Source organism: Streptomyces racemochromogenes (genome assembly GCF_044129415.1).
Lineage (GTDB): Bacteria > Actinomycetota > Actinomycetes > Streptomycetales > Streptomycetaceae > Streptomyces > Streptomyces racemochromogenes_A.
On the sequence record NZ_JBBDHD010000001.1, the window covers coordinates 110153 to 165113 of the forward strand.

The following is a 54961-nucleotide window of genomic DNA, read 5'->3' on the forward strand; positions in this document are numbered from 1 at the left end:
AGGCGAAGGCACTACGACGTCCCGTACGCCGCCTGCGAGGAGGATCCATGCCCGATTCCCCCGTCCCCATCACCCCGGAGCAGGAGCAGCCGCCCCGTCCGGAGCCCCTGCGCCTCCCCCTGCTCGCCGCCTGCGGCTGCGGTTCCGGCTGCGGCTGCGGCTGCCAGTCCGGCGCCCCCTGCCAGTGCGGCGGCTGACGGGCCCCGCCGCCCGCACGAGCACGAGGGCCCCGTCCGAAGCACCGGACGGGGCCCTCTCGCGTACCGCCTCACACGGCGAGGCCGACGGCGGAGCGGCCCGGAGGACGGCCCGGAGTGGCCTGGAACGACTTGATGAGGTCGTTGATGAAGTGCCGGGTGTCCTCCGGGTTGAGCGCCTGTGCCTGGAGGTGGTCGTACATGATGTGGTACGGGTACCGGTCGGCGTACTTCTCCAGGTAGAGGTCGCTGGTGAAGCGTTCCAGGTAGACGACTCCCGCGTCGGAGTCGGGGAACCCGAGGATGGAGAACTGCCCCAGGAGCCCGGCGTGGGCTCCAGCGGTGTGGGGCAGGACCTGCACGGTGATGTGCGGCTGGGCGCCGAGGGTGTTCAGGTGCTCCAGTTGTTCGCGCATGGTCTCGCGGTCTCCGACCACGCGGTGCAGTGCGGATTCGTCCAGGACCGCCCATAAGCGGAACGGGCGGGCGGGGTGGTGCGCCCGGTGCTGGCGCCGGAGCCGGATCTCCAGGCTGACGGCGGCCTGTTCGTCCGTGATACGAGGGACCGTTTCGGCGATGAGCGCGGCCGCGTAGGCCCGGGTCTGCAGCAGTCCGGGGAGCACCAGCGGCTCGTAGGTGTGGATGGAGGAGGCACCCGTCTCCAGTCCGATGTAGACGCCGTAGGGGACGTCGCCGCAGGAGACCCACCAGCCCTGCTGGCCCGATTCCTTCGCCGCCCGCATCAGCGCGTCGACGACGTCCTGGTCGGTGACCCCGTAGAGCCGGCAGAGGTCGCGCACGTCCCGCGGGTTGATGGGGCGGCGGCCGGTCTCGATGAGGCTGATCTTGGACTGGGAGACCAGCAGGTGGCGTGCGGCCTGCGTCGAGGTCATGCCCGCGGCCTTCCGGAGCTGCCGGAGCTCGGCACCCAGACGGCGCCTCCTGACCGTCGGTTGTCCGTTCGCCGCCATGGGCGGTCTACCTCCAGCTCAAGAACACGCGCAGGCTACTCACCCCCACGGTCGACATCGACAGAACGCATTGTGCATACGCGGCCGAACGGGCCGTGCACCCGCGGGGCGAGCACCACCTGTTCGGCCCAACGCGGAGTTGCGCGGACGTACGCCTGCGGCCCGTCGTGGCTGGTCAGGCCATGGGCGGGCATATTTTCGTGCCGTACTGCCTGCGATGGACCGCACGGACGGGCGACGGGGACCCGGGGGCCGATCGGAGCCCGCTCAGGGGGTGCCGGTGATCCATCGCAGGAGGGCCGCGAAGGTGGTGTCGTCGACCAGCGAGAGCACCTCGATGGCGTGCAGGTCGCCGGCGCGCGGCGCGACGCCCGCGACGGTCAGGGACGCGTGCAGGTCGAGGCGCCGGCGCCGGCGCTCCGCGGTGTCGGGGGCGTCCGGGCGGCGGTCCGGGGCGGGGAGGGGGACGGACAGGGGGCTCGGGGGGAGCCCGGCGCCGGCTTCCTCCTCGTTCGGCAGGCCCCGTAAGCCGGGGAGACGGTAGGGGTCGGTCTGCCACGCGTTCATGCGGCCTCCTCCGGACCGGTCACCTGCCCGACGTCTCCGGTCCGGCCGCGGGGCTCATTCCTGCCCGCCTTCCAGGGCACGGGCGCCCGCGGCGATGACCTCGGCCAGCCGGTTGGCGAGGGCGACGCTGCACCCCCCGAGCCGGACGAAGCCCCGACAGCCCAGGGGCCCGTCGTTGCACAACGACGGAAGGACCAGCCCGGCGAGCGCGAGGGCGGCCTGGAGGTTCGCGACGGCTTCCTCACCGGCCTGGTAGGCGGCGTCCTGGCGCCGCTTGTACCGGATGCGTTCGGCATGGGTGAACTCGTGGACCATGGTGTCGCCCTCTCGGTCTGCTGCGTGGGGTGGATGGAGCGCGTCGCGCCGCGGACCCGGCGGGCCGGGGCCCGGTGGGGCAGGGGCCCCGGGGCCGGGTCAGCGGTGGTGGGTCAGCGCGGGAGACCCGTAGGGCTGAGACTGCGCGCAGCCCGTGACCTATGGGTTTCGATCTTCGTTCCTGAGATGCACGTGATCACGTTTGTTGAAGTCCGGGAAGGCCCGAGGTGTCCGAGAAGTTGGCGACGCTCGACCTCGTTGCGTCGAGTGCCGGCGCCGCCGTGCTCTGCCGAGCCGTCGTCGCGGACCCCTGTGGCACCGCCCCGCCCCCCCGGGCGCGCCGGCCGGCCGCAGGACCTCTCCCCCGCCCGGCGCTTATCCCTCCCGTTCGGCCCGCTCGGCCCGCGCGTTCCGCTGCGCTTATCGGTTCGCGGCGCCGGCCCGGCGCGCGCGACCCTCATGAGCCGTAGCGGAAGCGGTAGCCGGTGGAGGCACGGAGGGATTCCCTCCGGTCCCGTACCGAGTAGTCGGGGAGCACGGTGCCCGGGCTGCTCGCCGTGGCCGGCGGCCGCAGCTGCGCGGACCGGCCGGTGCGGTGCCGGGCGGCGGTCTGCCGGGGCGGGCGGGTCAGGGTGATCTGCCGGACGAGTTGCTGGAAGCAGGCCAGCGCGGCGATGGGCGGAAGGGTGGCCGCCGCCTCCGCGGCGAGGGTTCTCGGCGCCTGGGCGACGCACAGCAGTGTGGCCAGGGTGGAGAACAGCAGGACGATCGACCAGGAGTGCACGGCCCGGCGCTGGTGCAGGGCGGCCCGCAGGATGGACAGGGAGGCGACCATCCAGGGCCCGTAGATCAGCAGGGGCCACCAGCTGGCCACGTCGTGTGCCGTGCGGGGTCCGGCGCTGTGGCGCAGGGCCTCGCAGATGGCCAGGCCGCTGAAGATGCTGACCACGGCGGCGATGACGGCGACCAGGACGGCGGTGCAGAGGCTGCCGGTCCACAGGAGGGCCACCACCGGCGTCTTCGCCCGGCTCCCCCGGCGGTGCCCGCCCGGGGCCGGGGCACGCGGCGGTCGGCCGGTCCCCGGCGCGAACCCCCCGCCGGCCGGGCCGGGGGTGAGGCCCTGACTCAGCCCCGAGGTGAGGCCGGAGGCGAGGCCGGCTCCGCTGACGGTCTCACCGGTCTCGCCGTAGACGACCTGGTCGAGCGGCTCCGCCCGACCCGGCACCATGGCCTCCCGGCAGAGATGGGCCAGCTCCTCGGACGGGTCCCAGGACGCGGTCGTCTCGCCGAGGCCGAAGAACGGCCGGCCGTAGGCGGTGTGGTGCTCCTGGTCCGGCTCCTGCCAGAACGTGGTGGGCTCCTGCTGCGGGGCGTAATGGCCGTACTGCTCATTCACGGAACATCCGCCCGGAGCACTCGCCGCCGGCCGCTGTCCTGAACGGTGCGGCCTCCTGCGACCTGCGGTTGAACTCGGTCTGGATCCGGCCCACCACGTCCAGGAAATCCTCCAGGACCGAGGACGAGTACTGGAGGTCGACCTCCAGCCCCTCGCACCGGAGGGTCGCGCCCCGCTCCGGGGCCGAGCCCGCCGGGACGGGCGTGTACGTCCACTTCCCCACTTTCGCGGCCCCGCCGTGACCGTCGCGCACGTCGTTCTGTGCGCCCCCCGGAAACATTGCCGTGTGCTGTGCTCTTGTCATAGTCCACCCAACGCTCCGGATACCGGCGAGGGTGTGCTCCGTCCAGGTGATGGTGGCGAAGTAAAGCAGGGTTGACCAGTGCCTTTTATCGGTTCTACGGTCGTCGGCCACCCGTTCGGACGCCGCCGCGCACCCGGTTGGGGCAGCGATTTCGCCAGCTCGAAGCGGGGAAGGAGGAGCCCGATCGGTTCGATCGGGCTCGATCGGTTTACGCGCTCACCACCCCCGGTTCCGCCCACTGCGGTCACATGATCGGCCCACCGGGGCACGCCGCGCACTGAGCCGCACCACGGCGCCCGCTCCCGCACGCGCGCCCCCGGGTCCCGCCCCCGGACTACGCCGGGCCACAGGGTGCGGGCGGGGGCAAACGGCTGACGCCGCGCAACCGGGCATATGCCCGGGCGTTATGACGAGGTGTCGCCGGGGGCCGCAGCGCCCCCCCTGATCACCTCCACCGGAGAGGAACCGCAGTGACAGACACCCTCGTGTGGTTCGCACTGATCTGCTCGGTCCTGGGCACGGGCGTCACCGCCTGGACCTCGTCGGGCGTTGGCCGACTGCACCAACTGGACGCCCGCGAGCTGCGCCGTCAGCAACGCTTCGAGGACATCCTGTCCCTGCACGTCGAGGAGACGAGACCACCCCGGATGGCCTTGCCCGCCGTCGCACCCGACGCGGCCGGCACCCCCGCCTGCGACGCCTGCGGCTCCTCGTCCGTCCACCTCTGAACCGGCCCACGAAAACGCCCCCCACCGGCGCCGTATGCGCAGGTGGGAGGCGTGATCGCAGAACCTACTTCTTCTTGCCCTGGTTCTTGACGGCCTCGATCGCGGCCGCGGCGGCCTCGGGGTCGAGGTAGGTGCCGCCCGGGGTGAGGGGCTTGAAGTCGGCGTCGAGCTCGTAGGAGAGCGGGATGCCGGTCGGGATGTTCAGGCCCGCGATGTCGGCGTCGGAGATGCCGTCCAGGTGCTTGACCAGGGCGCGCAGGGAGTTGCCGTGCGCGGCGACCAGGACGGTGTGGCCGTCCAGGAGGTCCGGGACGATCGCGTCGTACCAGTACGGGAGCATGCGGACGACGACGTCCTTGAGGCACTCGGTGCGCGGGCGCAGCTCCGGCGGGATGGAGGCGTAGCGCGGGTCCGCGGACTGGGAGAACTCTGTGCCGTCCTCAAGGGCCGGCGGCGGGGTGTCGTACGAGCGGCGCCACAGCATGAACTGCTCCTCGCCGAACTCGGCGAGGGTCTGGGCCTTGTCCTTGCCCTGGAGGGCGCCGTAGTGGCGCTCGTTCAGGCGCCAGGAGCGGTGGACGGGGATCCAGTGGCGGTCGGCGGCCTCCAGGGCCAGCTGCGCGGTGCGGATGGCGCGCTTCTGGAGGGAGGTGTGCACGACGTCGGGGAGCAGGCCGGCGTCCTTGAGCAGCTCACCGCCGCGGACCGCCTCCTTCTCGCCCTTCTCGTTGAGGTTGACGTCCACCCAGCCGGTGAACAGGTTCTTCGCGTTCCATTCGCTCTCGCCGTGGCGGAGGAGGATCAGCTTGTACGGTGCGTCGGCCATGCGTACGAGCCTAGTGGACGGCCGGGGGCGCTCGCGCGCGGTCCCGGCGCGGTCCGATTGACGGTCGGCGTCAATTGAGTGGCGGGTCGGCGGGCCCCTCTCGTAACGTGCCGGGCGGATCAGTGACACTTACATCGCCCGGGGGATTCCTTATGTCCGTTGCCCGTCTGAGTCGTTCCGCCCGGGCGAGCGTCTCGGGTCTGCCACGCGCGTTCTGGTGGTTGTGGGCGAGCACGCTCGTCAACCGGCTCGGGGCCTTCGTCGCCACGTTCATGGCCCTCTACCTGACTCTGGAGCGGGGCTATTCGGCCTCCTTCGCGGGACTCGTGGCCGCCCTGCACGGGCTGGGCGGAGTGATGTCCTCGTTGGGCGCGGGGGTGATGGCCGACCGGCTGGGGCGGCGGCCGACGATGCTGGTGGCGCAGGTCGCGACGGCCGGGGCGGTGGCGCTGCTGGGGTTCATGGAGCACCCGGTGGCGATCGCGGCGGTGGCGCTGCTGGTCGGGATGGCCTCGAACGCCTCCCGTCCCGCGGTCCAGGCGATGATGGCCGACATCGTCCGGCCGGAGGACCGGGTACGGGCCTTCGCGCTGAACTACTGGGCCATCAACCTGGGCTTCGCGGTCAGCTCGGTGGTGGCGGGGGTGGTCGCCGAGTACAGCTACCTGGCCGGGTTCCTGGGCGAGGCGGCGCTGACGCTGCTGTGCGCGGTGCTGGTGTTCGCGAAGCTCCCGGAGTCGCGGCCGGAGCCGGGCGCGGGGGGCTCGTCGGCGCAGGCGGGGGCGGGGGCCGAGGTCGGGCTGGGGACCGTGCTGCGGGACGGGCGGTTCATGGGGGTCGTGGGGCTGTCGTTCCTGATCTCGCTGATCTTCACGCAGGGCTCGGTGGGTCTGCCGGTGGCGATGGGCGCGGCCGGGTTCTCGCCCGGGGAGTACGGGCTGGTGATCGCCGCGAACGGGGTGCTGATCGTGGTGCTCCAGCTGCCGGTGACGCGGTTCATCGAGCGGCGTGACCCGCGGCGGCTGCTGGTGGCCTCGGCGCTGCTGGCGGGGTACGGGTTCGCGATGACGGCGTTCGCGGGGTCGCTGTGGGCGTACGCGCTGACGGTGTGCGTGTGGACGCTGGCGGAGATCGTGAACTCGCCGACGCAGATGGGGCTGGTGGTGCAGCTGTCGCCGGTGCACGGGCGCGGGCGGTACCAGGGGATGTACACGATGTCCTGGTCGGTGGCCTCGCTGGTGGCTCCGCTGATGGCCGGGCTCGTCATCGACCGGTGGGGGGCCGGGTGGCTGTGGGCGGCGACCGGTGTCCTGGGGACGGTGGCGGCCGGGGGGTACGCGGTCCTGATGCGGGGGCTTCCGGGAGCGGGCGCCGCGGGGGGCGCCGCCGCCGGCTCCGCCGCGGCTCCGGCGGCGGCTCCGGCCGAGGCCTAGCCGGCCGGTGGGCGCGGGGCGGGGCGGGTGCGCGGGGGTGCCGCCGGGCGGTGCTCGCTGCGGTCCGCCCGGACCTCCCTGCCTCAGGTGCCCGCGGGGCCGGAATCCGGGCGGGTGAGGTGCTTGAAGGCGTCCAGGTTGTGGGTGGGCTCGCCGCGGGACGTGCGCCATTCGTACTCGCGTCGGATCGCGCTCGCGAAGCCCAGTTCCAGGAGGGTGTTGAACGCACCGTCCGCCGCCTCCAGGACCGTGCCGAGGAGGCGGTCCAGGTCGTCCGGGGTGACCGCGGACAGGGGGAGCCTCGCCGTGAGGTAGACGTCGCCGAGCGGGTCGACGGCGTACGCCATGCCGTACAGCTTGAGGTTGCGTTCCAGCAGCCAGCGGTGGACGCCCGCCTCGTTCTCGTCGGGGTGGCGGATCACGAAGGCGTTCAGCGACAGCGAGTGGCGGCCGATCCGCAGGGAGCAGGTGGTGCTCAGCTTGCGGGTGCCGGGGAGCTGGACGACGTACGTGCCGGGCCGGGGGCACTCCCATCCCAGCTCGGCGCCGGCCAGCGTGGACTCGATGATCGCGGCGGTGTCAGCCATGGTGGGAGCGTACGCGACGGCGGTGATCATGCATCGCCGCGGTGTACACGTCGGCGGTGGCGCTGGCGGCGGTGTCCCAGCCGAAGTGCTGCGCGTGCCGGGCGGCGGCGGCGCCCATGCGGGTCGTGAGGCCGGGTTCGTCGACGAAGCGACGCAGCGCGCGGGCGTAGTCGACGGGGTCGTGGCCGGGGACGAGGAGGCCCGTGACCCCGTCGTCGACGGCGACGGGGAGTCCGCCGACGGCCGCGGCGAGGACGGGGGTGCCCGTGGCCTGGGCCTCGATGGCGACCAGTCCGAAGGACTCGTTGTACGAGGGCATGACCAGCACGGACGCCGCCCGGAACCAGTCGGCGAGCTGGTCCTGGGCCACCGGCGGGTGGAAGTGGACGAGGTCGGTGATGCCGAGCTTCGCGGCGAGTTTCTGCAGCCCCTCCGGCTTGGCGAGGCCGCTGCCGCTGGGCCCGCCGACGACGGGGACGAAGAGGCGGCCGCGCAGGGCGGGGTCGCGGTCGACGAGCTCGGCGACGGCGCGCAGCAGGATGTCGGGGGCCTTGAGGGGCTGGATGCGGCCCGCGAAGAGCGGGATCACGGCGTCCTGGGGCAGGCCGAGCCGGGCGCGGGCGGCGGCGCGGCCGTCGCCGGTGGTGAAGCGGTCGAGGTTCACGCCCGGATGGACGACGGCGACCTTGCCGGGGTCGGCGTCGTAGTGGCGGACGAGCTCGTCGGCCTCTTCGGCGGTGTTGGCGATCAGCCGGTCGGCGGCGGCGACGATCTGGGTCTCGCCGATGACGCGGGCGGCCGGCTCGGGGGTGTCCCCCTCGGCGAGCGCGGCGTTCTTGACCTTGGCCATGGTGTGCATGGCGTGGACGAGGGGGACGCCCCAGCGTTCGGCGGCGAGCCAGCCCACGTGGCCGGAGAGCCAGTAGTGGGAGTGGACGAGGTCGTAGTAGCCGGGGCGGTGGCCGGCCCAGGCCTGCATGACGCCGTGGGTGAAGGCGCACAGCTGGGCGGGCAGCTCCTCCTTGGCGAGGCCCTCGTACGGTCCCGCGTCCACGTGCCGGACGAGGACCCCGGGGGCGAGCTCGACGGCCGGCGGCAGGCCGCCGGTGGTGGACCGGGTGAAGATCTCCACCTCGATGTTGATGGCGGCGAGGCGGCGGGCCAGCTCCACGATGTAGACGTTCATGCCGCCGGCGTCGCCGGTGCCGGGCTGGTGCAGCGGGGAGGTGTGCACGCTGAGCATGGCCACCCGGCGGGGCTTGCGGTGGTGGCCGACGGCCGGGAGGCGCAGGCGGGGCGCGTCCTGGCGGGCGCCGCGGGCGGCGGCGATGCGGCCGCTGATGCTGCCGCCGAGGCGGGACACGTACTGGCTCAAGGTGAGCAGTTCCTCTCGCTCGGATCGCGCGGACGGCGGGCTGGGCGGTGCCGGTGGGGCGGCACGCCGGACGGCATGGCTGCGGGAGCGCGCGCGGCGCCCTGCAAGGAGTGCAACCCGGATGGCCGTCCCCCGCATTCCGGGGCCGAGCAAGTTCCTCGCCGGTACGCCGGATTTTTTTGCGGGCCCCGGGCTCCGCTTACGCTCGGCGCATGGTCTCCCGCAGCACTCCGCCACCCCCGAAGCGCCCTGTGGGCACCGTGACGCGCGGGACGACGAACCCGAACCGGCTGCGGCGCATGGACCGCTGGATCGCCGCCTCGCACGGGGCGGCCCTGCGCCGGGCGGACGCTCCGGTGGCCGTCGACCTGGGGTACGGGGCCGCGCCGTGGACGGCGGTGGAGCTGCTGGCGCGGCTGCGGGAGGCGGCTCCCGCGGTGCGGGTGGTGGGCATCGAGATCGAGCCGGCCCGGGTGGCGGGGGCGAAGCCGTACGAGCGGGAGGGGCTGAGCTTCCGGCACGGGGGTTTCGAGGTACCGCTGGAGGGCGGGGAGCGTCCGGCGCTGATCCGGGCGGCGAACGTGCTGCGCCAGTACGACGAGGAGCAGGTCGAGGCGGTCTGGGAGCGGCTGTGCGGGCGGCTGGCGCCGGAGGGGCTGCTGGTGGAGGGGACCTGCGACGAGATCGGCAGGCGGCACGTGTGGGTGGCGCTGGGGCCGGAGGGGCCGCGGACGGTGACGTTCGCGACGCGGCTGGGTTCGCTGGAGCGGCCGTCGGACCTGGCGGAGCGGCTGCCGAAGGCACTGATCCACCGGAACGTGCCGGGGGAGCCGGTGTACGCGTTCCTGCGCGACTTCGACCGGGCGTGGGCGGCGGCCGCGCCGTACGCCTCGTACGGGGCGCGGCAGCGCTGGATCCGGACGGCACGGGCGCTGGCCGGGGAGTGGCCGCTGGCGGACGGGCCGGTGCGGTGGAGGCAGGGGGAACTGACGGTGCGCTGGGAGGCGTTGCGCCCGGCGGGGTGAACCTCGCCGGGCGGGGAACCGGGGGTGGTGGCGGCCCGTTGGGTCGTCTGGGGTGGACGGTGCGTGGCGGGTCATGATCGGAGCGGAATCCGGAGGGTGTTGGAATTCGCCGGTTCGTGGCACCATCCCGGAGGCAGTGAGAAGTTACTGACGAATAGTCAGATCTGATGTCGGGTGACGTCGGTTCTGGCTCGGGGCGCCTGGGGGAGCCATGGGGACCGTGAAGCGAGCGTCGTCGCGCCGGAGGGGGGCCTCCGCCCTGACCCTGCTGTGCGCGATGGCGATACTGGCGGCCCCCGGACTCGCGACGAGCCCGGCGTTCGCGGCCCCGTCCGCGCCGGCCGCCCCGGCGGCGCCCGCGCCGGAGCCGGGCGCCAAGTCCCTGGAGCAGGTCCGCAAGGAGATCGAGGACCTCTACCGCCAGGCGGGCAGCGCGACGGACGCGTACAACCTCGCGGAGAGCGAGACCAAGGCGCAGTCCGAGCGGATCGTCGAGATCGCCAAGCTGGTGGTGGCCGGCCAGGACCGGATCTCCACCCTCAAGGACCGCGCGGGCGCCGCCGCCCGCGCCCAGTACCGCTCGGGCGGCCTGCCGCCGGGCGCGCGGCTCGCACTCAGCAACAGCCCCTCCGACTTCCTCGACGGGGCGGGCCGGCTCCGGCAGGGCGAGAAGGCCACCACCGACCTGCTGGCCGAACTCAGCCGCACGCAGGCCGACTTGGAGCGCTACGCGAAGGACGCGGGCGCCGTCTGGCAGAAGATGGAGGACAACCGGGTCAAGAAGGAAGCCGCCAAGAAGGAGATCGAGGGCAAGATCAAGGCGGCGGAGGAGCTGGAGAACAGGCTGGCGGCCGAGGAGAAGGCACGGCTGATCCAGCTGGAGCAGGACGCCCAGTACCAGGCGCAGACGGCGTGGCTGTCGTCCGGCGCGATGAAGGACGTCAAGGGCCTGGCCTCGGACGCCGGGAAAAGGGCGGTGCAGTTCGCCACCGCGCAGATCGGGAAGCCGTACGTGTGGGGCGCGGTGGGTCCGGCCTCCTACGACTGCTCCGGGCTCACCTCGCAGGCATGGCTGGCGGCGGGGCGGCCGATCCCGCGCACCTCGCAGGAGCAGCTGCGGCTGCTGCCGAAGGTCGCGGTGAAGGACATGCGGCCGGGGGACCTGATCATCTACTTCGACGACGCGAGCCACGTCGGCATGTACGTCGGGGACGGCGCGATCGTGCACGCGCCGCGGCCGGGGCGGAACGTGACGATGGCCGGGGCGGGGTCGATGCCGATCAAGGCCGTGGTCCGCCCGGACGCGTAGGCCCTGGCCGGACGGTTCGGCAGGCCGGGGGCGCGACCGCCCCTGACCCCGCGCCCCAATCGCCGGCGGGGCCGAAGAGACCCGGGGGGGTCCGCCCCCCCTGTGACCGGGGTCTCGGGCGGGGCCGACCGAGCCGTGACGTTGGTCATCCCGGGTGGGCGGGTTTCCGCCGGGATGGGGGTATATGGCGCGAGCCCCGTCCGTTTCGGCATTCCCCCTCCCCACCCCCGCCCGTTAGGGTCCCGGCATGAGCGCACTTCCGGGGGGAGGCAAGGAACCGGAGACGATGCCCGTACCTGTACCGCGGCAGAGGGAAACCCCCGCCACGGAAATCGGCGGCCCCACCCCGCTGACCCTGCTGGTCGTGGAGGACGACCCCGCGGGCGGTCTCACCGTCCCCGAGATCCTCGACGCCGCCGGGCAGCGCATCCGGCTCCGCAGCGCCCGCAACCTCACCGAGGCGGAGCGGCTGCTCACCCCCGACGTGCACTGCGTCCTGCTCGACCTGGCGCTTCCCGGCCCCGGCGAGGACGGCTTCGGCGCCCTGCGCGAGGTGCTGCGCATCGCACCCCACCACGCCGTGCTCGTGCTCACCGCCGAGGCCGACACCGAGCGCGCCGCCGAGGCCGTCCGCGTCGGCGCCCAGGACTTCCTCCTCCGCGACGAGCTCGACGGGCGGCTCCTCAGCCGCGCGATCCGCTACGCCGTGGAGAGAAAGCGGGCCGACATCGCGCAGTACAAGCTCGCAGAATCGAAACTTCGGGCCCAGGAGAACGCCCGTCTGGAACGCGGACTGCTCCCCACCCCCCTCCTCGACGGCTCCGACCTCCGCTTCGCCGCCCGCTACCGCCCCGGCCGCAGCCGGGCCCTCCTCGGCGGCGACTTCTACGACGCCGTCCGCACGCCCGACGGAACCGTCCACGCGATGATCGGCGACGTCTGCGGCCACGGCCCCGACGAGGCCGCCCTGGGAGTGGAGCTGCGCATCGCCTGGCGGGCGCTGACCCTGGCCGGGCTGTGCGGGGACGACCTGCTGGCCACGCTCCAGGAGGTCCTGGAAGTGGAACGGCCCTGCGAGGAGATCTTCGCGACCCTCTGCACGGTCGACATCTCCCCCGACGGCCGCCGAGCCGGCCTGTGCCTGGCCGGGCACCCGGCGCCGCTGGTCTCCCGCCCCGGCCGCCCCGCACGGCTCCTGCCGTACGAGAACAGCGGCCCGGCGCTCGGCCTGCTCCCCCGGGCCCGCTGGCCCCGCCGCCAGGTGGACCTCGGCGCCTCGTGGAGCCTGATGCTCTACACGGACGGCCTCATCGAGGGCCGGATCGGCGAGGGCCGCGAGCGGCTCGGCCAGGACGGCATGGTCGACATGATCAACCGCCACCTGGAGGAGGGGCTCAGCGGCGAGAGCCTGCTGGAGGCCTCCGTCACCGAGGCCCGGCGCCTCAACGGCGGCGAGCTCACCGACGACGTGGCCCTGGTGCTGCTCTCCCGGGCCGGCGGCTGACCGCCGGCCGGACGGCCCGGGCCGCCTCCCGGGATACGGCCTAGCGGCCGCCGTTGTACGGCCCGTACGGGCCGTCGCTGCTGCTGCCACCACGGCGCCGGTTGCCGCCGCCCGAGACCTGCTTGAGGGCCGGGCGGACGTCGACGAAGAACACGATGGACGCCACCAGGCCCGCGATCTGCAGGAACAGCATCCCGAGGAAGAAGTCCACCAGGACCGTGACGCCCAGGATGACCAGCCAGAAGGTCTTGGTCTGCTTGTCCGCCGCGCGGTAGGCGTCCTCCCGCGCGAGGAGCGCGAGGACGAAGGCCGCGACGGCGAGCGCCAGCATGGCGTAGCCGAGCAACGGGAGGACCCCGTTATCGAACCCCTGCATCAGCATCGTCTCGACCGCCTTCTCGCGTTCAGCTCTTCCGACTCCACGCTACCGCCCGAGCCGCCTTCCGAAACGAGAACGAACCGGACACCCCGCGGGTGCCCGGTTCGTCCGCGGACATGTCAGCTCTGGCCGGCGGTCTCGGCGGCCGGCTCGGCGGGGGCCTTCTTGACCCCGTTGCGGCGCGCGGCGGGCTTCTTGGCGGCGGGCTTCTCGTCGCCGTTCCCGTCGGCGGCGGCCTCGGAAGGAGCGTCCTGCGCGGGCTCCGCGGCCCGGGCCGGCTCCGGCTCCACGACCTCGGCGATGTCGACGATCTCGTCGGCGACCTCACCGCGCCAGGCGCGCACGGCCTGCTCTCCGTGCTCGGCGACCTTGTCGTAGGTCTCCTTGGCCCGGACGGCGTACTCGGCGGCCACGCCGACCCCGCGCAGCGCCAGGTCCTGGGCGGTCTCGCCGAGCTTCTTCGGGTCGATCGCCCCGAAGACCTCGACGACCCGGGCCGTGACGGCCTCCTGGGCCACCTTGGCCTTCTCCTGGACGATCTTGGGGTCGGTGTCCAGCACGGCCTCGATACGGGCCGGGGCCTCGGCCCGCAGCTGCTCGATCAGGCCGGGGACCTTCTTGGCCTGCTGGAAGGCCAGGTCGGCGGTGCCGGCGGCGAAGTAGAGGGGGGTGGGGTCGGTGAGGGTCTTCTTCAGGTCATCGGCGATGGCCATGTGCGGGTCCTCCCGGATCCGGTCAGTTCGTCGGGGGCAGCGCGTCGTCGGCGGCCGGTTCGTCGGCCGTGTTCTCCTTGCGGAACGCGTCGTAGATCTGGAGCAGCACCTGCTTCTGCCGCTCGTTGATCGACGGGTCGGAGAGGATGACGGCCCGCGTCTCCACCTCGTCCCGGTCCCGCTCGTCGAGGATCCCGGCCTGCACGTACAGCGTCTCGGCGGAGATCCGCAGCGCCTTGGCCAGCTGCTGGAGGATGTCCGCGCTCGGCTTGCGCAGCCCGCGCTCGATCTGGCTCAGGTACGGGTTCGACACCCCGGCCGCGTCGGCCAGCTGCCGCAGCGACAGCTGGGCCTGCCGCCGCTGCTCGCGGAGGTATTCGCCGAGGTTCCCGACGTTGAGCGATGCCATGCTCCGATCCTGCCGCACCCTGCTAACTATTGCAAGCGCTTGCTTGCAGGAGTATCCGTCCGGCGCTGCCGAGAACGTTTCCCGCGCCGCTGTCACATCCGTGCGCGCCGCCGGGTCAGAGGGGTGTCGGACGCCGGAGGGCGACGACGAAGAGACGCAGAAGCAGACCGCCCCGAAGGAGCCCCCGATGTCCACCACCGCCACCGTCGTCACCCTGGTCGCCGCCCTCATGGCCGGGTTCTCCGGCGTCTCGGTCCTGCGCGGGGCGAAGTTCGTCACCGAGCCGCTCGTCGAGTACGGCGTCCCGAAGGGGATGTGGGCCTTCCTCGGCACCGTCAAGATCGCCGGCGCCCTCGGCCTGCTCGCCGGCTTCGCCGTCCCCGCCCTCGGCGTCGCCGCCGCGGTCGGGCTGGTCCTCTACTTCACCGGCGCCGTCATCACCGTCCTGCGGGCCCGCTCGTACGCCCACGTCGCCTTCCCGCTGATCTACGCCGCCCCCGCCGCCGCCGTCCTGGCCCTGGTCTGAGACCGGGGGCCCGGCCGGCGACGGCCCGGGCCCCGGAAACGGACGGCCCTCAGTCCTCCAGCGCCGTCAGGTCCAGCGCCCCCAGGCGCTCCGGGTCGGACAGCACGTCGATCGCGACGATCCGCCCCTCCACGACGGTGAACGCCATGACCGACACGGCCCGGTCCTTGCGGACCACCACCACGCCCGCCGCACCGTTGATCAGCGCCGGGCGTACGAACGGCACCAGCGCGCTGTACGTGACCGCCTGGCCCGCCACCGTCCGCGCCCCCGACAGCACCACGGTGAGCGCACCGCCGACCCCGCCGTCCGAACGCAGCACCACGTCCGGGTCGAGCACCGACAGCAGCGCCTCGAACTCCCCGTCCCGCGCGGCCGCGAAGAACGCGTCCACCGCCTCCCGCTGGCGCGCGAGGTCCTTGTCCGGCGCCGGGGCCTGGCCCCGCACCTTGCGCCGCGCCCGGCTGGCCAGCTGCCGGGTCGCCGCCGCGGACTTCTCGACCAGCGGGGCGATCTCCTCGAACGGCACCGCGAACATGTCGTGCAGGACGAACGCCAGCCGCTCCGCCGGCGCCAGCGACTCCATCACCACCATCAGCGCCAGCCCCACCGAGTCGGCCAGCATCACCTCGTGTTCCGGGTCGACCCGCCGCTCCGAGCCGATCAGCGGATCCGGGATCCGCGTCTCCAGCCGCTCCACCGGATCCTCACGCCGCTGCTCGCGCGAGCGCAGCATGTTGAGGCAGATCCGCGACACCACGGTGGTCAGCCACCCGCCGAGGTTCTCGACCCCGCTCACGTCGGTGCGCTCCAGACGCAGCCACGTCTCCTGGACCGCGTCCTCGGCCTCGCTCACCGAGCCCAGCATTCGGTAGGACACCGCCTTCAGATGGCTCCGGTGCTCCTCGAAGCGCGCCGTCAGTTCCGCCAAGTCCGCCGGATTCGTCAGCGACGAGTTCTCGTCCACCTGTCACATTCCTTCCTCACTGCGGGTCAGAGCAGTAGACCGCACACCCCGCGGAAATCGAACGGGTTCAAGCCCGGGACGTCAACTTCCGTCCCACCGATTGGAGATGACCCAGATGACGGACACGACCGGATCCCCCCGCCCCCTCCTCGTCACCGGCGGCACCGGCACCCTCGGCAGCCTCGTCGTACCGCTGCTGCGCGCGGCGGGCGCACCCGTACGGATCCTCAGCCGCAGCGCCCGTCCCGCCGCCGACGGCGTCACCTGCGTACGCGGCGACCTGGTCGGCGACGAGGGGCTCGACGCCGCCCTCGACGGCGTCGAAACGGTCCTCCACCTGGCCGGCGGCCCCACGGGCGACGACGTCGCCGCCCGCAACCTGGTGCGCGCCGCGAAGGCCGCCGGGGTCCGCCACCTCGTCCTGATCTCCGTCATCGGCGCCGACACCGTCCCCCTCGGCTGGTTCCGCACCAAGCTCGAAGCGGAACGGGCCTTCTCCGGATCAGGACTTCCCTGGACCACCCTGCGCGCCGCCCAGTTCCACGAACTGGCCCTGACCGTCGCCGAGAAGCTCGCCAGGCTGCCCGTGGTCCCGGTCCCCGGCGGGGTGCGCTGGCAGCCCGTCGACTCCCGCGAGGTGGCGGCCCGGCTCGTCGAACTGGCCCTCGGCAAGCCCGCCGGGCGGGTCGCCGACATCGCCGGGCCCGACGTCCACACCCTCGGCGACCTCAGCCGCGACTACCTGCGGGCCCGCGGCAAGCGGCGCCTGATGATGCCCGTCCGCATGCCCGGGAAGGCCGGCCGCGCCTACCGCGCCGGGGACAACCTCGCCCTCGACGGCGCGGTCCTGGGCCGGCGCACCTGGGAGGCCTTCCTCGCCGAGCGCCTCGCCTCCTAGAGGAGGCCCTCCCCCGCCGGAGCCCGGCCGGTCACCACGGTCGCGTGCAGCTCCTCCGAGGTGGCCGCCCGCACCGACAGGCCCCCCGCCGTCAGCGCGGACGCCGTCAGCGGCGCCTGCCGGGCACTGGTCTCGATCAGCAGGTGGCCGCCCGGGGCCAGCCAGCGCAATGCCTGTGCCGCGATCCGGCGGTGGACGTCCAGACCGTCCTCGCCCCCGTCGAGGGAGACCAGCGGCTCGTGCACCCGGGCCTCGGACGGCATCAGGGCGATCTCCCCGGTCGGCACGTAGGGGGCGTTGACCACGAGGACGTCCACCCGCCCGAGCAGCCGCTGCGGGAGCGCCGCGTACAGGTCGCCCTCCCAGACCGCTCCCCCGTACGGGGCCACGTTGCGCCGGGCGTACGCCAGCGCCGCCGGGTCGATGTCGGCGGCGTGCAGCTCGACCCCGCCGGGCACCTGTGAGGCCACCGCCGCGCCGAGCGCGCCCACCCCGCAGCACAGGTCCAGCACCACGGCCCCGGGCCGGGCCAGCCCCACCGCCTCCTCGGCGAGGAACTCGCTGCGCCGGCGCGGCACGAAGGCCCCCGCCCCCACCTCCACGCGCAGCCCGCAGAACCCGGCCCAGCCGACGACGTGCTCCAGCGGCTCGCCCGCCGCCCGGCGGGCGACCAGGGCCTCCAGCCGGCGGTCGTCGTCGCGGGCCGCCTCCGTCAGCAGCTCGGCCTCCTCCTCCGCGAAGACGCAGCCCGCGGCGCGCAGCCGCTCAACGATCGATGTCATGTACCCCATCCTCGGCGTGCGGACGACAACGGCGACGGCCCGGGTCAGAAAACGTCCGGGCACCACGGCCGCCGGGCGGTGCGGAACACCGCGTCGGCGAGCGCGACCGCCCCGGGCCGCTCCTGCGCCACCCGCCCCAGGGCCGCCAGCCGCGCCGCCGACTCGTCGCCCAGGTAGAGCGAGCCGAGGTCGGACACGTCCAGGCGCAGGTCGGCCGGGTCCTGCGTACGGCCACAGGTGCCCGCGCCCGCGTCGAGGCGGTAGCGCCCGTCCGCCAGGCCGGCGGCGTCCTCGACCTCCAGGACGAGGACCCCGGGCACGGCGTACGTCCGGGCGGCCAGCGCCCGTTCGACGTCCAGCAGCCGCAGCCACAGGAAGTCGGCCACGGTCACCGGCCGGGCGGCGCGCGGGTCGGGCAGCAGCAGCGGGACGACGTCGTCGGGCGCGCGGTAGCCGGTACGGACCTTCATCACCCAGTCGATGGAGCACAGGAACCGCCACAGGGCGCCCTCCGCCTGCGGCGTCAGCGCGATCAGGTCCCTGACCGTGAGGGTGTTCTGCGGCAGCTTCTCGTCCGACCATTGCTCGTCGGCCGAGTACATCGCGAGACCGGCCGGCTCGCCCGCCGCGTCCCGGTACAGGGCGTAGAACTTGTCCTTGTAGGCGCGGGCGGCGAACTGCTGCTCCACGCCGGTGACGATGTTCCACCAGCGGGCGTTGCGGCTCACCGCACCGTGCGAGAGCTTTCGCATCCGCTCGTGCAGCCGGGGTCCGACCTCCCGGGCCTCGGACACGTCCACCAGGTCGATGCGGGCGCCGTCCCCGGGCCCCGACCAGCGCGGATCGACACCGCTGCGCGCTATGTCGATCTCCCATTCGGCGACGGCCGTGGCGGGCCCGTACCCGTACCGGCCGTAGATCGGGTACTCGGCGGCGATGAGGGTGGAGACGACGTCGCCGCGCTCCTTGGCCGCCGCCAGCTCGGCCGCCATCATCCGGGTCAGCAGGCCCTGGCGGCGGTGGGTGGGGGTCACGCTGACGTTGGTGACGGCGCTGGAGGGGACGGCCGCCCCGCCGGGAACGGTCAGTTCCTGGGCGAAGGAGCGGAAGGTGGCCACGCAGCGGCCGGTGACGGCGTCGAAGGCACCCTGGGTACGGGCGAAGTCCGTGTACTTGGCACGCTGGGCGACATCGGACTCGGAGAACGGCGCCGGTTGCAGGAAGCCCGTGTTCACGGCTCGCAGCCACTCGGGGAGTTCGGATTCGGCGATCGGCCGGATGTCAGCACTCATATCCGGTCACGCTAACGGCCGCACCGGGTGGAGTCGCCCGAATTTCCACCGGGCCGTCAGGCCCCGGCGGCGCCTACGCCAGCAGGTCGTCCACCTGCGCCTCGCCCTCCCGGTAGCGTCTGGTGATCTCCGCGCTGGAGTCGTCCGCCGTCCGCTGGAGCTGCTGGCGGCGGCGCGAGACCTGCTGCTCGTAGCGGACCAGCCGGGCCATCGCCTCGTGGAGCTCGGCGTCCGTGCGCGCCTCCAGGTCCGACAGCTCCACGTCGGACAGCATCTCGGCCGCCAGCAGCCGGAACTCCTCGTTGTGCGGGGTGCCGAGCGTGACGTGCCGGGCGGAGGCGCTGCGGCTGGACGGGGCGTCGGCGAGGATCTCCGAGAGCCGGTCCACCACCGGCGCCTCGGGGTCCGTCCGGCGGGCCAGCTCGGCGCGCAGGATGTCGATGCGGCCCTGGAGGAGCCTGCGGACGTAGCTGAGGTCGGCCTCGTCGCGCTGGGCGTCGCGGCGCAGGGCGCGCAGTTCGGGCAGGCCGAGCGCGGCGGCGGGAATGCCGGCGGGGGTGGTCAGCCCCTCGGGGTCGCCGGTGCGCTGCGCGGGCGGCCGCACCTGGGGCCCGGACGCGGCCGCGTCGTCGGGTGCCGCGGGTGCAGGTGCGGAGGTATCAGAGGTGGTGTTCATCGTTTCGTGTCCGTCCCCTCGACCGGTGCTGGGGGCACCGCCTGCACGCATGGTGCCACTCTCCGTGGTGCGGACGCAGTCCCACGCCACCCGATCGGCCCCGGACGGGTGCACGCCTGGTACACAGGTGGTATGCGAGCAGTGGTGCAGAGGGTGGATGGCGCGAGCGTCGTCGTGGCCGGCGAGACGGTCGGCGAGATCGTCGGCGAGGGGCTGTGCGTGCTGGTGGGGGTGACCCACGACGACACCCCGGAGAAGGCGGCCGTGCTGGCGCGCAAGCTGTGGTCGGTGCGGATCCTGGAGGCGGAGAAGTCCTGCAGCGACGTGGACGCGCCGCTGCTGGTGATCTCCCAGTTCACGCTCTACGGCGACGCCCGCAAGGGCCGCCGCCCCACCTGGAACGCGGCCGCGCCCGGGCCGGTGGCCGAACCGCTGGTGGACGAGGTCGTGGCGCAGCTGCGGGCGCTGGGCGCGACGGTGGCGACGGGCCGGTTCGGCGCGGACATGCGGGTCTCGCTGACCAACCACGGCCCGTTCACCATCGTCATCGACGTGTAGGGGCGGGGGCCCTACGGGGCCACCACGACCTCCTGCGCGGCCGGGGTGGTCCCGGCCAGCAGCGGGGCGTCCACCGGAACGTTCCGCTTGACCAGTGCGAGGGCGATCGGTCCGAGCTCGTGGTGGCGGACGGCGGTGGTGACGAAGCCGAGCTGACGGCCGTCCTCCCCGTCGGCGGCGAGCCGTACGGGCGCCCCGTGCGCGGGGAGCAGCACCTCGGAGCCGTCGAGGTGGAGGAAGACCAGGCGGCGCGGGGGCTTCCCCAGGTTGTGGACGCGGGCGACGGTCTCCTGGCCGCGGTAGCAGCCCTTCTGGAGGTGCACGGCGGTGCCGATGAGACCGATCTCGTGCGGAATGGTGCGGTGGTCGGTCTCCAGGCCCAGGCGGGGACGGTGCGCCTCGACGCGCAGGGCCTCGTACGCGAGGAGCCCGGCGGCCGGCCCGTGGGCGGCGGCGAAGGCCTCCAGCTGCCCGCGCGGAAGGAAGACGTCGCGGCCGTACGGGGTCTCGCGGACCACGTACTCCTTGTCGGTCTCGGCGATGGAGCCGGCCGGCAGGTGGACGACGGCGAAGTCGGCGGTGCGGTCGGCGACTTCGACGCGGTAGAAGAACTTCATGGACTCCAGGTAGGCGATCAGCGCCTCCTGGGTGCCCGGCTCGACGTGCGCCCAGGTGGTCTCGCCGTCGTCGACGAGGTGCAGCTGGTGCTCGATGTGCCCGTTGGCGGAGAGGATCAACGCCTCGGTGGCCTGCCCGGGCGGGAGTTCCGTGACGTGCTGGGTGATCAGCAGGTGCAGCCAGGCGAGCCGGTCCTGGCCGGTGACGGTGACGACCCCGCGGTGGGAGAGGTCGACGAAGCCTCGGCCGTCGGCGAGGGCGCGCTGTTCGCCGTAGAGCTCTCCGTAGTGGGCGGCGACGCCCTCGTCACGGCCTTCGGCCGCTACGGCGCCGGGAAGATGGAGCAAGGGGCTGCTGGTCATGCCACCAAGCCTACGACCCCGCCCGCGGGGCCCCAGGGCGCACCGGGGGCGCTACGCGTCGCCCCGGCCGGAGGCGGGGGTCTCGCGGCGGAGGGCGGCGCACCGCTCGCACAGACCGAAGATGGCGAAGTGCTTCATGTCGGTCTCGAAGCCGAAGGTGGTGCGCAGTTTCGCCGTGAAGTCGGCGGCGATGTCGAGGTCGGCCTCGATCACCTCGGTGCAGTCGCGGCACACGAGGTGGATGTGGTGGTGCCGGTCGGCGAGGTGGTAGGTGGGGGCCCCGTGCCCGAGGTGGGCGTGCGAGACCAGGCCGAGCTCCTCCAGGAGCTCCAGCGTGCGGTAGACGGTGGAGATGTTGACGCCGGAGGCCGTCTTGCGCACCTCGGCGAGGATCTCGTCGGGGGTGGCGTGCTCCAGGGCGTCGACCGCTTCCAGCACGAGCTGGCGCTGCGGTGTCAGCCGGTAGCCGCGCTGCCGCAGGTCGGTCTTCCAGTCGGTGGTCACCACCCGGCCAGTGTAAGCGCGCGAAGGGGACCGCGGCCCTGCCGCGGTCCCCTTTCGTACACGTGCGCCCGGCTCAGCGGAAGAAGGCGATGCCGTCTTCCGGGAGCTCGGGGAGGTTGCGCGCCATGTCGGCGATCTCCTCCGGGGTGACGACCTTCTTCAGCTGGGCCGACATGTAGGGGCGCAGCTCGACCTCGGGGGTCGCCTTCTCGCCGACCCACATCAGGTCGCTCTTCACGTAGCCGTACAGGCGCTTGCCGCCGCTGTACGGGCCGGACGCGGCGGTGCGGGCCACGGCGTCGGTGACGAGGTCGATCTGCGGCTTCTGGTCGGCGAGCTCGCCGTACCAGACCTCGACCACGCCCTGGTCGCGGACCATGACGATCTCGACCTTGCGGTCCTTGTCGATGCGCCAGTAGCCCGACTCGGACTCCAGGGGGCGCACCTTGTTGCCCTCGGCGTCGAGTACCCAGGAGTGGGAGGTGTACGCCAGGAAGTCCCGGCCGTCGTGGCTGAAGACGACTTCCTGGCCGAAGTTGCACTTCTCCTCGCCGGGGAAGTCGAAGACGCCGGCGCCTTCCCAGGTACCGAGGAGGAAGGCGAGGGGGACGAGACCGGGGTTCAGGTCGGACGGGATCTGGATCATGGTTGGCTGCTCAGGCGATCTGTGGGGAGGGTTTCCGGGGCGGTCGGCCAGTCGGCTGTCAGCGCTGACCCTGGTACAGCTTCTTGACGGCCAGGCCGGTGAAGGCGAGGACGCCGACGCAGACCAGGACCAGCAGGGAGGTGAAGAAAGCCTCAAGCACGGGGTGCTCCTCGGAGGATTCGGTGCGGGTGGACGGGGCCGGTCCCCAAGCCTACTGGCCCGGGGACCGGCGCACGGTGTGAGGTAGGCCGAACCGGCCCCTGTCCGGGTGGACCGGTCAGTGGAGCAGCTGGTCCTGGAGGATCACCGCCTGGTGGAGCGGCACGGCGGCGGCCCCGCCCTTGCGGTTCTGGAGGATCACGGCCTGGAGGTCACCCGACGCGACGCAGCCGACCCGGGTCTGCTCGTCGCCGAAGGGGACCGCCTCCTCCAGGACCTTGATGCCCTCGACGGCCGGGGAGACCTGCTTGACCTTGGCCTTCCCCCAGACCTCGTCCAGGTCGACGCCCTTGACCCCGCTCAGCTCCATCCCGGAGCCGCAGCCCTTGAACCGGTCCGCGAACCCGGAGGCGTGGAAGCGCAGCAGGTAGACACGGGTGCGGGTGCCGTCCGCGGTGGTCCAGCCGCGGGCCGCGATCTGGCGCAGGCCGTCGACGTCGAACTGCTGCCGCATCGTGTCGCGGACCGACGGCTCGTACTCCTCCAGGAAGGTGTCCACGGTGACGGCCGAGTCCTTCTCCAGCTTCAGCCCGGCGTCCGGGGCGGAGCCCTGGGGCGCGGGGAGCAGGAGCTGGGTCAGGCCGGCGTAGTGGATGCCGTCCGGGTTGTCGGGGGCGAAGGGCAGCGGCGCGCCCGGGGGCGGGGTGGGCCGGGCCAGGACGGGGTAGGTCCAGCGTCCGTCGTCCTTGGTGGACAGGCCGGGGACGTCGCTGCGCTCAAGCCGGGTGATCCCGTACGCGGTCCCGGCGCCGGCGACGCCGAAGACGAGGACGGCGGCGGTCCAGCGCAGGACGGCGCGCAGCGTGCGGCGGCCCCCGGGCGTGGGCGGAACGGGGGCTTCGGCGGCCGGCGGCACGGCGCCTCCGGACGCCACCGGGGCTTCGGCGGCCGGCGGCACGGGGGTTTCCGGGGCGCCGGTGGTCTGCTCGGTCACACGGACTCCCCGGGGGACTTCAGGTGGTTCAGCTGGTTCTTGAAGATCGCGGTGGCGTCGGAGCCGGAGAAGACGCTCTTGGGCCCGTAGGCCTGGAACATGACCATCACGTCGCCCTGGACGGCGACGCAGGAGAGGGAGTCGATCCCCTCGCCCCTCTTGTCCTTCTCCTCGGCGACGACGACCGAGAGCGCGCACCGGGCATCGGGGTACCCGTCGACCTTGGGGGCCTCACGGCCGTCGCCGGCGAGGTCGAGGAGCTTCCTGGAGACCTGCGAGAAGGAGTCCAGGGCCTTGGGGTCGGCCTGCATCAGCTGGATCTCCACGACCAGCGTCCCGGTGTCCTTCGCGAAGGTACGGCCGGCGACGCCCTTCAGCCTGAGCTCGGCGAGCACGTCGTCGCGCTTCTTGCGCTCCGAGGCCGACAGGCCCGCGCGGGCCTCCTTGAAGCCCTCCAGCGCGCGCTCCCCCGAGACGGCGTAGTCGTTGCCGTCGGAGGCGAGGTCGGGGCCGGGCCGGTAGCCCGGCGGGGCCGGGATCAACTTCGCCGAGAGGGCGTTCCCGGGGACCTGGCCCGGCACCGGGCGGTCCGGCAGCGAGGCCCCGTCGGGGACCCAGTACGCCGTGGGCGCGCTCCGGTCGGCGCCGGCGACGGCGGACGAGGCCCAGACCCCGCCGCCCACGAGGGCGGCGGCCGCGACGGCCGCCGCCGCGAGGGCGACGGTCCTGCGGCGCCCGCCGGTGCGCGCGGCGGCCTCCGGCGCCCGCGCGGCGGTCTCGGTGTCCTTCAGCGGCTCGGTCACAGTCGCTCCCACTGGCGCTTCGCCACCTCGGCGACGTCGCTCTCGGCGATCGCGCGCCCGCGCGTGTCGAAGTAGAAGATGTGCATGACGATGTCGCCCCGGCGGGCGACCGCCCTCGCCTGGCGGACGGGGTAGTAGCCGGGCTTCTCCTCGTTCTTGGAGTACACCCAGAGGTGTCCCGACTCCGCCGGGATCCCCGGGATGTCGGCACCCCTGTTGCCCGCGTACTTCTCCTCGGGCATGTAGCGGGACTGCCCGCTCCGGTGCGCGTCCGCGCCCGCGAAGTCCCTGAACTGGATCAGCTGGATGTCGACCTGGATGTCGCCCTGTTCCCAGGAGGTCGTCGCGATGCGCCGGAAGCCGTGTTCGACCATGGTGCGGAAACCGCTCCCGGCCGCCTCGAAGCCCGTCGCGTACGAGTCGAGGCTGTCGTAGCCCGCGCCCTCGCTCTTCGCCCCGGCCGGCGCCTCGACCAGCAGCTTCGTGAGGTCGTCGTCCGTCTTGTGCCACCGGTTGGCGTTGATCGACTTGACCGTCGTGGCGTCGTTCGGTGCCTGCGCCTTGGGCGTGTCCAGCTTCTGCTGGGCCAGTGGCGGCAGGGGCGTGGGCTTGCGGCCGTACTGGACCGCGTAGCCGGTGACCGTGCCCGCGACGGCGCCGAGGACGAGGGCCGTGGCGATCAGGGCGGTGGTGCGGCCACGGCGGCGCGGAGCGCGCGGCGGCGGCTGTTCGTGTTCCAAAGGGGTCCCCCCACAGACCTGGAGGCGCGGGAACGTTCGCCCGCGCACATCCAAGACACCCTGCTCGGGGAAGCCGTTGTACGCATCCTTATTACGCTTTTATCTCGAACGCGTTCAATCCTCGGGCGGCCGTCGCTTTCCGTCCAGTTCATCCCACCACTCGTCGGACTTCGGGTCCCCCGACGGGTCGTCCCACCAGCGGTCGTCCGGCCCTCGCCGGTTCGCGACCATCGCCGCGACCGGCGGGATGAGCATCGCGACCACGCACATCGCGACCGCCGCCGGCACCGAGAAGAGGCGTACGAAGGACCAGGCGGAGACGAAGAGGAACAGGCATCCGCCCATGAGCAGGAAGTAGGCGCGCCGACGCCGGGCGTACATAGCTCCAGCGTAGGACCGGCCCCCGCGAACACAAGGGCGCGGACGGCGCGAAGGGCCGCACCCCGATCCAGTGGCGTCCAACCCCCTGGGGTGCGGCCCTTCGGCCGGTACAGCTGTGCGGTCGTGCGTCAGACCGCGATGGCGACGTCCGTCACGCCGCCGGCCTCGGCGACCACGACGGCGCGGTCGGCCTGGCCACCGGGAACCAGTGCCCGCAGCGTCCACGAGCCGGTGGCCGCGTAGAAGCGGAACTGGCCGGTCGCGGAGGTCGGGACCTCGGCGGTGAACTCGCCGGTCGAGTCCAGCAGCCGCACGTAGCCGCTGACGGGCTCGCCGTCCTTGGTCACCTGGCCCTGGATCGCGGTCTCACCGGGCTTGAGCGTCGCGAGGTCGGGCCCGCCGATCTGTGCTCCACACATGTTCTCTGTCCTGTCCTGGAGGGGTTCTGCTGCTTCGAGGGGCGGGCGTCGCGTGCCCGGCCGCGGGGTTACTTGTTGGGGCCGAGCTCGATCGGCACGCCGACGAGCGAGCCGTACTCGGTCCAGGAGCCGTCGTAGTTCTTGACGTTCTCCTGGCCCAGGAGCTCGTGCAGCACGAACCACGTGAGCGCGGAGCGCTCACCGATGCGGCAGTAGGCGATGGTGTCCTTCGCGAGGTCGACCTGCTCGGCCTCGTAGAGGGCGGTCAGCTCCTCGTCGGACTTGAAGGTGCCGTCGTCGTTGGCGTTCTTCGACCACGGGATGTTGCGGGCGCTCGGCACGTGGCCGGGGCGCTGCGACTGCTCCTGCGGGAGGTGCGCCGGAGCGAGCAGCTTGCCGGAGAACTCGTCGGGCGAGCGGACGTCGACCAGGTTCAGGGAGCCGATCGCGGCGACGACGTCGTCGCGGAAGGCGCGGATGGAGGTGTCCTGCGGCTTGGCCTTGTACTGGGTGGCCGGGCGGTTCGGGACGTCCTTGCCGTCGACCAGGTCGCGGGAGTCGAGCTCCCACTTCTTGCGGCCGCCGTCGAGGAGGCGGACGTCCTGGTGGCCGTAGAGCTTGAAGTACCAGTAGGCGTAGGACGCGAACCAGTTGTTGTTGCCGCCGTAGAGGACGACGGTGTCGTCGTTGGAGATGCCCTTGGCGGACAGGAGCTTCTCGAAGCCCTCCTGGTCCACGAAGTCACGGCGGACCGGGTCCTGGAGGTCCTGCTTCCAGTCGATCCGGACGGCGTTCGTGATGTGGTTCTTGTCGTACGCGGACGTGTCCTCGTCCACCTCGACGATCACGACGTTGGCGTCGTTCAGGTGGGCCTCGACCCAGTCGGCGTCTACGAGGACGTCGCTGCGGCTCATGGTGATCTCCTCCGGGGCAGTGTGCGGCGGGGCTGTGCTGTGCTGCGGTGGGGCTTGGCGTTGCTGCGCGCGGCCGTCTCCGGCGGTCGCTCTCCGGCCCTGCGCGGGGAGGCGTCAGGGGGCGGGTGCGGTGCGGTCACGCGGGATGAAGGGCCGTCGGTCCGGCCGGCGGAGCGGGAAGGCTCACGCCTCACATGGAGCGACAGAGCATGGCGGCGACGCGACACAGGTCTACTGCCCGCCGCTTCGTGAGGTCCGCCTGCTGATGCTTCATAGCCAGGATCGTAGGGAGGAACCGGCCGCCCTGTCACCGGCGTGTCATATGTCGAGACAGGATCGTCCGCATGGTGGGATGAGAAAGCCCCGGGAGGCCGTCCCACGGCCTTCCGGGGCTGGTCGAGCGGCCCGCCCTCCTGCGGATCGGACCACACCGTCTCACGATCCGGCCAGGCTCACGTCCGTCCCGGTCAGCGTGAGGTGGACGCCCGCCTCGTCGGAGGTCAGCGCGGTGAGCTTCAGACCGGCCGGCAGGCCGTCGTCGATGCGGCGGTCGAAGTCCGTCCGCTTGCGGATGGCGCTCTCGATCCCGGGTATGCCCTCGCCCGGCACGGAGTCCGCGCGGACCCGGACGGTCTTGCCGGCGCCCGACCCCTCCTTGGCGTCGACGAGCGCGACGGTGGAGATCACGCTGCGGGTGATCGTCCGGCCCAGGACGTCCACCGACGCGGTGACCTTCAGCTTGCCCGGCTGGCCGCCGTAGGTGAGGGTCGCGCCCGTCTGGGAGGCCTTGGTGAGGTCCTCGTACGAGATCAGCGCGGTGCCCTCGGCGCGCTTGGCGGTACCGCCGGTGTAGCCGGAGTTCAGCTTCACGTCGTGGAAGCCGGCGTCGAGCTGCGAGAGCCGCGTCTTGCGGCCGTCGGCGGTGACCTCGACGCCCTTCAGCCTCAGGTCGACCTGTTCCAGATCGTGGCTGAGGGCCTGGGTGAGGAAGGGGAAGCCGTGGATGTCGACCTCGGCGCTGCCGGCCAGGCCCTGGCGGGACTGGATCTTCTCGGCGAGCCGGTCCTCGGCGTAGCCGACCGCCCACCGGTCGGCGCCCACGAACAGGCCGCCCAACACCACTGCCACGATCACCACGAAACGCAGGAAACGCACGTGTCCTCCCCCTCCTCGACGGTACGTGCGTTCTAGTGGACCATGATCGCCGTCGGAGCGGGGTGAGCGGGCGGGGCGGGCGCCGTCCTCCGCGACACCCGCCCCGCCCGTCCCACCCGTCCCGCCCGTCCCGCCCGTCGCCTCAGCCGACCACGCGGCCGATCAGGTAGACGGCGGGTGCGGCCACCGCCAGCGGCAGCGCGACACCGGCCGTCATGTGCACGAACTTCGACGGGTAGTCGTACGCCGCCACCCGCAGCCCGACCAGCGCGCACACCCCGGCCACCAGGCCGACCAGCGCACCGCCCGCGCCCAGCCCGACCACCCCGCCGACCGCGATGCCCGCACCGGCCGCGGCGGCCAGCGAGACGCCCACCGAGGGCGCCGTCGGCAGCGGCAGGGCCCGCGCGAACACGGCGACGGCCACGGCGGCCGCCCCGGCGCTCACGGCGGCCCAGTCGGCCGCGAGGAACCCGGTGCACGCGATGGCCAGCGCGGCGGAGGCCACGGAGGCCATCAGCCCGTACATCCGCTCGTCGGGGTCGGCGTGACTGCGCAGCTGGAGCACCAGCGTGAGCAGCACCCACACCCCGAGGGTGCCGATGATGGCGCCCGGACCGTACGTACCGTCCACCGCGAGCACCGCGCCGTCGGCGACGAGGGCTCCGGCGAAGGCCAGGGCGATGCCCTGGCGGGCCGGCCACATGCCGTTGAGACGGAACCAGCCGGCGGCGGTGAGGCCCTGGAGGGCGATCAGCGGCAGCAGCAGGGCGTACGGGCCCAGCGCGGCGGCGCCGGCCAGCAGCAGCCCGAGGGCGGCGGTCAGTATGGCCGACTGCGGCCCGGGGTCGATGATCGGCGACCGCCCCTCGGCCCGTGCCTGAGCGGGGTCGACGGCGCGCAGGGTGTTCCCCCCGAGCGTCGGCGGCGACCAGTCCGCCCCTGCGGCCGCCGGCTCCGGCTCGGCCTCCCGCACGGGGGGCAGGTAGGCGGTCTGCGCGGCGGCGTCCTCCACCGGAGGCACCGGAGGCAGGTACGCCGTCTCCGCGGCCGCGTCCGCCGGAGGCTGCGCACCCCGCACCGGAGGCAGGTACGCCGTCTCCGCGGCCGCGTCGGCCTGTGCCGGGGCCGGGGGCTGCGGCTGCGCGTCGCGGAACCAGGCGTCCGGCACCGCGGACCGCTGCTGCGGCCGGGCCGGCTCCGGCCCCGGGTACGGCGGAAGGTAGGCGGTCTCCGCGGCCGCGTCGGCGGCATCCCGTACGGGCGGCAGGTACGCCGTCTCGGCGGCGGCGCCCGCGGCACCCCCGGCCGAGGCGTCCGGCCACGGCACGCCGCCCCCGGCCCCCTGCGGCGGCTCGGACTGCCGCACGGGCGGCAGGTACGCCGTCTGGGCGGCCGCGTCGACCTGCGCCGAGGACGGGGACTGCGGCTGCGGCTGCGGCTGCGCGTCGCGGAACCACGCGTCGGGCACGGCCGGGGCCTGCGGCTGCGCCTGCCCCGGGTACGCGGCACCGCCACCGGTGGAGGCGTCCGGCCACGGCACGCCGCCACCGGTACCGCCGGCCTGCTGCTGCCACCCCTGCTGCCCCTGCGGGGCAACGGGCGGGGCCGCCTGCCCCGGGACCGAGCCGAGCGGCGGCTGCACCGGCTGGTACCCGGTCTCCCAGGTGTCGGCCTGCCAGGTCTGCGTGCTGTACGGGTCCTGCTGCGCGGCGGCCTGCTGTCGCCGCTGCTGCTCCTCGGGAGTGCTCATCGCCGCGCTCACCCGCCCGCGAACGGCGGGAGCACCTCGACGGTGCCCCCTTCGGTCAGCAGGACGGCGTCGTGCGGCCGCTTGCCCACGGGCTCGTCGTTCACGAGGAAGGAGCAGCGCTGCAGGACCCGGGTCAGCTCCCCCGGGTGGCGTTCCCGCACTGCGTCGAGCGCCTCGGCCAGCGTGCGTGCCGAGTACGGCTCCTCCGCCGTCTTGGCCGCGGCTTTCGCCGCCGCCCAGTAGCGGATGGTTCCGGTTGCCACTGCAGCTCCCATCGTGTTCGGCTCCGTCGGATCTCTACCGTCGGCCTCCATGATGACCCCTCCGGCTCGTCACCCCGGCGTGCCTCCGCGCGCCGTCCGTGCGCCCGGGCGGCCCGCAGGGGGTCCACCGATCCGGTGAAACCAGGGCATACGCAGGAGGAAGGCGTGGCGCGAACCACAGAATGCGGTGCACGGCAGCCCTCGGCCCTGAAAGGGCGGGTGGGCTATTCTGGCGGCGTAGAGGATCCGGGCAACGTGGCCCCCGGGTCCTTTTGTGCTTTCAGCACGTTGAACGGACCGAGAAGAGTGGTATCCATCCGGACCTCAGGGCGCGGGGACCGGACGGCATGCCAGGCAAGTCGTACGAAGCCGTACCACGCACGTCCTCGACGGGACCGAGGAGGAACCGACGTGATGGACCAGCGAAGCAAACAGGAGCACGACCACCCGACCCGGGCAGGTGGTCGGGCGTGAGTTCCCTCCTGCTGCTGACCAACGCCCTGCAGCCGTCCGCCGAGGTGCTGCCCGCACTCGGACTGCTGCTGCACAACGTCCGGGTCGCACCGGCCGAGGGACCGGCCCTGGTGGACACCCCCGGGGCCGACGTGATCCTCGTCGACGGCCGCCGCGACCTGCCGCAGGTGCGGTCGCTCTGCCAGCTGCTGCGGTCCACCGGACCCGGCTGCCCGCTGATCCTCGTCGTCACGGAGGGCGGCCTCGCCGCCGTCACCGCCGACTGGGGCATCGACGACGTGCTCCTCGACACCGCCGGCCCGGCCGAGGTCGAGGCGCGGCTGCGGCTGGCCACGGGCCGCCAGCAGCTCGGCTCCGACGACTCCCCCATGGAGATCCGCAACGGCGACCTGTCGGTCGACGAGGCGACGTACTCCGCCAAGCTCAAGGGCCGGGTCCTGGACCTGACCTTCAAGGAGTTCGAGCTCCTGAAGTACCTCGCCCAGCACCCCGGGCGGGTCTTCACCCGCGCCCAGCTCCTCCAGGAGGTCTGGGGCTACGACTACTTCGGCGGCACCCGGACGGTGGACGTCCACGTCCGGCGGCTGCGCGCCAAGCTCGGCCCCGAGCACGAGTCGCTGATCGGCACCGTCCGCAACGTCGGCTACCGCTTCGTCACCCCGGAGAAGGTCGAGCGGGCGGCGGCGGAGGCGGCGGCGGCCAAGGCCGACCGGAAGAAGGCTCCGGCCGAGGCCGAGGCCAAGGCCCCGGCGGAGGCCCCGACGGCCGTCCCCCATTAGGAGGAGGCCTGTGACCATCCACTCTCCAGGACGCCCTGCCCAGAGGTAGGTCACCCCGCGTAGACTTCCGCGCGTGGCCAAGGTGACGCGGGATGACGTTGCACGACTTGCGGGTACGTCTACCGCCGTCGTGAGCTACGTCATCAACAACGGACCCCGGCCGGTCGCCCCGGCCACGCGCGAGCGTGTCCTCGCCGCGATCAAGGATCTGGGCTACCGCCCGGACCGGGTCGCCCAGGCGATGGCGTCGCGGCGTACCGACCTCATAGGCATGATCGTCCCGGACGCGCGCCAGCCGTTCTTCGCGGAGATGGCGCACGCGGTGGAGCAGGCCGCCGCCGAGCGCGGAAAGATGGTCCTGGTCGGGAACTCCGACTACCGGGACGAGCGCGAGGTCCACTACCTGCGGGCGTTCCTCGGGATGCGGGTGTCCGGGCTGATCCTGGTCAGCCAGGGCATGAGCGAGCGGGCGGCGTCGGAGATCGAGGCCTGGGACGCGCGGATCGTGCTGCTGCACGAGCGTCCCGAGGCCATCGACGACGTGGCCGTCGTCACGGACGACATCGGCGGCGCCCAGCTGGCGACCCGGCACCTCCTGGAACACGGGCACGAGTACGTGGCCTGCATCGGCGGCATCGAGAACACCCCGTCCGTCGGCGACCCGGTCGCCGACCACGTCGAGGGCTGGCGGCGCGCCATGCTGGAGGCCGGGCGGTCGGTCGAGGGGCGGGTCATCGAGGCCCCGTACAACCGCTACGACGCCTACCGGGTCGCCCTGGAGGTCCTGGCCCGGCCGGACCGGCCGACGGCGATCTTCTGCGCGACGGACGACCAGGCCATCGGGGTGCTGCGGGCCGCGCGGGAGCTGCGGATCGACGTGCCCGGGGAGCTGGCGGTGGCCGGCTTCGACGACGTGAAGGAGGCGGCGCTCACGGACCCGCCGCTGACCACGGTCTCCTCGGACCGTCCGGCGATGGCCCGCGCGGCGGTGGACCTCGTCCTGGACGACGCCCTCCGCGTGGCGGGCTCCCGCCGCGAACGCCTGAAGCAGTTCCCGTCGGCCCTGGTCATCCGCCGCAGCTGCGGCTGCCGCTAGGTCCTGTCGTCGAACTCCCGTCTGCCCTCAGGGCGACGACGGGAGTTTGACGACAGGCCCCAGACCCGCCGTTTCACGCGCCGGCGGCGGACGCGCCGGCGGGCCGGCGGGTCGGCCTTATTTCGGGCATACACGGTTCTGTCGGGCTTCTCAGCCGGGACTCAGGAAGCTCTCATGATCCGCGGACAGAGTCACGGACATGACCGACAGCTTCCGCCGCGAAGGCGAGTACCCCCAGGAGAACCGCCCGGCCCCGCACTCGCCGTTCGGCGAGGACTGGCAGCGCGGACGCGACCGGCTGGCCCACGACGCGATGGGCGGCGGGTCCTACCCGCCCCCGCCCGCGTACCCCCCGCCGGCCCCCGCCCCGGGATGGCACGAGGCGCACCAGCCCCCGGCTCCGGCCGACCACGGCACCGCCGGCCAGGGCGACACCGGCCACACCGACGCCAACGCCGCCGCCGACGGCACCGGAGGCACCGGCGGGCTCAGCGGCCTCGGCGGGCTCGGCGCGGATAGCGCCCCCACCGGATGGGCCCACTGGGGCGCCGAGGCGCCCGCCCCCGCCCCCGCGCCCCGCGCGAAGCGCCCCGTCGCGCTGCTCGCCGCCGTCGCCCTCGCCGCCGCCGTGGTCGGCGGTGCGACGGCGGCCACCGTCCAGCAGTTCCTCGGGAACAACGGGTCCGCGGCCGCCGGGTTCCCCGGCACCAACGTCTCCCAGTCCAGCAACGGCACCGTCTCCGGCGTCGCCGAACAGGTCAGCCCCTCCGTCGTCCGCATCGACACCCGCACCGGCTCCGGCCAGGGCACCGGCTCCGGCATCGTCGTCACCGCCGACGGCGAGATCGTCACCAACAACCACGTCGTCAGCGGCGCCGCGGAGATCCAGGTGACGATGAGCGACGGCAAGAAGTACGCCGCCCGGACCGTCGGCACCGACGCCGCCAAGGACCTCGCCCTGATCAAGCTCCAGGGCGCGAGCGGCCTCAAGCCCGCCAAGCTCGGCGACTCCGACCGCCTCAAGGTCGGCGACCAGGTCGTCGCGATCGGCTCCCCCGACCGCCTCACCGGTACCGTCACCAGCGGCATCGTCTCCGCGCTCGACCGCGAGGTGAACGTGCCCAAGTCCGAGGACCAGCAGCAGCAGCGCGGCAGGCAGGGCGGCGGCTGGCCGTTCTCGTACGACGGCCGGCAGTTCAACGGCAACACCGGCTCGAACACCACCTCCTACAAGGCCATCCAGACCGACGCCTCCCTCAACCCCGGGAACTCCGGCGGCGCGCTCGTCAACATGAACGGCGAGATCGTCGGGATGCCCTCCGCGATCTTCTCCCCCTCCAGCGACAGCTCCAGCGCCGGCAGCGTCGGCCTCGGCTTCGCCATCCCCGTCAACACCGTCAAGGCCGACCTCGACTCCCTCCGCAAGGGCGGCACGGGCTCCGGCGGCGGCTCGGACCAGGGCGGCGACCGCGGCGGCAACGGCTTCGGCATCTCCCTCTGATCCTTCTGAGACCCTGGAACGGGACCGGAACCGCACGCGTCCCGCACACCGATGACGACCACCACCCTGGGGGCCACGCATGAATCCCGCCGAAGGCGACCCGCAGCGGATCCTCGTCGTCGACGACGAGCCGGCCGTGCGCGAGGCCCTGCGCCGCAGCCTCGCCTTCGAGGGGTACGACGTACGGACGGCCGTCGACGGCATCGACGCCCTCGACCAGGCGGCCTCGTACGCCCCCGAACTGATCGTCCTGGACATCCAGATGCCCCGCATGGACGGTCTGACGGCGGCCCGCCGGCTGCGCGCCTCCGGCAGCGTCACCCCGATCCTGATGCTGACCGCCCGCGACACCGTCGGCGACCGCGTCACCGGCCTCGACGCGGGCGCCGACGACTACCTCGTCAAGCCCTTCGAACTCGACGAGCTGTTCGCCCGCGTCCGCGCCCTGCTGCGCCGCAGCTCCTACACCGCCCCCTCCGCCGCCGGACCGGCGCGGCCCGAGGACGTCCTGGCCTTCGGCGACCTGCGCATGGACCTCACCACCCGCGAGGTCACCCGCGGCGGGCGGCCGGTGGAGCTGACCCGTACCGAGTTCACCCTGCTGGAGATGTTCCTCGCGCACCCGCGCCAGGTCCTGACCCGCGAGCAGATCCTCAAGACGGTCTGGGGCTTCGACTTCGAGCCCAGCTCCAACTCCCTCGACGTGTACGTGATGTACCTGCGCCGCAAGACCGAGGCGGGCGGCGAGCCGCGCCTGGTCCACACCGTGCGCGGAGTCGGGTACGTGCTGCGCGCCGGTGAGGGCGGGCCCGAATGACGGGTCCGGCCGCCCGCTTCCGCGCGCTGCCGCTGCGTTCCCGGCTGGCGCTGCTGGTGACCGTCGCCGTCGCCGTCGCCGTCGCGGCGGTGGCCGGGGTGTCGTGGGTGATGGTGCGGGCGCAGCTGAACGACCAGCTGAACCAGTCCCTGCTGGCGACCCAGCCCGACGAGCAGGTGGTCCGCACCCTGCGCGAGGGCTGCGTGACCCGCCCGGCCGTGGGCCCGCCGAACATCGCCGAGGAGCTCGGCCCCACCGTCCAGATCGTCACCGCGGACGGGGGCCGCTGCCTGGTGAGCGGCCGCAGCGACCTGCCGGTCTCCGCGGCCGACAAGGCCGTCGCGGCGGGCCTGAGCGGCAAGTCCCTGCACGACGCGACGACCGGCGACGGCACCAGGATGCGCGTGTACACGATCAACAAGCACCTGACCAACGGGGCGTCCTTCGGGGTCTCCATCGCCAAGCCCCTCGCCGACATCGACCAGCCCCTGTCCACCCTGGCCTGGGTGCTGCTCCTGGTCTCCGGCATCGGCGTGGTGGGCGCGGGCGCGGCCGGACTGTGGGTGGCCCGGACCGGGCTGCGGCCCGTCGACAAGCTCACCGGGGTCGTCGAACACATCGCGCGCACCGAGGACCTCACCGTGCGCATCCCCGAGGAGGGCGACGACGAGATCGCCCGCCTGTCGCGGTCCTTCAACTCCATGACCGAGGCGCTGGCCTCCTCCCAGGAGCGCCAGGCCCAGCTGATCGCGGACGCCGGGCACGAGCTGCGCACCCCGCTCACCTCGCTGCGCACCAACATCGAGCTCCTCGCGCGCAGCGAGGAGACCGGCCGGGCCATCCCGCCCGAGGACCGCCGGGAGCTGCTGGCCTCGGTGAAGGCGCAGATGACGGAGCTGGCCTCGCTGATCGGGGACCTCCAGGAGCTGTCCCGTCCGGACGCGGCCCCGCACGCCCCGCTGGGGGTGGTGCCCCTGCACGACATCGCCGGGACGGCCCTGTCCCGGGCCCGGCTGCGCGGGCCCGAGCTGCGGTTCGACGCGGAGCTGGAGCCCTGGTTCGTGCGGGGCGAGGCGGCCGCGCTGGAGCGGGCGGTGGTCAACCTGCTGGACAACGCCGTGAAGTTCAGCCCGCCCGGCGGGGCGGTGGAGGTCGCGTTGCGCGCGGGCGAGCTGACGGTGCGCGACCACGGGCCGGGCATCCCGCCCGAGGACCTCCCGTACGTCTTCGAACGGTTCTGGCGCTCGGAGTCCGCCCGCGCCCTGCCCGGGAGCGGGCTGGGCCTGTCGATCGTGGCCCGTACGGCCGCCCGCTCGGGCGGCACCGCCGAGCTGCGGGCGGCGGCGGACGGGGCGGGCGGCACGGAGGCGGTCCTGCGCATCCCGGGCGCCCCGGCGCCGCCGCCCTCGGCCGAGCCGCGGCCGCAGTCCGGGCCGCAGGCGTCAGTTGTGCCGGATCAGTGAGGCGACCAGGCCGGAGCGGGTGTTCGGGAAGTCCATCGGGACGATGCCCAGTCCGGTCCGGCCGGCCAGCTCGCCGCCGTCGACGAAGGCGTGGACCTGCGGGTTGAGGCGGTCGGAATTCCAGCGCGGGGGCATGTAGGCGGCGGTGCTCGTGTAGTTCACGAAGAGCCTGCCGGGCTGCTGGACGGCCTTGCGGAACTGGTTCTCGATGCGTCCGATCTTGGCGAAGGGCTCCGTGTTGTAGTCGTCCTGGATGTCGAAGACCCCGCCGTCCCCGTAGCGCAGGCCCGGCAGGCCGGCATTGTCGGCGAGGAGCACCACGCGGCCGCGGGCCTGGCCGAGGGTGGGCAGGGTGTCGGCGATCCGGAAGAGCGGGCGCCAGCCGCGGTGGTCGAGGTAGTCGTCGAAGACGGCGCGGAAGGTGGCGTCGCTCTCGGTGGAGTACTCCTGCTTCACGCGCATCAGGACGGTCTCGGAGGGGTGCGCGGCGAGGAAGTCCGCGCAGGCGACGAGGACGTCCCCGAACATCAGGTTCTGGAAGAACGCGGCGTGGTGGATCGCGAACGAGCCGCCCGTCACCCGGCAGCGCACGTCGAGGAAGCGGATGCCGGAGTCGAGCTGCTCGGCGATGGAGGTGTTCTGGCAGGCGACGTAGAGGCCACCCTGGCGGGCGCCGGAGTCGTGGGTGCCGGGGATGGTCATGCGCTGGAGGGCGGTGGAGTCGGCGAGGCCCGCCATCCAGTCCTGGGTGCCGAGGGTTCCCGGGGCGGGACGTCTCAGGGCCCGGCCCCGCGCGGAGGCCGGGGCGGCGGCCCCCAGCCCGAGTGCGGCGGCGCCCGCGCCCGCCGCCAGTGCGCCGGTCAGGAAGGTCCGTCGGTCCAGAGCCATGCCCGCCCCTTTGTCCGTAGTCCGGTTCTCCGGCCACCGTGGCCGGACCGGATTATGGCGTGCGGAGCGCGCCCTTACTACCCGTCGGTACGGACGGGTTCGCCGAGCAACTCGACCATGCCGCGCAGCCCTTGGGCGAGTTCCGCCCCCGTCGGGGCCTGTTCGGGGTCGGTGAGGACCTGCACCATGACCCCGCTCAGCAGGGCGATGTGCAGGGAGCCGAGGGAGCGGACGTCCTCCTCGGTGACCGCCTCCTCCGGCACCCCGCGCAGCGCCGCGGCCACCATGCGCCGGTTGCGGCGCTGGCCCTCGGCGAGGATCGCGAGCAGTTCGGGCGAGGACTGGGCGTGCACGAAGGCCTCGACGGAGGCGGTCCAGAGCCAGCGCATCTCGCCGAAGTCGCGGATCTTGCGGTCCCAGGTGTCGGCGTAGCGCTCCTTGGCGGTGTCGCCCTGGCCGGCGAGCCGGCCGGCGCCGGCGGCCCACTCCTCCATGGCGGCGAACAGCGCCTGGTTCAGGAGCACCTCGCGGGAGCCGAAGTGGTAGCCGATCGCGGCCATGCTCACCCGCGCCGCCGAGGCGATGTCGCGCACGGTCGTCCGCAGGTAGCCCTTCTCCTCCAGGCAGCGGCGCGCTCCGGCCAGCAGGTCCTCGCGATTTCCCATGCGGGGATCGTAGCCGGGGACGGGGCCGGGCCCACGGACCGTCGCACCCGTTTGGGCGCTTGCCCTACACGAACGTATTGCGCACCTGCCCAAGTCCTGACAGGCTGGACCCGCCACCGAGCACCACGCCGGCCACGAACGGGGAGAGCCTCACCATGCGCCACACACTGGACCTCGACGGACGCGCACTGTCGTACCTGGACTTCGGCGGCACCGGCCGCCCCCTGCTCGCCCTGCACGGTGGCATGTCCGAAGCCGCCGCCTTCACCGGCCTGGCCGCCGCCCTCGGCGACGCATGGCGGGTCATCGCCCCCGACCAGCGCGGCCACGGCGATTCCGACCGGGCCCCGCACTACCGCCGCGAGGGATACGTCGCCGACGCCGTCGCCCTCCTCGACCACCTCGGACTCACCGAACCCGTCGCCCTCCTCGGCTACTCCCTGGGCGGCCTCAACGCCTACCACCTCGCCGCCGCCCACCCCGACCGGATCGGCGTCCTGATCGGCGTCGACGCCACCGTGTCGATCGACATCCCCGCCGGCCCCCAATGGTTCGACTTCCTCGGCTCCCTCCCCTACACCGCCCCCACCCGCGAGGAGCTGCTCGCGGCCGTCGACCCGGCCGCCCTGCCCTTCGTCACCGACGGCGTACGCCCGCTGCGCGACGGGAGCGGCTGGCGGCTCGCCTTCCACGGCCAGGACATGCTCGACTCCATCCACGCCTGCGACGGCGACCACTGGGACACCTGGCTCGCGAGCACCTGCCCCGCCCTGCTCATCCACGCCACCCGCAGCCAGGCCCTCAGCCGGGCCGTCGCCGACGCGATGGTCTCCCGGCGCCCGGACACCTCGTACACGCCCCTCGACGGGGACCACTTCGTCCCCTTCACCGAGCCGGAGGGCTTCCACGCCGCCGTCGCCGAGTACCTGGCCAAGGTCTGAGGGGGGAACGCAGAGAGGGGCGGTCGGGCCTTCCGGCCCGCCGCCCCTCCCGTCCGCTCCGGTGTTACCTGACGACCGTCACTTGACGACCGTGATCCGGTCCGCCGCCGGCGGGGCGATCGGCGCCGCCGCCGTCGACTTCGCCAGGAGGGCGTTGAACGCCTCCAGGTCCGGGACGCCGACCAGCTTGTTCTTGTGCTCCTTCAGGACGGTGAAGCCGTCACCGCCGCCCGCCAGGAACTCGTTCATCACGACCCGGTAGGTCTTCGCCGGGTCGATCGCCGCGCCGTTCAGCTTCACCGAGTCCACGACGATCCGGTCCGCGCCCGACTTCGTCATGTCCAGGGTGTAGGTCAGCCCCTTCGAGATCTGCAGGATCTTCGGGTTCGGGCCGTTGACCGGGCCGCTGACCTGCTGCTGGAGCGCGGTGATCAGCTGCGCGCCCGTCAGGTCCACCACGTTCAGCAGGTTGTTGAACGGCTGCACCGTGTACGACTCGCCGTACGTGACGACACCGTCACCCTCGCCACCGGCCGCCTTGTACGCCAGGTCGGCGCGGATGCCGCCCGGGTTCATCAGGGCCAGCTGCGCCCCGCCCTTGTCGGCCGCGGAGGTCGCGTCCAGCTGGGCGTCCGCGATCAGGTCGCCGAGCGGCTTCTCCGGGGCCTCCGAGCCGCGGCCCGCGATGTCGGCGGAGATGTAGCCCATCGGACGGTTGGCGACCGGCGCCGCCAGCTTCTTCCAGCGGTCGATCAGCTCCGACATGTCCGGGGCCTTCGGCAGGTCCCGGCTGACGACCTTGTTCACCGGCTTCGGCGACTGCACCGGCGTACGGACGATGTCCTTGGTCGCCCGGTCGTAGGTCAGCGTGGTGTCCGTGAACAGCCGGCCGTAGGAGGCGGCCGAGGTGACCGTGCGCGGGTTGCCCGCCGGGTCCGGGATGTTGCACGAGTACGCCTGGTGGGTGTGGCCCGTCACCAGCGCGTCGACCTTCGGGCTCACGTTCTTCGCGATGTCGACGATCGCACCCGAGATGCCCGCGCCGGCGCCCGGCACGTTGCAGTCGTAGTTGTACGCGCCGCTCGCCGGCAGACCGCCCTCGTGGATCAGCGCCACGATCGACTTCACGCCCTGCTTGTCCAGCTCGGCGGCGTACTTGTTGATCGTCTCGACCTCGTCGCCGAACTTCAGGCCCTTCACGCCGTCCGCCGTGACGACGTCCGGGGTGCCCTCCAGGGTGACGCCGATGAAACCGATCTTCACGTCCCCCTTCTTCCAGATGAAGGTGGGCGACATCAGCGGACGCTTGGTCTTCTCGTCCGTCACGTTCGCGGCGAGGTACTTGAACTCCGCTCCCGTGTACGTCTTGCCGTACTCGAAGCAGCCTTCGACCGGGTGGCAGCCGCCGTACTGCATCCGGCGCAGCTCGGTCTTGCCCTCGTCGAACTCGTGGTTGCCCACGCTCGTCACGTCGAGCTTCAGCTTGTTCAGCGCCTCGACGGTCGGCTCGTCGTGGAAGAGACCGGACAGCATCGGGCTGCCGCCGATCATGTCGCCGGCGGCCGCGGTGACGGAGTACTCGTGGCCCTTGCGGGCCTCGCGCAGACCGGACGCCAGGTACTCGACGCCGCCCGCGGGTATGGACTTGGTGGTGCCGTCAGCCTGCAGTTCGGCGACCGTGCCCGAGGAGCCCTGCGGGGGCTCCAGCGTGCCGTGGAAGTCGTTGAACGACAGCATCTGTACGTCGACGGTCCGGCCCTTGGCGACCGGAACGCCGCCACTCGCGGCACCGGCGGGCAGTGCGGCGGCGACCATCGCGCCGGCCCCCGCGGTGAGGGCGAGCGCGCCGAGGGTCAACCGGCGGGCCGTGCGGTGCCGTTGTGGCTTCGCTGACATCTGTTCCCCTTTTTGGACAGCGAGACAACTGGGAGGTGAGCCGCAGCCTATGGTCAACGCGCGTAGCACCAACAGGGGGGTGCGGGTTGCGAGCTGGTTACGCGCGGCTGTCGGGGGGTGTCGGTCGTAGGCTCGGAGCATGACTGACGCAGACGCAGCGACGGCCGTCGAGCTGGGACGGCACATCGACATCCTCGACGAACTGACGGAGGAACAGGCCGGGGCGGTCCTGGACCTGATCCACGAGGCGGCCCGCACCGACGGCACCACCGCCGTCTCCGAGCAGGGCCGCCTCCAGCTGCGCGGCGGCCCCCGGGAGGGCATCCGCCACTTCCTGGCCACCGCCGACGGACGGCTCGTCGCGTACGGGCAACTGGAGGACACCGACCCGGTGGAGGCCCCCGCCGCCGAGCTCGTCGTCCACCCCGCCCTGCGCGGCCGCGGCCACGGCCGGGCACTGGGCAGCGCCCTGCTGAACGCCTCCGGCAAGCGGATCCGGGTCTGGGCGCACGGCGGAAAGTCCGCCGCACGGCACCTCGCCCAGGTCCTCGGCCTCACCCTGTTCCGCGAACTCCGCCAGCTGCGCCGCCCCCTGGGCCCGGACTCGGCCCCGCTGCCCGAGCCGGTGCTCCCGGCAGGGATCACCGTCCGCACCTTCGTCCCCGGGCAGGACGACGCGGCCTGGCTCGCCGCCAACGCCGCCGCCTTCGCCCACCACCCGGAGCAGGGCTCCCTGACGCAGCGCGACCTCGACGACCGCATGGCGCAGCCGTGGTTCGACCCCAAGGGGTTCTTCCTGGCGGAGCGGGAGGGGGAACTGGTCGGCTTCCACTGGACGAAGGTCCACGCCGAGGAGCAGCTCGGCGAGGTCTACGTGGTCGGCGTCCGCCCGGGCGCCCAGGGCGGCGGCCTCGGCAAGGCCCTCACCGCCATCGGCCTCCACCACCTGGCGGCCTCCGGCCTGCCGACGGCGATGCTCTACGTGGACGCCGACAACCCGGCGGCCCTGGCGGTCTACGAGGGGCTGGGCTTCACGACGCACGAGGTGGACCTGATGTACCGCACGGAGAGCTGAGGAACGTCTCCGGCCGCTCCGCGACGGCCTCCGGCCACCCTGACAGCCCGACCCGCCCCGGAAAGACGAGGACTGCCGGGCAACCCCCGGAAGGACGGCACGGTCGCACCTTGCCCATCCGGCTCCCTCAACGATGAGCCGGGGCCGTCGGGCGCCGGCAGACCGGGCCTCCGGCCGCCGTCCGGGGCCGCTGAGCGTCATCCGGGGCTGGTGGGCGCGCCAGGGGGGACCAGGGGCGTCAGCGGGGGGGCCGGATGGCCGGGGCGTGCGCCGGCCGGATCGGGGCCGGCGACCGGTATCAGGAGGTCACGGCGCCGGGGATCCTGCCCGCAGGCGGAGTCTGGAAGCCATACGCCATTAACCGGGCATTCAGACACGCTTGCGAGCCTCCCAGCATGCAGCCCAGACTCCGCCTGACCGCGGACACTTCCGACGCGCCTGTCCTACCCCGTGCGCGGAAGAATGGAGTCATGAGCCACCAGCCCAGCGCAGGCCCCACCGAGGTCCCCGCCCAGCACCCGTCTCACCGCTCCGACGCCTCCCAGGCGGACGAGAAAACGCCGGCGAAGCCGCGTCTCGGCTCCATAGCCGCCCACCGCGCGCGCACCGGCCCCACCACCTCGGCCCGAGTCGGCCTTGATCCCGATCTCGACGCCGACCTCGACGCCTACGAGGACAAGGACGACACCGGCGAGCTCCCCGCCAACCGGTTCCTCGACCGCGAACGCAGCTGGCTGGCCTTCAACGAGCGCGTCCTCGAACTGGCCGAGGACCCCACCACCCCGCTCCTCGAACGCGCCAACTTCCTGGCGATCTTCGCGAGCAACCTCGACGAGTTCTTCATGGTCCGCGTCGCCGGCCTCAAGCGCCGCATCGCGACCGGCGTCGCCACCCGTTCGGCCTCCGGCCTCCAGCCCCGCGAGGTCCTCGACCTCATCTGGACCCGCTCCCGCGAGCTCATGGCCCGGCACGCCGCCTGCTACCAGCAGGACATCGCCCCCCAGCTCGCCGAGGAGGGCATCCACCTCATCCGGTGGCCCGACCTCACCGAAAAGGAGCAGGCCCGCCTCTTCACCCTGTTCCGCAACCAGATCTTCCCGGTGCTCACCCCGCTGGCCGTGGACCCCGCACACCCCTTCCCGTACATCTCCGGCCTGTCGCTGAACCTGGCCGTCGTCGTGCGCAACCCCGTCAGCGGCCACCGGCACTTCGCCCGCGTCAAGGTGCCGCCGCTGCTCAGCCGCTTCCTGGAGGCCTCCCCGCAGCGCTACGTCCCGCTGGAGGACGTCATAGCGGCGCACCTGGAGGAGCTGTTCCCCGGCATGGAGGTGCTCGCGCACCACATGTTCCGCGTCACCCGCAACGAGGACCTGGAGGTCGAGGAGGACGACGCCGAGAACCTCCTCCAGGCCCTGGAGAAGGAGCTCATGCGGCGCCGCTTCGGCCCGCCGGTGCGCCTGGAGGTCGAGGAGTCCATCGACCCCGGAGTGCTGGACCTGCTGGTGCAGGAGCTGAAGGTCTCCGCCGCCGAGGTCTACCCGCTGCCCGGCCCGCTCGACCTGACGGCCCTCTTCGGGATCTCCTCCCTCGACCGGCCCGAACTGAAGTACCCCAAGTTCGTCGCCGGCACCCACCGCGACCTCGCCGAGGTGGAGTCCGCCTCCGCGCCCGACATCTTCGCCGCCCTGCGCGAGCGCGACGTCCTGCTCCACCACCCGTACGACTCCTTCTCGACCTCGGTACAGGCCTTCCTGGAACAGGCCGCCGCCGACCCGGACGTCCTCGCGATCAAGCAGACGCTGTACCGCACCTCCGGCGACTCCCCGATCGTCGACGCGCTGATCGACGCCGCCGAGTCCGGCAAGCAGGTCCTCGTCCTCGTCGAGATCAAGGCCCGCTTCGACGAGCAGGCCAACATCAAGTGGGCGCGCAAGCTGGAGGAGTCCGGCTGCCACGTGGTCTACGGCCTGGTCGGCCTCAAGACCCACTGCAAGCTGTCGCTCGTGGTCCGCCAGGAGGGCGAGACCCTGCGGCGCTACAGCCACGTCGGCACCGGCAACTACCACCCCAAGACCGCCCGCCTGTACGAGGACCTCGGCCTGCTCACCGCCGACCCGCAGGTCGGCGCGGACCTCTCCGACCTCTTCAACCGGCTCTCCGGCTACTCCCGCCGCGAGACCTACCGCCGGCTGCTGACCGCCCCCAAGTCCCTGCGCGACGGGCTCATAGCGCGCATCGACAAGGAGGCCGACCACCACCGGTCGGGCCGCCCGGCGTCCGTCCGGCTGAAGATGAACTCGATCGTCGACGAGGCCCTGATCGACGCCCTCTACCGGGCCTCCCAGGTGGGTGTCCCGATCGACATCTGGGTGCGCGGCATCTGCGCCGTACGCCCGGGGGTGCCGGGGCTGTCGGAGAACATCCGGGTCCGCTCGGTCCTCGGCCGCTTCCTGGAACACTCCCGGGTCTTCGCCTTCGGCAACGGCGGCGAGCCCGAGGTGTGGATCGGCAGCGCCGACATGATGCACCGCAACCTCGACCGCCGCATCGAGGCACTGGTCAGGGTCACCGACCCCGGTCACCGCGCGGCACTGGACCGGATGCTGGAGACCGGCATGTCCGACGCCACCTCCTCCTGGCACCTCGGCCCGGACGGCGAATGGACCCGGCACAGCACCGACGCCGAAGGCCAGCCACTGCGGCACGTACAGGAGATGCTCATTGACGCCCGGAGGCGCCGGCGTGGCTCAGCCAAACCATGACCCGACCGCAGGCGACGTGCTCGGCGCGTACCTGCGTTCCCAGGCCACCGCTTTCCTGCGCGCGCTGCGCCTGCATGACGCAGGCGCGGCGGGCGCGGGGGGCGGCCCCCTCGGCGGGGACGACGGCGATGCGGCGCACGGCCTGCGGGGGGCCGCGCGCCGCATCGCCTCGTCCCTGAGCACGTTCCGCGTCCTCACGCAGGCGAGCTGGGCGGACCCGCTGCGCACCGAGCTCGTCTGGCTGTCCTCCACCCTGGCGGACGAGCACGCGTACGCGGCCCGGCTGTCCCGCCTGATGGAGGCGCTGCAGCGGCTCTCGGCCTCCCCGGAGGTCCCGGCCCCGCGCGGCACCGGCGCGGGCGCGCTGACGGTCGGCGCCGCACGGGCGGGCGCCCTGCTGGAACGCCAGCTCACCCTGGCCCGCACCCGGGCGCACTCGGCGACCCTCCAGGCGCTCGGCTCGGCGCGGTTCCACGCGGTGGCGGACGCGGTGGCCGTCCTCGCCTCGGAAGTCCCGCTGGACCCGGTGGCGGCCGACGGGCGCCCGGACGACGTCCTGACGCCGCTGGCGGAGATGGCCGGCACCCGCCTGGGCGCGGCGGTCGCCGCCCTCCCCGCCGCCGGCGCCTCCACCCCGTACTCGGCGCACGCCGACGCCGCCTGGCACGAGGTACGCCGCCTGTTGCGCGTGCACCGCTACGCCCGCGAGGCCCTGGGGACGTACGAGCCCCACCTGGCGGCGGCGAGCGAGGCCCTGAACCAGCACCGGGACGCCTCGGAGGCGGCCACCGCCTCGGCGACGGCGGCCCGCACCCCGCGCATCGCCCCGGCGACGGCGTACGCCCTGGGCGTCCTCCACGCCGACCAGCGCCACGCGGTGGAAGCCAGCCGCCTCACCTTCCACACCCTGTGGACCCCGACGGCGGCGGTACCGGCGGCGCCGTAGGGCGGCGCCGTAGGGGGGCGGGGGTGGATGGGTGCGGGCGGGTCCGGCGATGGCCGGGACCTCCCCGGGCGGTCTCAGGGAAGGGTTGGGGCTTTCCCGCCAGTCCCACTGTCCTTCCGGTTCGGGCCGCCCTGTCAAGGGCGCTCCTTCGTCGCGTCGCTCCGCGATGGCCTCCGGCCACCCTTGACAGCCCGACCCGCCCCGGAAAGACAAGGACTGCCGGGAAACCCCCAAAGGAACGGGACGGTCCTTCCTTGGACCTGCGGCCGGATCAGGGACGAGGCGAGGTCGTCGGGGGCCGGCAGACCATGCATCCGGGCCGCCGGGAATGCCCTTCGGACCCACCCCACGCGTCAGATCGCTACGCGCTCCTCCCGGCTTGGCGTCTACCAGCCGTCTGGGGTCGCTGCCCGCACCGGATGACGATGGAATCGTCATCCGGTGCAGCCCTGCGCCTCAGATCGCTACGCGCTCCTCGAATTCCGGCGTCCCACCCCCGTCTGGGGCCGGTCCCCGCACCAGAGGACGACCAGACCGTCATCCGGAGACCCGGGGGCGCGTCAGGTCGCTACGCGCTTCGCTCGTCTCGGCGGCCGGCTGTCGGCGGGCGCCTGGGCTGGTGCCTGCACCACATGACGAACGGATCGGCGTTCGGGCCGGTACGGGGGGCCAAAGGCTGATCTGCGGGGCATCTCGACCCAAGACGGCCGCTGGACGCCGGAATCGAGGAGCGCGTAGCGATCCGGCGCGGAGGGCCGTCCCGGATGACCATCTCATCGTCCTCCGGGGCGGGCAGCGGCCCCGGACGGCTCGCGGACGCCAAACCGGGAGGAGCGCGTAGCGATCCGGCGCGGAGGGCCGTCCCGGAGGGCATTCCCGGCGGCCCGAACGGGTGGTCTGCCGGCCCCCGACCACCTCGCCTGGTCGCCAAGTCCGCCGCATGTCCATGGAACATCCGTCCCGTTCCTCTGGGGGTTTCCCGGCAGTCTTCGGCATTTCGCGGCGGGTCGGGCTGTCAAGGGTGGCCGGAGGCCATCGCGGAGCGACGCGACGAAGGAGCGCCCTTGACAGGGCGGCCCGGCGCGGAAGGACGATGAGACTGACGGGAAACCCCCAGCCGGTCCCTGAGACCGCTCAGCGAAGTCCCGCCTTTCCCCACCCCGGCCGGCCAGCCGGCCCCGCGCCCCCGAGGCTCTCCCCCCCCCTCCCTCACCCCGCCCCACCGGCGGAATCCGGCCACCCGCCCCCCGCCTCCCGCCACCCCCCACAGGAAGGTCACAGCGCCATAACGGGCGGATAACGCCCGCTTAATCCCAGGTACAAACCCCCCATCCGCACTCGCCCGTCCGACACGGTTCACCGTCCGTTCACCAACCCCCGTCGACCCCGTCACCTGTTCTGCCTAATTTCGGTACCGCACGGTGCGAGCCGAACGGCAATGAACGGCTACGCACCCCAGCGACCACGTAGTCCTCTTCGCACGCCGCCCCGATACAGAAAGCGGCCGGCGGCTCCCCGGAAGGAACACCCGAACAGTGAAGCTTCAGCGCAAGAACCGGCTTCGTGCCTCCGCCCTCGGGGCCCTCGTCGTGTCCGGCGCCCTGGTCCTCACGGCGTGCGGCTCGGACGACAACACGAAAACCGGTGCCGACGGCACCCCGAAGGCCTCGGCCCCCGCCCCCGGCGACATCAAGTGCGACGGCGCCAAGGGCAAGCTGCTCGCCTCCGGCTCCTCCGCCCAGAAGAACGCCGTGGACCTGTGGGTCAAGAACTACATGGCCGCCTGCTCCGGCGTCGAGGTGAACTACAAGTCCTCCTCCTCCGGCGAGGGCATCGTCGCGTTCAACCAGGGCACCGTCGGCTTCGCCGGCTCGGACTCCGCGCTGAAGCCCGAGCAGGTCGAGGACTCGAAGAAGATCTGCACCGGCGGCCAGGGCATCGACCTGCCGATGGTCGGCGGCCCCATCGCCCTCGGCTTCAACGTCGCCGGCGTGGACAAGCTGAACCTCGACGCCGCGACGATCGCCAACATCTTCAACGACAAGATCAAGAAGTGGGACGACGAGGCGATCAAGAAGCTGAACCCCGGCGTCACGCTTCCCCCCACCGCCATCCAGGCCTTCCACCGCTCCGAGGACTCCGGCACCACCGAGAACCTCGGCAAGTACCTCAAGGCCGCCGCCCCTGACGCCTGGTCCTACGACGCCTCCAAGAAGTGGCCGGCCCCCGGCGGCCAGGCCGCGTCCGGCTCCGCCGGTGTCGCCTCCCAGGTCAAGGCCGTCGACGGCGCGATCGGCTACTTCGAGCTCTCGTACGCCACCTCGCAGAACATCAAGACGGTCGACGTGAACACCGGCGCCTCCGCCCCGGTCAAGGCCACCCCGGAGAACGCCTCCAAGGCCATCTCCGCCGCCAAGATCACCGGCACCGGCTCGGACCTGTCCCTCAAGCTCGACTACGCCACCAAGGCCGAGGGCGCGTACCCGATCGTCCTGGTCACCTACGAGGTCGTCTGCGACAAGGGCAACAAGCCCGAGACGCTCGGCACCGTGAAGTCCTTCCTGGAGTACACCGCCTCGGACGCCGGCCAGAAGGCCCTCACCGAGAACGGCTACGCCCCCATCCCGACCGAGATCAACAGCAAGGTCCGCGAGGTCATCAAGTCCCTCGCGTAAGGCCCTGGAGCCCGGGGGCCGCGAGGCCCCACGGCTCCGGAGCCACGAGGCTCAGTCCTGACCCCCGAGGTCCGGCCCGCCCCCGTCCGGGCGGGCCGGACCCGGGGACCCTCCCCCTCCACCCGGGGGATCCGGTGCACCGCCGCCAGGGGGCTCGCCCCCCACACAGACCGGAAAGACCATGGCTTCCAGCACACCCACCCGCATAGACACGGCTCCGCCCGTCATCAAGAGCGGAAGGTCCACCGGCCGCGCCGGTGACAAGATCTTCTCCGGGCTCTCCAAGGGCTCCGGCATCCTGCTCCTGGTGATCATGGCGTCGATCGCCGCCTTCCTCACCTACCGGGCCAGCATCGCCCTGTCGAAGAACGAGGGGAACTTCCTCACCACCTTCGACTGGAACGCCTCCGCCCGGCCCCCCGTCTTCGGTATCGCCGTCCTGCTCTTCGGCACCGTCGTCAGCTCGGTCATCGCGATGGCCATCGCGGTGCCGATCGCCGTCGGCATCGCCCTGTTCATCTCGCACTACGCGCCGCGCAAGCTGGCCGCGCCCCTCGCCTACGTGGTCGACCTGCTGGCCGCCGTGCCGTCGATCATCTACGGCATCTGGGGCGCCCTCTTCCTCGTGCCGCAGCTGAACGGGCTGAACCTCTGGCTCGACGAGTACCTCGGCTGGACCTACGTCTTCGACAAGACCCAGGTCGGCGTCGCCCGCTCGCTGTTCACCGTCGGCATCCTGCTCGCGATCATGATCCTGCCGATCGTCACGAGCGTCAGCCGCGAGGTCTTCCTCCAGGTCCCGCGCATGAACGAGGAGGCCGCCCTGGCCCTCGGCGCGACCCGCTGGGAGGTCATCCGCATGTCGGTGCTGCCCTTCGGCCGCTCCGGCGTCATCTCCGCCTCCATGCTCGGCCTCGGCCGCGCGCTCGGCGAGACCATGGCCGTGGCCACCGTCCTCTCCCCGAGCTTCCTGATCTCCGGGCACATCCTGGACCCGGGCGGCGGCACCTTCGCGCAGAACATCGCCGCCAAGTTCGACGAGGCCAACGAGTTCGGCCGTGACGCGCTCATCGCCTCCGGTCTCGTCCTCTTCCTGCTCACCCTCCTCGTCAACGGTGCGGCCCGCCTGATCATCGCCCGTCGCAAGGACTTCTCGGGGGCGAACGCCTGATGAGCCACACCCTCCCGGACCAGCGGCCCGCACCGGCCCGCAGGTCCCCCGTCCCCGCCGGCCTGACCCGCGGCGGCCTGCCCCGCTGGGCCCCCGCCGGCATCGCCGTCGCCTCCGCCGTCCTCGGCAGCGCCATCGGCCTCGTCTTCGACCTGAGCAGCAAGGTGCAGTGGGGCCTGATCGCCGCCCTGCTGTTCGTCGTGATCACCTACACCGCCAGCGCGGTCGTCGAGAACCGCCGCCAGGCCAAGGACCGCATCGCGACCTCCCTCGTCTGGGTCTGCTTCGTCCTCGCGGTCGTGCCGCTGCTGTCCCTGATGTGGACCACGGTCAGCCGCGGCCTGAAGGCCCTGAACGCGGACTTCCTCAGCCACTCGATGAACGGCGTGACCAGCTTCGAGCAGGGCGGCGGCGTCTACCACGCGCTGCTCGGCACCCTCGAACAGGTGGCCCTCGCCGCCCTGATCGCGGCGCCCATCGGCCTGCTGACCGCCGTCTACCTGGTCGAGTACGGCAAGGGCAAGCTGGCCCGCGCCGTCACCTTCTTCGTCGACGTCATGACCGGCATCCCCTCCATCGTCGCGGGCCTGTTCATCCTGACGACCTGGAACCTGATGCTCGGCTTCGGCCCCTCCGGCTTCGCCGGCGCGATGGCGCTGTCGATCCTGATGATGCCGGTCGTCGTCCGCTCCACCGAGGAGATGCTCAAGCTCGTCCCGAACGAGCTGCGCGAGGCCGCCCTGGCCCTCGGTGTGCCGAAGTGGCGCGTGATCCTCAAGGTGGTCCTGCCCACGGCCATCGGCGGCATCTCCACCGGCCTGATGCTGGCCGTCGCCCGCATCGCCGGCGAGACCGCGCCGATCATGCTGCTGGTCTTCGGATCGCAGCTGATCAACGGCAACCCCTTCGAAGGCGCCCAGTCCTCGCTCCCGCTGTACATCTGGGAGCAGTACAAGGTCGGCAGTGAGGCCTCCTACGACCGGGCCTGGGCCGCGGCGCTCGTCCTGATCGCCTTCGTCATGATCCTGAATCTGGTGGCCCGCGGCATAGCCCGCTGGAAGGCCCCGAAGACCGGTCGCTGACGCGACTGTATGAAAGCGAAGTGACCCCTCATGGCCAAGCGAATCGACGTCAGCGGCCTCTCCGCCTTCTACGGCAGCCACAAGGCCATCGATGACATCTCGATGACCGTGGAACCCCGCTCGGTGACGGCCTTCATCGGCCCCTCCGGCTGCGGCAAGTCCACCTTCCTGCGCACCCTGAACCGCATGCACGAGGTCACCCCCGGCGGCCGCGTCGAGGGCAAGGTGCTGCTGGACGACGAGAACCTGTACGGCTCCAACGTGGACCCCGTCGCGGTGCGCCGCACCGTCGGCATGGTCTTCCAGCGCCCGAACCCCTTCCCCACCATGTCGATCTTCGACAACGTCGCGGCGGGCCTGCGCCTGAACGGCAAGTTCAAGAAGTCCGAGCTCACGGACATCGTGGAGCGCTCCCTCAAGGGCGCGAACCTCTGGAACGAGGTCAAGGACCGCCTGAACAAGCCCGGCTCCGGCCTCTCCGGCGGCCAGCAGCAGCGTCTGTGCATCGCCCGCGCCATCGCGGTCGAGCCGCAGGTCCTGCTGATGGACGAGCCCTGCTCCGCCCTCGACCCGATCTCCACCCTCGCCATCGAGGACCTGATCGGCGAGCTCAAGGAGCGGTTCACGATCGTGATCGTGACCCACAACATGCAGCAGGCGGCCCGCGTCTCCGACCGCACCGCCTTCTTCAACCTCGCCGCCGTCGGCCAGCCCGGAAAGCTGGTCGAGATCGACGACACGGACCGGATCTTCTCCAACCCGTCCGTCCAGGCGACCGAGGACTACATCTCGGGCCGCTTCGGCTAAAGCGCCGGGGCCGCTCGCGCGGTCGTCCTGCGGTGCTGCATGGCGGTGCCACCGCGGGATGGAAAGAAAGAGGGCCGGCTCCCCCTGGGTGGGGGGAGCCGGCCCGTTTCCGTACCGCCGCGCGACCGGGCCGCGCCGGCCGACGACGGCGTCAGCCGACGAAGGCCAGGTCCGCGAGCCAGAAGCAGACCGCGGCGACCAGAGCCGCCGCCGGCATGGTGATGAACCAGCCGAGGATGATGTTCTTGGCCACGCCCCAGCGGACCGCGTTGACCCGCTTGGTCGCGCCCACACCCATGATCGCCGAGGTGATCACGTGGGTGGTGGAGATCGGCGCCTTGAAGAGGAAGGCGGTGGCGAACATGATCGAGGCGCCGGTGGTCTCCGCCGCGAAGCCCTGCGGCGGGTCCAGCTCGATGATCTTGCGGCCGAGGGTGCGCATGATGCGCCAGCCGCCCGCGTACGTACCCAGCGACAGCATCACCGCGCACGCGATCTTGACCCAGACCGGGATCGGGTCGTCGGCCCCCTGCACGTCGGCGATGACCAGGGCCATCACCACGATGCCCATGGTCTTCTGGGCGTCCTGGAGGCCGTGCCCGAGGGCCATGCCGGCCGCGGACACCGTCTGCGCGATGCGGAAGCCGCGCTTGGCCTTGTGCGGGTTGGCGCGGCGGAACATCCACAGGATGGCGACCATCACCAGGTAGCCGACGATCAGGCCGACGACCGGCGACAGGAACATCGGGATGACGACCTTGTCGATCACCCCGCCCCACAGGACCTCGGTCCCGCCGGCCAGCGCCGCGCCCACCATGCCGCCGAACAGCGCGTGGGAGGAGGACGAGGGCAGCCCGAAGTACCAGGTGATCAGGTTCCAGACGATCGCGCCGACGAGGGCGGAGAAGAGGATCCACATGCCCCGGTTGCCCTGGGGCGTCTCGATCAGCCCCTGGCTGACCGTGTGGGCGACACCGCTGCCGAGGAAGGCACCGGCGAGGTTCATCACCGCGGCCATCGCGAGCGCCGCGCGCGGGGTCAGGGCCCGCGTCGAGACGGAGGTCGCGATGGCGTTCGCGGAGTCGTGGAAACCGTTCGTATACGTGAAGCCGAGCGCGACACCGATGGTCACGACCAGAGCGAAGGTGTCCACGAGGTTCAGGACTCCTTGACCGCGATGGTCTCCACCGTGTTCGCGACGTGCTCGAACGCGTCGGCGGCCTCTTCCAGCACATCGACGATCTGCTTGAGCTTCAGCACCTCGATGGCGTCGTACTTGCCGTTGAAGAGCTGGGCGAGCAGCTTGCGGTGGATCTGGTCGGCCTGGTTCTCCAGCCGGTTGACCTCGATCCAGTACTCGGTCAGGTTGTCCATGGTCCGCAGGTGCGGCATGGCCTCGGCGGTCAGCTCGGCGGCCCGCGCCAGGACCTCGATCTGCTGCTCGACGCCCTTGGGCAGTTCCTCGACGTTGTAGAGGACGACGAGGTCGACGGCCTCCTCCATGAAGTCCATGATGTCGTCGAGCGACGAGGCCAGACTGTAGATGTCCTCGCGGTCGAACGGCGTGATGAACGAGGAGTTCAGCTGGTGGAAGATCGCGTGGGTGGCGTCGTCCCCGGCGTGCTCGGCCGCACGCATCCGCTCCGCGATCTCGGCTCGGGCGGAGGGATCCGCTCCGAGCAGTTCCATCAGGAGCTTCGAGCCCGTGACGATGTTGTCCGCGGATGCGGCGAACATGTCGTAGAAGCTCGTCTCCCTGGGGGTCAGACGAAATCGCACGTGGGGTCCTCGGGGTGCATCGGATTCGGTCAGGCTGATGCTAGGCGTATCCCCCGGCCACGGCTAACCGGCGGTCCCCGGGTGTCCTCCATCAGGCAGAGTGGGGCGCACGGATCCCTGCCCCTGCGGCCCGGGCGACGTAACCTATACCCATGAGGGGTATATACCCCCTCGTACCGGACCACGGGAGGACTCATGACGACCATCGAGGCGGAGGGCTCCGGGGCCGTTCCCGTCCACGGCTATCACCACCAGAAGGACGAGCACCTCAAGCGGCTGCGCCGGATCGAGGGCCAGATCCGGGGCCTCCAGCGGCTCGTCGACGAGGACGTGTACTGCATCGACATACTCACCCAGGTGTCCGCGAGCACGAAGGCCCTCCAGTCCTTCGCCCTCCAGCTCCTGGAGGAGCACCTGCGCCACTGCGTGGCGGACGCCGCCGTCAAGGGCGGCACCGAGATCGACGCGAAGGTGGAGGAGGCCACGAAGGCCATCGCCCGCCTCCTGCGCAGCTGAGCGGCGCCGCCGTCGGGCTACGGCCCGATCCCCATCAGCACCTCGTCGATCCGGTCCTGGCTGAGCCGTTCCTCGGCCGCGGTCGACGCCGCGATGATCAGCTCCCCGCAGAGCTCGATCTCGGCGAGCGCCACGTGGTCCTGCACCGTCGTACCGCCTGCGGGAGTCACGCGTGTCACCTCTCTCTGCCGCCATCGCACGTCCGGCACCCGGCTTCCCAGCGTAGGGACCGCCGCTCGTACCGCGCATGACACGGATGGACCATTTCCGGATAGTGGACCCATGGCCCGGACGTACCGCCCGGGCCGTTCCGGCCCGCTACTCGGCGATCTTCCCGGCGTAAATATCCCCTTCTGCGGGCAATACGACGGTCACCGGCATGCCGAAGCCGTACAGCAGCGTCGTCGAGGAGACATCGATCACGCCATTCTTGACGTACGTGAAACGGTGGCGGACCTTCCGCAGGCGGCCCTCCTCGTCCAGGTAGGCGTCGAAGGGCACGCTGTCCTTGCTGAACCCTTTCGCCGCCGCCTGCAACGCTTCCCTGACCCCTGGAGAGGCGCTCTGCGCGGCCCGCCCGATGTCCGTCGTCCCCCGGTAGTGGCGCACCTTGGTGCCCGCCAGGTCGCTCTCGCCGACGTACGTCACCTGCTGCGCGCCACGCAGCAGCTCGGCGGCGGCCAGCGGATCGGTGGCCCCGCCCGTGACGAGGTTGCCGTCGGGGAGGGACGCCGTGTCGAGGCGGACCCACTTGTCGTCGGGGACGCCGGCGCCCCGGTTCTTCATGTAGAGCGCCCCGGGGACGAGCAGCTCGGTGATCGGCCGGTGCTCCGGCTGTCCCTTCACGTCGGCGGGCAGCATCACCAGCAGTTGCCCCATCCGCTTGCGGAAGTCGACGCCGCCCTCGCCCCGGATGGTCACCCGGGTCCCGCCGGTGGCCATTTCCATCGCCGTACGGGCCTGCGCGCTCCCGGTGGCGGCCAGCGCGTCGGCGGCCCCGCGGACCGCCGCCGCGGGGTCGCCCGGGGGACGGGCGTCGCCCGCCCCGCCGCCGGCCACCGTTCCGCTCGCGGCACCGCATCCGCCCAGCGCGGCCACGGTGACGGCCACGCAGACCCCGAGCACCGCCTCGACCGCACGCCGTCGCCGCCGCCTGTGCTGGTGCACCACCATCGCCTGCCAACCCCCAACGCATGACCGCTGTTTGCCCGAGGCCCCCACCCGCTCCGGTTAACGAGGTCCGGGGTTTCCCGTCACGGTCCGGAAGGGGCCGGGCACCGTACCGGCACCGGCCCGGCCCCGGTACCGTTGAGTCGTGGATCCGCACACCAAGGCGACCCAGGTCGCTCCGTTTACCGCTGTGGCCGAGCCGCGTCACCCCGCGGCAGGCACGCAGACACCCACCGGACACACCACGAGCACCGCCGAGCGGGGCTCCTTCTGCCTCGCCGTGTGCAGCTGCGGCTGGACCGGCCCGGCCCGCCGCTCCCGGGACCTGGCCCGCAGGGACGCCACGAGACACACCGCCGCCCCGTAACCCCGAAGCCCCCGCGGCCGGGCGTGTCGCCCGTTCGGACGTCCCGGCTGGCCGGGGGCGCGGGGACCGGTTGCGCTGGAGGCATGCCAGGAACCGCACCCCGCCTCGTGGCCCTGCTCTGGGGCCTGCTGATCGCGCTCACTCCGGCCGCGGCGGCCTGGGCCCGTCCCGTGGGCTCGGCGGACGGGCCGGCCGACGTGGCGCTGGCCATCGGGCTCACCACCGCCGCGGCAGTGGTCACCGGGCTGTGGCTGCGCTCCCGCTACCGCCGCGAGGAGAGCGAGCATCCGGGCAACGGCCGGGAGGGCGGCGGCCCGTGACACCCCGCCAGCGTCCGACGGCGGTCCGGCTGTGCTTCGGCGCGGCGGGCCTGTGCCTGCTGGCGGCGCTCCTGCTGGCGGTGTGGAACCGGTAGCAGCCGGCGGGATCAGGCGGCGAGGTCGCTCTCGGCGGGCCGCTGCGCCAGCTCCACGGGCCGGGCCACGACCCGGTCCTTGGCCCGGACGAGCCACCCGAGGCGCGGCGAGCGCGCGAGCGCCCGTACCAGCGGGGTCAGCCCGGCCATGGCGAGCGGCGCCAGGAGGAGGACGACGGCGGTGCCGAGGGCGAAGCCGCCGATGACGTCGGTCGGGTAGTGCACGCC

60 protein-coding genes (1 of these 60 only partly in view) are annotated in these 54961 nt (G+C 72.6%); 24 read left to right on the forward strand and 36 right to left on the reverse strand.

Features of this window, described 5'->3' with window-relative positions; genetic code table 11:
- Window positions 1–47: 47 nt before the first annotated feature.
- Window positions 48–197, forward strand: coding sequence for a hypothetical protein (locus tag WDV06_RS00535; RefSeq protein WP_167344738.1), 150 nt, complete (start codon window positions 48–50; stop codon window positions 195–197).
- A 71-nt stretch (window positions 198–268) separates the two neighbouring features.
- Here WDV06_RS00535 and WDV06_RS00540 read toward each other — a convergent pair whose 3' ends face one another.
- The 5 genes from WDV06_RS00540 to WDV06_RS00560 form a co-directional block, all read right to left on the reverse strand.
- A complete protein-coding gene (locus WDV06_RS00540) occupies window positions 269–1168 on the reverse strand; it encodes a helix-turn-helix domain-containing protein (RefSeq protein ID WP_395507556.1) in 900 nt (299 codons plus the stop codon).
- A 267-nt stretch (window positions 1169–1435) separates the two neighbouring features.
- The gene (locus WDV06_RS00545) at window positions 1436–1735 is read right to left on the reverse strand and encodes a hypothetical protein (RefSeq protein ID WP_395507557.1); all 300 of its coding nucleotides are present in this window, start codon (window positions 1733–1735) and stop codon (window positions 1436–1438) included.
- Between the two features lie 54 nt (window positions 1736–1789).
- A complete protein-coding gene (locus WDV06_RS00550) occupies window positions 1790–2050 on the reverse strand; it encodes a hypothetical protein (RefSeq protein WP_395507558.1) in 261 nt (86 codons plus the stop codon).
- Window positions 2051–2507: 457 nt separating this feature from the next.
- On the reverse strand, window positions 2508–3446 hold the full coding sequence (locus tag WDV06_RS00555; RefSeq protein ID WP_395507559.1) for a hypothetical protein: 939 nt from the start codon (window positions 3444–3446) through the stop codon (window positions 2508–2510).
- Entirely contained in the window at window positions 3439–3669 is a 231-nt protein-coding gene (locus WDV06_RS00560) for a hypothetical protein (RefSeq protein ID WP_395507560.1), read from the reverse strand. The genes WDV06_RS00555 and WDV06_RS00560 overlap by 8 nt, the downstream gene beginning before the upstream one ends.
- 551 nt (window positions 3670–4220) lie before the next feature.
- Here WDV06_RS00560 and WDV06_RS00565 point away from each other — a divergent pair.
- Window positions 4221–4478, forward strand: a complete 258-nt coding sequence (locus WDV06_RS00565) for a hypothetical protein (protein ID WP_395507561.1) — start codon at window positions 4221–4223, stop codon at window positions 4476–4478.
- Between the two features lie 64 nt (window positions 4479–4542).
- Here the strand turns inward: WDV06_RS00565 and WDV06_RS00570 are convergent, their stop codons facing one another.
- Window positions 4543–5304, reverse strand: a complete 762-nt coding sequence (locus tag WDV06_RS00570; protein WP_395507562.1) for a phosphoglyceromutase — start codon at window positions 5302–5304, stop codon at window positions 4543–4545.
- A 152-nt stretch (window positions 5305–5456) separates the two neighbouring features.
- On the opposite strand from WDV06_RS00570, the gene WDV06_RS00575 reads away from it, so the two are divergent.
- Entirely contained in the window at window positions 5457–6737 is a 1281-nt protein-coding gene (locus WDV06_RS00575) for an MDR family MFS transporter (RefSeq protein WP_395507563.1), read from the forward strand.
- Window positions 6738–6820: 83 nt separating this feature from the next.
- Here the strand turns inward: WDV06_RS00575 and WDV06_RS00580 are convergent, their stop codons facing one another.
- Window positions 6821–7324: a type III secretion system chaperone family protein gene (locus tag WDV06_RS00580; protein ID WP_395507564.1), complete on the reverse strand. Its 504-nt coding sequence runs from the start codon at window positions 7322–7324 to the stop codon at window positions 6821–6823.
- Entirely contained in the window at window positions 7317–8699 is a 1383-nt protein-coding gene (gene mshA, locus WDV06_RS00585) for a D-inositol-3-phosphate glycosyltransferase (RefSeq protein WP_395507565.1), read from the reverse strand. Before mshA ends, WDV06_RS00580 begins: the two co-directional genes overlap by 8 nt.
- A 212-nt stretch (window positions 8700–8911) precedes the next feature.
- Between mshA and WDV06_RS00590 the strand changes: the two genes are divergently transcribed.
- The 3 genes from WDV06_RS00590 to WDV06_RS00600 all read left to right on the forward strand — a co-directional run bounded on the left by WDV06_RS00590 (window position 8912) and on the right by WDV06_RS00600 (window position 12537).
- Window positions 8912–9724 carry a class I SAM-dependent methyltransferase gene (locus tag WDV06_RS00590; RefSeq protein ID WP_395507566.1) on the forward strand — a complete coding sequence of 271 codons (813 nt, stop codon included), beginning with the start codon at window positions 8912–8914 and terminating at the stop codon, window positions 9722–9724.
- A 211-nt stretch (window positions 9725–9935) separates the two neighbouring features.
- On the forward strand, window positions 9936–11033 hold the full coding sequence (locus WDV06_RS00595; RefSeq protein WP_395507567.1) for a C40 family peptidase: 1098 nt from the start codon (window positions 9936–9938) through the stop codon (window positions 11031–11033).
- 286 nt (window positions 11034–11319) lie between these two features.
- Entirely contained in the window at window positions 11320–12537 is a 1218-nt protein-coding gene (locus tag WDV06_RS00600; RefSeq protein WP_395507568.1) for a PP2C family protein-serine/threonine phosphatase, read from the forward strand.
- 40 nt (window positions 12538–12577) lie between these two features.
- On the opposite strand, the gene WDV06_RS00605 is transcribed toward WDV06_RS00600, so the two are convergent.
- The 3 genes from WDV06_RS00605 to WDV06_RS00615 form a co-directional block, all read right to left on the reverse strand.
- Window positions 12578–12919 (reverse strand): DUF2516 family protein, encoded by a 342-nt coding sequence (locus WDV06_RS00605; RefSeq protein WP_358895768.1) that lies wholly within the window; start codon window positions 12917–12919, stop codon window positions 12578–12580.
- 116 nt (window positions 12920–13035) lie between these two features.
- Window positions 13036–13629, reverse strand: a complete 594-nt coding sequence (locus WDV06_RS00610; protein ID WP_395507569.1) for a hypothetical protein — start codon at window positions 13627–13629, stop codon at window positions 13036–13038.
- Between the two features lie 22 nt (window positions 13630–13651).
- The gene (locus tag WDV06_RS00615; RefSeq protein ID WP_395507570.1) at window positions 13652–14038 is read right to left on the reverse strand and encodes a helix-turn-helix domain-containing protein; all 387 of its coding nucleotides are present in this window, start codon (window positions 14036–14038) and stop codon (window positions 13652–13654) included.
- A gap of 187 nt (window positions 14039–14225) precedes the next feature.
- On the opposite strand from WDV06_RS00615, the gene WDV06_RS00620 reads away from it, so the two are divergent.
- Window positions 14226–14564: a DoxX family protein gene (locus tag WDV06_RS00620; protein WP_395507571.1), complete on the forward strand. Its 339-nt coding sequence runs from the start codon at window positions 14226–14228 to the stop codon at window positions 14562–14564.
- A gap of 49 nt (window positions 14565–14613) precedes the next feature.
- On the opposite strand, the gene WDV06_RS00625 is transcribed toward WDV06_RS00620, so the two are convergent.
- Window positions 14614–15531: a sigma-70 family RNA polymerase sigma factor gene (locus tag WDV06_RS00625; RefSeq protein WP_395507572.1), complete on the reverse strand. Its 918-nt coding sequence runs from the start codon at window positions 15529–15531 to the stop codon at window positions 14614–14616.
- Between the two features lie 115 nt (window positions 15532–15646).
- On the opposite strand from WDV06_RS00625, the gene WDV06_RS00630 reads away from it, so the two are divergent.
- Complete coding sequence (locus tag WDV06_RS00630) at window positions 15647–16429, forward strand: SDR family oxidoreductase (protein ID WP_395507573.1); 783 nt, start codon at window positions 15647–15649, stop codon at window positions 16427–16429.
- Here the strand turns inward: WDV06_RS00630 and WDV06_RS00635 are convergent.
- The 3 genes from WDV06_RS00635 to WDV06_RS00645 all read right to left on the reverse strand — a co-directional run bounded on the left by WDV06_RS00635 (window position 16426) and on the right by WDV06_RS00645 (window position 19179).
- Window positions 16426–17220, reverse strand: coding sequence for a putative protein N(5)-glutamine methyltransferase (locus tag WDV06_RS00635; RefSeq protein WP_395507574.1), 795 nt, complete (start codon window positions 17218–17220; stop codon window positions 16426–16428). The genes WDV06_RS00630 and WDV06_RS00635 overlap by 4 nt on opposite strands.
- A gap of 35 nt (window positions 17221–17255) precedes the next feature.
- Window positions 17256–18503 (reverse strand): GNAT family N-acetyltransferase, encoded by a 1248-nt coding sequence (locus WDV06_RS00640; protein ID WP_395507575.1) that lies wholly within the window; start codon window positions 18501–18503, stop codon window positions 17256–17258.
- Between the two features lie 73 nt (window positions 18504–18576).
- Complete coding sequence (locus tag WDV06_RS00645) at window positions 18577–19179, reverse strand: RsiG family protein (protein WP_395507576.1); 603 nt, start codon at window positions 19177–19179, stop codon at window positions 18577–18579.
- 132 nt (window positions 19180–19311) lie between these two features.
- Between WDV06_RS00645 and dtd the strand changes: the two genes are divergently transcribed.
- Window positions 19312–19737, forward strand: a complete 426-nt coding sequence (gene dtd / locus WDV06_RS00650; protein ID WP_042801357.1) for a D-aminoacyl-tRNA deacylase — start codon at window positions 19312–19314, stop codon at window positions 19735–19737.
- 11 nt (window positions 19738–19748) lie between these two features.
- Here dtd and ygfZ read toward each other — a convergent pair whose 3' ends face one another.
- The 13 genes from ygfZ to WDV06_RS00715 form a co-directional block, all read right to left on the reverse strand.
- The gene (ygfZ, locus tag WDV06_RS00655; protein WP_395507577.1) at window positions 19749–20717 is read right to left on the reverse strand and encodes a CAF17-like 4Fe-4S cluster assembly/insertion protein YgfZ; all 969 of its coding nucleotides are present in this window, start codon (window positions 20715–20717) and stop codon (window positions 19749–19751) included.
- 51 nt (window positions 20718–20768) lie between these two features.
- Window positions 20769–21224, reverse strand: coding sequence for a Fur family transcriptional regulator (locus WDV06_RS00660; RefSeq protein ID WP_395507578.1), 456 nt, complete (start codon window positions 21222–21224; stop codon window positions 20769–20771).
- A 70-nt stretch (window positions 21225–21294) separates the two neighbouring features.
- A complete protein-coding gene (locus WDV06_RS00665; protein ID WP_045950390.1) occupies window positions 21295–21867 on the reverse strand; it encodes a heme-binding beta-barrel domain-containing protein in 573 nt (190 codons plus the stop codon).
- A 277-nt stretch (window positions 21868–22144) separates the two neighbouring features.
- On the reverse strand, window positions 22145–23020 hold the full coding sequence (locus tag WDV06_RS00670; RefSeq protein ID WP_395507579.1) for a hypothetical protein: 876 nt from the start codon (window positions 23018–23020) through the stop codon (window positions 22145–22147).
- Window positions 23017–23823: a hypothetical protein gene (locus tag WDV06_RS00675; RefSeq protein ID WP_395507580.1), complete on the reverse strand. Its 807-nt coding sequence runs from the start codon at window positions 23821–23823 to the stop codon at window positions 23017–23019. Before WDV06_RS00675 ends, WDV06_RS00670 begins: the two co-directional genes overlap by 4 nt.
- Entirely contained in the window at window positions 23820–24563 is a 744-nt protein-coding gene (locus WDV06_RS00680) for a hypothetical protein (RefSeq protein ID WP_395507581.1), read from the reverse strand. The genes WDV06_RS00675 and WDV06_RS00680 overlap by 4 nt, the downstream gene beginning before the upstream one ends.
- A 114-nt stretch (window positions 24564–24677) precedes the next feature.
- Complete coding sequence (locus WDV06_RS00685; protein WP_395507582.1) at window positions 24678–24944, reverse strand: DUF3099 domain-containing protein; 267 nt, start codon at window positions 24942–24944, stop codon at window positions 24678–24680.
- A gap of 128 nt (window positions 24945–25072) precedes the next feature.
- Complete coding sequence (locus tag WDV06_RS00690) at window positions 25073–25363, reverse strand: DUF1416 domain-containing protein (protein WP_045950396.1); 291 nt, start codon at window positions 25361–25363, stop codon at window positions 25073–25075.
- A 68-nt stretch (window positions 25364–25431) separates the two neighbouring features.
- Window positions 25432–26277 carry a sulfurtransferase gene (locus tag WDV06_RS00695; RefSeq protein WP_358895784.1) on the reverse strand — a complete coding sequence of 282 codons (846 nt, stop codon included), beginning with the start codon at window positions 26275–26277 and terminating at the stop codon, window positions 25432–25434.
- A 190-nt stretch (window positions 26278–26467) separates the two neighbouring features.
- Complete coding sequence (locus WDV06_RS00700; RefSeq protein WP_350206375.1) at window positions 26468–26551, reverse strand: putative leader peptide; 84 nt, start codon at window positions 26549–26551, stop codon at window positions 26468–26470.
- Window positions 26552–26712: 161 nt separating this feature from the next.
- Window positions 26713–27432 (reverse strand): LmeA family phospholipid-binding protein, encoded by a 720-nt coding sequence (locus WDV06_RS00705; RefSeq protein ID WP_395507583.1) that lies wholly within the window; start codon window positions 27430–27432, stop codon window positions 26713–26715.
- A 142-nt stretch (window positions 27433–27574) separates the two neighbouring features.
- The gene (locus WDV06_RS00710; protein ID WP_395507584.1) at window positions 27575–29185 is read right to left on the reverse strand and encodes a hypothetical protein; all 1611 of its coding nucleotides are present in this window, start codon (window positions 29183–29185) and stop codon (window positions 27575–27577) included.
- 8 nt (window positions 29186–29193) lie between these two features.
- A complete protein-coding gene (locus WDV06_RS00715; protein ID WP_344162543.1) occupies window positions 29194–29448 on the reverse strand; it encodes a MoaD/ThiS family protein in 255 nt (84 codons plus the stop codon).
- A 470-nt stretch (window positions 29449–29918) separates the two neighbouring features.
- Between WDV06_RS00715 and WDV06_RS00720 the strand changes: the two genes are divergently transcribed.
- The 5 genes from WDV06_RS00720 to WDV06_RS00740 all read left to right on the forward strand — a co-directional run bounded on the left by WDV06_RS00720 (window position 29919) and on the right by WDV06_RS00740 (window position 35578).
- Window positions 29919–30701 carry a response regulator transcription factor gene (locus WDV06_RS00720; RefSeq protein ID WP_395507585.1) on the forward strand — a complete coding sequence of 261 codons (783 nt, stop codon included), beginning with the start codon at window positions 29919–29921 and terminating at the stop codon, window positions 30699–30701.
- A 73-nt stretch (window positions 30702–30774) separates the two neighbouring features.
- Window positions 30775–31797: a LacI family DNA-binding transcriptional regulator gene (locus tag WDV06_RS00725; protein WP_042812372.1), complete on the forward strand. Its 1023-nt coding sequence runs from the start codon at window positions 30775–30777 to the stop codon at window positions 31795–31797.
- 199 nt (window positions 31798–31996) lie between these two features.
- Complete coding sequence (locus WDV06_RS00730) at window positions 31997–33298, forward strand: S1C family serine protease (RefSeq protein ID WP_395507586.1); 1302 nt, start codon at window positions 31997–31999, stop codon at window positions 33296–33298.
- 79 nt (window positions 33299–33377) lie between these two features.
- Window positions 33378–34115: a response regulator transcription factor gene (locus WDV06_RS00735; protein ID WP_395507587.1), complete on the forward strand. Its 738-nt coding sequence runs from the start codon at window positions 33378–33380 to the stop codon at window positions 34113–34115.
- Window positions 34112–35578 carry a sensor histidine kinase gene (locus tag WDV06_RS00740; protein ID WP_395507588.1) on the forward strand — a complete coding sequence of 489 codons (1467 nt, stop codon included), beginning with the start codon at window positions 34112–34114 and terminating at the stop codon, window positions 35576–35578. Before WDV06_RS00735 ends, WDV06_RS00740 begins: the two co-directional genes overlap by 4 nt.
- Here the strand turns inward: WDV06_RS00740 and WDV06_RS00745 are convergent.
- Window positions 35558–36466 carry a phosphatidylinositol-specific phospholipase C gene (locus WDV06_RS00745; RefSeq protein ID WP_395507589.1) on the reverse strand — a complete coding sequence of 303 codons (909 nt, stop codon included), beginning with the start codon at window positions 36464–36466 and terminating at the stop codon, window positions 35558–35560. The genes WDV06_RS00740 and WDV06_RS00745 overlap by 21 nt on opposite strands.
- A 77-nt stretch (window positions 36467–36543) precedes the next feature.
- Window positions 36544–37131, reverse strand: a complete 588-nt coding sequence (locus WDV06_RS00750) for a TetR/AcrR family transcriptional regulator (RefSeq protein ID WP_395507590.1) — start codon at window positions 37129–37131, stop codon at window positions 36544–36546.
- Window positions 37132–37286: 155 nt separating this feature from the next.
- Here WDV06_RS00750 and WDV06_RS00755 point away from each other — a divergent pair, with 155 nt between their 5' ends.
- A complete protein-coding gene (locus WDV06_RS00755; protein WP_395507591.1) occupies window positions 37287–38072 on the forward strand; it encodes an alpha/beta fold hydrolase in 786 nt (261 codons plus the stop codon).
- A gap of 78 nt (window positions 38073–38150) precedes the next feature.
- Here the strand turns inward: WDV06_RS00755 and WDV06_RS00760 are convergent, their stop codons facing one another.
- The gene (locus tag WDV06_RS00760; RefSeq protein ID WP_395507592.1) at window positions 38151–39968 is read right to left on the reverse strand and encodes a bifunctional metallophosphatase/5'-nucleotidase; all 1818 of its coding nucleotides are present in this window, start codon (window positions 39966–39968) and stop codon (window positions 38151–38153) included.
- Window positions 39969–40107: 139 nt separating this feature from the next.
- Between WDV06_RS00760 and mshD the strand changes: the two genes are divergently transcribed.
- From mshD to pstB, 7 genes are all read left to right on the forward strand, one after another.
- Window positions 40108–41043: a mycothiol synthase gene (gene mshD / locus WDV06_RS00765; protein ID WP_395507593.1), complete on the forward strand. Its 936-nt coding sequence runs from the start codon at window positions 40108–40110 to the stop codon at window positions 41041–41043.
- A 470-nt stretch (window positions 41044–41513) separates the two neighbouring features.
- Entirely contained in the window at window positions 41514–43805 is a 2292-nt protein-coding gene (locus tag WDV06_RS00770; protein ID WP_395507594.1) for an RNA degradosome polyphosphate kinase, read from the forward strand.
- Window positions 43786–44751 carry a CHAD domain-containing protein gene (locus WDV06_RS00775; RefSeq protein ID WP_395507595.1) on the forward strand — a complete coding sequence of 322 codons (966 nt, stop codon included), beginning with the start codon at window positions 43786–43788 and terminating at the stop codon, window positions 44749–44751. Before WDV06_RS00770 ends, WDV06_RS00775 begins: the two co-directional genes overlap by 20 nt.
- A 1535-nt stretch (window positions 44752–46286) precedes the next feature.
- Window positions 46287–47426, forward strand: a complete 1140-nt coding sequence (gene pstS, locus WDV06_RS00780) for a phosphate ABC transporter substrate-binding protein PstS (RefSeq protein WP_395507596.1) — start codon at window positions 46287–46289, stop codon at window positions 47424–47426.
- Between the two features lie 181 nt (window positions 47427–47607).
- A complete protein-coding gene (gene pstC, locus WDV06_RS00785) occupies window positions 47608–48597 on the forward strand; it encodes a phosphate ABC transporter permease subunit PstC (RefSeq protein WP_395507597.1) in 990 nt (329 codons plus the stop codon).
- Window positions 48597–49679: a phosphate ABC transporter permease PstA gene (pstA, locus tag WDV06_RS00790; RefSeq protein ID WP_395507598.1), complete on the forward strand. Its 1083-nt coding sequence runs from the start codon at window positions 48597–48599 to the stop codon at window positions 49677–49679. Before pstC ends, pstA begins: the two co-directional genes overlap by 1 nt.
- A 30-nt stretch (window positions 49680–49709) precedes the next feature.
- Window positions 49710–50486: a phosphate ABC transporter ATP-binding protein PstB gene (gene pstB, locus WDV06_RS00795; RefSeq protein WP_366456443.1), complete on the forward strand. Its 777-nt coding sequence runs from the start codon at window positions 49710–49712 to the stop codon at window positions 50484–50486.
- Window positions 50487–50637: 151 nt separating this feature from the next.
- Here pstB and WDV06_RS00800 read toward each other — a convergent pair whose 3' ends face one another.
- Together WDV06_RS00800 and WDV06_RS00805 are read right to left on the reverse strand one after the other, a co-directional pair.
- The gene (locus WDV06_RS00800; protein WP_395507599.1) at window positions 50638–51639 is read right to left on the reverse strand and encodes an inorganic phosphate transporter; all 1002 of its coding nucleotides are present in this window, start codon (window positions 51637–51639) and stop codon (window positions 50638–50640) included.
- A 5-nt stretch (window positions 51640–51644) separates the two neighbouring features.
- Window positions 51645–52265, reverse strand: a complete 621-nt coding sequence (locus WDV06_RS00805; protein WP_042818429.1) for a DUF47 domain-containing protein — start codon at window positions 52263–52265, stop codon at window positions 51645–51647.
- A 195-nt stretch (window positions 52266–52460) separates the two neighbouring features.
- Between WDV06_RS00805 and WDV06_RS00810 the strand changes: the two genes are divergently transcribed.
- Window positions 52461–52781, forward strand: coding sequence for a metal-sensitive transcriptional regulator (locus WDV06_RS00810; RefSeq protein ID WP_042818427.1), 321 nt, complete (start codon window positions 52461–52463; stop codon window positions 52779–52781).
- Window positions 52782–52798: 17 nt separating this feature from the next.
- On the opposite strand, the gene WDV06_RS00815 is transcribed toward WDV06_RS00810, so the two are convergent.
- On the reverse strand, window positions 52799–52951 hold the full coding sequence (locus WDV06_RS00815) for a hypothetical protein (protein ID WP_395507600.1): 153 nt from the start codon (window positions 52949–52951) through the stop codon (window positions 52799–52801).
- Window positions 52952–53099: 148 nt separating this feature from the next.
- Entirely contained in the window at window positions 53100–53954 is an 855-nt protein-coding gene (locus WDV06_RS00820) for an SCO4651 family lipoprotein (protein WP_395507601.1), read from the reverse strand.
- A gap of 447 nt (window positions 53955–54401) precedes the next feature.
- Here WDV06_RS00820 and WDV06_RS00825 point away from each other — a divergent pair, with 447 nt between their 5' ends.
- Window positions 54402–54638, forward strand: a complete 237-nt coding sequence (locus WDV06_RS00825; RefSeq protein WP_395507602.1) for a hypothetical protein — start codon at window positions 54402–54404, stop codon at window positions 54636–54638.
- Window positions 54639–54745: 107 nt separating this feature from the next.
- Here WDV06_RS00825 and WDV06_RS00830 read toward each other — a convergent pair whose 3' ends face one another.
- A protein-coding gene (locus WDV06_RS00830; protein WP_395507603.1) for a phosphatase PAP2 family protein crosses the window boundary here: on the reverse strand, window positions 54746–54961 show its end. The gene runs 483 nt beyond the window's last position; the window shows 216 of its 699 coding nt (coding positions 484–699); its start codon lies beyond the right edge, outside the window; its stop codon occupies window positions 54746–54748.

Bases quoted from the DNA above. Each gene is read 5' to 3' on its own strand.
- WDV06_RS00550 (WP_395507558.1), bottom strand. From the start codon at position 2,050: ATGGTCCACGAGTTCACCCATGCCGAACGCATCCGGTACAAGCGGCGC.
- mshD (WP_395507593.1), top strand. From the start codon at position 40,108: ATGACTGACGCAGACGCAGCGACGGCCGTCGAGCTGGGACGGCACATC.
- WDV06_RS00810 (WP_042818427.1), top strand. From the start codon at position 52,461: ATGACGACCATCGAGGCGGAGGGCTCCGGGGCCGTTCCCGTCCACGGC.
- WDV06_RS00710 (WP_395507584.1), bottom strand. From the start codon at position 29,185: ATGAGCACTCCCGAGGAGCAGCAGCGGCGACAGCAGGCCGCCGCGCAG.
- WDV06_RS00580 (WP_395507564.1), bottom strand. From the start codon at position 7,324: ATGGCTGACACCGCCGCGATCATCGAGTCCACGCTGGCCGGCGCCGAG.
- WDV06_RS00630 (WP_395507573.1), top strand. From the start codon at position 15,647: ATGACGGACACGACCGGATCCCCCCGCCCCCTCCTCGTCACCGGCGGC.
- WDV06_RS00615 (WP_395507570.1), bottom strand. From the start codon at position 14,038: ATGGCATCGCTCAACGTCGGGAACCTCGGCGAATACCTCCGCGAGCAG.
- WDV06_RS00595 (WP_395507567.1), top strand. From the start codon at position 9,936: ATGGGGACCGTGAAGCGAGCGTCGTCGCGCCGGAGGGGGGCCTCCGCC.
- WDV06_RS00760 (WP_395507592.1), bottom strand. From the start codon at position 39,968: ATGTCAGCGAAGCCACAACGGCACCGCACGGCCCGCCGGTTGACCCTC.
- WDV06_RS00590 (WP_395507566.1), top strand. From the start codon at position 8,912: ATGGTCTCCCGCAGCACTCCGCCACCCCCGAAGCGCCCTGTGGGCACC.
- WDV06_RS00635 (WP_395507574.1), bottom strand. From the start codon at position 17,220: ATGGGGTACATGACATCGATCGTTGAGCGGCTGCGCGCCGCGGGCTGC.
- WDV06_RS00700 (WP_350206375.1), bottom strand. From the start codon at position 26,551: ATGAAGCATCAGCAGGCGGACCTCACGAAGCGGCGGGCAGTAGACCTG.
- WDV06_RS00645 (WP_395507576.1), bottom strand. From the start codon at position 19,179: ATGAACACCACCTCTGATACCTCCGCACCTGCACCCGCGGCACCCGAC.
- WDV06_RS00695 (WP_358895784.1), bottom strand. From the start codon at position 26,277: ATGAGCCGCAGCGACGTCCTCGTAGACGCCGACTGGGTCGAGGCCCAC.
- WDV06_RS00820 (WP_395507601.1), bottom strand. From the start codon at position 53,954: ATGGTGGTGCACCAGCACAGGCGGCGGCGACGGCGTGCGGTCGAGGCG.
- pstC (WP_395507597.1), top strand. From the start codon at position 47,608: ATGGCTTCCAGCACACCCACCCGCATAGACACGGCTCCGCCCGTCATC.
- WDV06_RS00620 (WP_395507571.1), top strand. From the start codon at position 14,226: ATGTCCACCACCGCCACCGTCGTCACCCTGGTCGCCGCCCTCATGGCC.
- WDV06_RS00740 (WP_395507588.1), top strand. From the start codon at position 34,112: ATGACGGGTCCGGCCGCCCGCTTCCGCGCGCTGCCGCTGCGTTCCCGG.
- WDV06_RS00685 (WP_395507582.1), bottom strand. From the start codon at position 24,944: ATGTACGCCCGGCGTCGGCGCGCCTACTTCCTGCTCATGGGCGGATGC.
- WDV06_RS00690 (WP_045950396.1), bottom strand. From the start codon at position 25,363: ATGTGTGGAGCACAGATCGGCGGGCCCGACCTCGCGACGCTCAAGCCC.
- WDV06_RS00540 (WP_395507556.1), bottom strand. From the start codon at position 1,168: ATGGCGGCGAACGGACAACCGACGGTCAGGAGGCGCCGTCTGGGTGCC.
- WDV06_RS00545 (WP_395507557.1), bottom strand. From the start codon at position 1,735: ATGAACGCGTGGCAGACCGACCCCTACCGTCTCCCCGGCTTACGGGGC.
- WDV06_RS00770 (WP_395507594.1), top strand. From the start codon at position 41,514: ATGAGCCACCAGCCCAGCGCAGGCCCCACCGAGGTCCCCGCCCAGCAC.
- WDV06_RS00825 (WP_395507602.1), top strand. From the start codon at position 54,402: ATGCCAGGAACCGCACCCCGCCTCGTGGCCCTGCTCTGGGGCCTGCTG.
- WDV06_RS00605 (WP_358895768.1), bottom strand. From the start codon at position 12,919: ATGCTGATGCAGGGGTTCGATAACGGGGTCCTCCCGTTGCTCGGCTAC.
- WDV06_RS00755 (WP_395507591.1), top strand. From the start codon at position 37,287: ATGCGCCACACACTGGACCTCGACGGACGCGCACTGTCGTACCTGGAC.
- WDV06_RS00535 (WP_167344738.1), top strand. From the start codon at position 48: ATGCCCGATTCCCCCGTCCCCATCACCCCGGAGCAGGAGCAGCCGCCC.
- WDV06_RS00750 (WP_395507590.1), bottom strand. From the start codon at position 37,131: ATGGGAAATCGCGAGGACCTGCTGGCCGGAGCGCGCCGCTGCCTGGAG.
- WDV06_RS00640 (WP_395507575.1), bottom strand. From the start codon at position 18,503: ATGAGTGCTGACATCCGGCCGATCGCCGAATCCGAACTCCCCGAGTGG.
- WDV06_RS00575 (WP_395507563.1), top strand. From the start codon at position 5,457: ATGTCCGTTGCCCGTCTGAGTCGTTCCGCCCGGGCGAGCGTCTCGGGT.
- ygfZ (WP_395507577.1), bottom strand. From the start codon at position 20,717: ATGACCAGCAGCCCCTTGCTCCATCTTCCCGGCGCCGTAGCGGCCGAA.
- WDV06_RS00600 (WP_395507568.1), top strand. From the start codon at position 11,320: ATGCCCGTACCTGTACCGCGGCAGAGGGAAACCCCCGCCACGGAAATC.
- pstB (WP_366456443.1), top strand. From the start codon at position 49,710: ATGGCCAAGCGAATCGACGTCAGCGGCCTCTCCGCCTTCTACGGCAGC.
- dtd (WP_042801357.1), top strand. From the start codon at position 19,312: ATGCGAGCAGTGGTGCAGAGGGTGGATGGCGCGAGCGTCGTCGTGGCC.
- pstA (WP_395507598.1), top strand. From the start codon at position 48,597: ATGAGCCACACCCTCCCGGACCAGCGGCCCGCACCGGCCCGCAGGTCC.
- WDV06_RS00610 (WP_395507569.1), bottom strand. From the start codon at position 13,629: ATGGCCATCGCCGATGACCTGAAGAAGACCCTCACCGACCCCACCCCC.
- WDV06_RS00730 (WP_395507586.1), top strand. From the start codon at position 31,997: ATGACCGACAGCTTCCGCCGCGAAGGCGAGTACCCCCAGGAGAACCGC.
- WDV06_RS00745 (WP_395507589.1), bottom strand. From the start codon at position 36,466: ATGGCTCTGGACCGACGGACCTTCCTGACCGGCGCACTGGCGGCGGGC.
- WDV06_RS00570 (WP_395507562.1), bottom strand. From the start codon at position 5,304: ATGGCCGACGCACCGTACAAGCTGATCCTCCTCCGCCACGGCGAGAGC.
- WDV06_RS00735 (WP_395507587.1), top strand. From the start codon at position 33,378: ATGAATCCCGCCGAAGGCGACCCGCAGCGGATCCTCGTCGTCGACGAC.
- WDV06_RS00665 (WP_045950390.1), bottom strand. From the start codon at position 21,867: ATGATCCAGATCCCGTCCGACCTGAACCCCGGTCTCGTCCCCCTCGCC.